53 protein-coding genes and 1 riboswitch (1 of these 54 cut by a window edge) are annotated in these 57,671 nt (G+C 53.8%); of the genes, 28 read left to right on the forward strand and 25 right to left on the reverse strand.

The features are described from left to right. Positions 1-121: 121 nt before the first annotated feature. A complete protein-coding gene (murI, locus tag SGBXF1_RS23175) occupies positions 122-985 on the reverse strand; it encodes a glutamate racemase (protein ID WP_037426814.1) in 864 nt (287 codons plus the stop codon). Further along, the gene (gene btuB / locus SGBXF1_RS23180; protein WP_186427607.1) at positions 930-2,801 is read right to left on the reverse strand and encodes a TonB-dependent vitamin B12 receptor BtuB; all 1,872 of its coding nucleotides are present in this window, start codon (positions 2,799-2,801) and stop codon (positions 930-932) included. The genes murI and btuB overlap by 56 nt, the downstream gene beginning before the upstream one ends. 68 nt (positions 2,802-2,869) lie before the next feature. Then, a riboswitch (cobalamin riboswitch) is annotated at positions 2,870-3,078 on the reverse strand. A 124-nt stretch (positions 3,079-3,202) separates the two neighbouring features. On the opposite strand from btuB, the gene trmA reads away from it, so the two are divergent. Further along, on the forward strand, positions 3,203-4,306 hold the full coding sequence (trmA, locus tag SGBXF1_RS23185) for a tRNA (uridine(54)-C5)-methyltransferase TrmA (protein ID WP_186427608.1): 1,104 nt from the start codon (positions 3,203-3,205) through the stop codon (positions 4,304-4,306). A 52-nt stretch (positions 4,307-4,358) separates the two neighbouring features. Here trmA and SGBXF1_RS23190 read toward each other — a convergent pair whose 3' ends face one another. After that, positions 4,359-4,727: a YijD family membrane protein gene (locus SGBXF1_RS23190; RefSeq protein WP_186427609.1), complete on the reverse strand. Its 369-nt coding sequence runs from the start codon at positions 4,725-4,727 to the stop codon at positions 4,359-4,361. Positions 4,728-4,738: 11 nt separating this feature from the next. Beyond that, positions 4,739-5,371, reverse strand: a complete 633-nt coding sequence (gene fabR / locus SGBXF1_RS23195; RefSeq protein WP_037426805.1) for an HTH-type transcriptional repressor FabR — start codon at positions 5,369-5,371, stop codon at positions 4,739-4,741. A gap of 216 nt (positions 5,372-5,587) precedes the next feature. On the opposite strand from fabR, the gene sthA reads away from it, so the two are divergent. After that, positions 5,588-6,985, forward strand: coding sequence for a Si-specific NAD(P)(+) transhydrogenase (gene sthA / locus SGBXF1_RS23200; RefSeq protein WP_012147448.1), 1,398 nt, complete (start codon positions 5,588-5,590; stop codon positions 6,983-6,985). Here the strand turns inward: sthA and oxyR are convergent. Continuing rightward, positions 6,968-7,885 (reverse strand): DNA-binding transcriptional regulator OxyR, encoded by a 918-nt coding sequence (oxyR, locus tag SGBXF1_RS23205; protein ID WP_012147449.1) that lies wholly within the window; start codon positions 7,883-7,885, stop codon positions 6,968-6,970. The two genes, sthA and oxyR, sit on opposite strands and share 18 nt — an antisense overlap. A gap of 151 nt (positions 7,886-8,036) precedes the next feature. Here oxyR and SGBXF1_RS23210 point away from each other — a divergent pair, with 151 nt between their 5' ends. Both SGBXF1_RS23210 and SGBXF1_RS23215 read left to right on the forward strand, forming a co-directional pair. After that, entirely contained in the window at positions 8,037-8,768 is a 732-nt protein-coding gene (locus tag SGBXF1_RS23210) for a glutathione peroxidase (RefSeq protein WP_186427610.1), read from the forward strand. Between the two features lie 77 nt (positions 8,769-8,845). Next, positions 8,846-10,294, forward strand: a complete 1,449-nt coding sequence (locus tag SGBXF1_RS23215; RefSeq protein WP_186427611.1) for a dihydrolipoyl dehydrogenase — start codon at positions 8,846-8,848, stop codon at positions 10,292-10,294. Between the two features lie 448 nt (positions 10,295-10,742). Here the strand turns inward: SGBXF1_RS23215 and argH are convergent, their stop codons facing one another. From argH to argC, 4 genes are all read right to left on the reverse strand, one after another. Then, positions 10,743-12,116, reverse strand: a complete 1,374-nt coding sequence (gene argH, locus SGBXF1_RS23220; RefSeq protein WP_186427612.1) for an argininosuccinate lyase — start codon at positions 12,114-12,116, stop codon at positions 10,743-10,745. 79 nt (positions 12,117-12,195) lie between these two features. Next, positions 12,196-13,416, reverse strand: a complete 1,221-nt coding sequence (locus SGBXF1_RS23225) for an argininosuccinate synthase (RefSeq protein WP_174355369.1) — start codon at positions 13,414-13,416, stop codon at positions 12,196-12,198. 25 nt (positions 13,417-13,441) lie between these two features. After that, the gene (gene argB / locus SGBXF1_RS23230) at positions 13,442-14,215 is read right to left on the reverse strand and encodes an acetylglutamate kinase (RefSeq protein ID WP_130382924.1); all 774 of its coding nucleotides are present in this window, start codon (positions 14,213-14,215) and stop codon (positions 13,442-13,444) included. A gap of 148 nt (positions 14,216-14,363) precedes the next feature. Beyond that, positions 14,364-15,368, reverse strand: coding sequence for an N-acetyl-gamma-glutamyl-phosphate reductase (gene argC / locus SGBXF1_RS23235; protein ID WP_186427613.1), 1,005 nt, complete (start codon positions 15,366-15,368; stop codon positions 14,364-14,366). Positions 15,369-15,584: 216 nt separating this feature from the next. On the opposite strand from argC, the gene argE reads away from it, so the two are divergent. Then, positions 15,585-16,730, forward strand: coding sequence for an acetylornithine deacetylase (gene argE, locus SGBXF1_RS23240; RefSeq protein ID WP_165392884.1), 1,146 nt, complete (start codon positions 15,585-15,587; stop codon positions 16,728-16,730). A 320-nt stretch (positions 16,731-17,050) separates the two neighbouring features. Next, the gene (ppc, locus tag SGBXF1_RS23245; RefSeq protein ID WP_037426698.1) at positions 17,051-19,687 is read left to right on the forward strand and encodes a phosphoenolpyruvate carboxylase; all 2,637 of its coding nucleotides are present in this window, start codon (positions 17,051-17,053) and stop codon (positions 19,685-19,687) included. 103 nt (positions 19,688-19,790) lie between these two features. Here the strand turns inward: ppc and metF are convergent, their stop codons facing one another. From metF to metB, 3 genes are all read right to left on the reverse strand, one after another. Beyond that, a complete protein-coding gene (metF, locus tag SGBXF1_RS23250) occupies positions 19,791-20,687 on the reverse strand; it encodes a methylenetetrahydrofolate reductase (RefSeq protein WP_037426700.1) in 897 nt (298 codons plus the stop codon). 227 nt (positions 20,688-20,914) lie between these two features. Beyond that, complete coding sequence (locus SGBXF1_RS23255) at positions 20,915-23,350, reverse strand: bifunctional aspartate kinase/homoserine dehydrogenase II (RefSeq protein ID WP_037426703.1); 2,436 nt, start codon at positions 23,348-23,350, stop codon at positions 20,915-20,917. 2 nt (positions 23,351-23,352) lie between these two features. Continuing rightward, positions 23,353-24,513 carry a cystathionine gamma-synthase gene (gene metB / locus SGBXF1_RS23260; protein WP_061808612.1) on the reverse strand — a complete coding sequence of 387 codons (1,161 nt, stop codon included), beginning with the start codon at positions 24,511-24,513 and terminating at the stop codon, positions 23,353-23,355. A gap of 317 nt (positions 24,514-24,830) precedes the next feature. Between metB and metJ the strand changes: the two genes are divergently transcribed. After that, positions 24,831-25,148, forward strand: coding sequence for a met regulon transcriptional regulator MetJ (gene metJ / locus SGBXF1_RS23265; protein WP_012147461.1), 318 nt, complete (start codon positions 24,831-24,833; stop codon positions 25,146-25,148). A 77-nt stretch (positions 25,149-25,225) separates the two neighbouring features. On the opposite strand, the gene rpmE is transcribed toward metJ, so the two are convergent. Next, entirely contained in the window at positions 25,226-25,441 is a 216-nt protein-coding gene (gene rpmE / locus SGBXF1_RS23270) for a 50S ribosomal protein L31 (protein ID WP_037425558.1), read from the reverse strand. 199 nt (positions 25,442-25,640) lie between these two features. On the opposite strand from rpmE, the gene priA reads away from it, so the two are divergent. The 7 genes from priA (at position 25,641) to rraA (ending at position 33,719) form a co-directional block, all read left to right on the forward strand. Beyond that, positions 25,641-27,836 (forward strand): primosomal protein N', encoded by a 2,196-nt coding sequence (priA, locus tag SGBXF1_RS23275; RefSeq protein WP_186427614.1) that lies wholly within the window; start codon positions 25,641-25,643, stop codon positions 27,834-27,836. A 289-nt stretch (positions 27,837-28,125) separates the two neighbouring features. Continuing rightward, positions 28,126-29,154: a DNA-binding transcriptional regulator CytR gene (gene cytR, locus SGBXF1_RS23280; RefSeq protein ID WP_037425563.1), complete on the forward strand. Its 1,029-nt coding sequence runs from the start codon at positions 28,126-28,128 to the stop codon at positions 29,152-29,154. 65 nt (positions 29,155-29,219) lie between these two features. Further along, a complete protein-coding gene (gene ftsN / locus SGBXF1_RS23285; protein WP_130382916.1) occupies positions 29,220-30,164 on the forward strand; it encodes a cell division protein FtsN in 945 nt (314 codons plus the stop codon). Positions 30,165-30,266: 102 nt separating this feature from the next. Beyond that, entirely contained in the window at positions 30,267-30,797 is a 531-nt protein-coding gene (gene hslV, locus SGBXF1_RS23290) for an ATP-dependent protease subunit HslV (protein WP_004953184.1), read from the forward strand. A 12-nt stretch (positions 30,798-30,809) separates the two neighbouring features. Continuing rightward, entirely contained in the window at positions 30,810-32,144 is a 1,335-nt protein-coding gene (gene hslU / locus SGBXF1_RS23295; RefSeq protein ID WP_037425568.1) for an HslU--HslV peptidase ATPase subunit, read from the forward strand. A gap of 91 nt (positions 32,145-32,235) precedes the next feature. Then, complete coding sequence (locus tag SGBXF1_RS23300; RefSeq protein ID WP_037425571.1) at positions 32,236-33,153, forward strand: 1,4-dihydroxy-2-naphthoate polyprenyltransferase; 918 nt, start codon at positions 32,236-32,238, stop codon at positions 33,151-33,153. 80 nt (positions 33,154-33,233) lie between these two features. Continuing rightward, entirely contained in the window at positions 33,234-33,719 is a 486-nt protein-coding gene (gene rraA / locus SGBXF1_RS23305) for a ribonuclease E activity regulator RraA (protein WP_020837546.1), read from the forward strand. Between the two features lie 56 nt (positions 33,720-33,775). On the opposite strand, the gene zapB is transcribed toward rraA, so the two are convergent. Continuing rightward, entirely contained in the window at positions 33,776-34,015 is a 240-nt protein-coding gene (gene zapB, locus SGBXF1_RS23310) for a septal ring assembly protein ZapB (RefSeq protein WP_012147470.1), read from the reverse strand. 540 nt (positions 34,016-34,555) lie between these two features. Here zapB and SGBXF1_RS23315 point away from each other — a divergent pair. From SGBXF1_RS23315 to glpX, 3 genes are all read left to right on the forward strand, one after another. Beyond that, positions 34,556-35,401: an MIP/aquaporin family protein gene (locus SGBXF1_RS23315; protein WP_186427615.1), complete on the forward strand. Its 846-nt coding sequence runs from the start codon at positions 34,556-34,558 to the stop codon at positions 35,399-35,401. 42 nt (positions 35,402-35,443) lie between these two features. After that, on the forward strand, positions 35,444-36,952 hold the full coding sequence (gene glpK / locus SGBXF1_RS23320) for a glycerol kinase GlpK (protein ID WP_130382914.1): 1,509 nt from the start codon (positions 35,444-35,446) through the stop codon (positions 36,950-36,952). Between the two features lie 131 nt (positions 36,953-37,083). Then, positions 37,084-38,094 (forward strand): class II fructose-bisphosphatase, encoded by a 1,011-nt coding sequence (glpX, locus tag SGBXF1_RS23325; RefSeq protein WP_037425579.1) that lies wholly within the window; start codon positions 37,084-37,086, stop codon positions 38,092-38,094. Positions 38,095-38,124: 30 nt separating this feature from the next. Here the strand turns inward: glpX and emrD are convergent, their stop codons facing one another. Further along, complete coding sequence (emrD, locus tag SGBXF1_RS23330) at positions 38,125-39,309, reverse strand: multidrug efflux MFS transporter EmrD (RefSeq protein ID WP_037425581.1); 1,185 nt, start codon at positions 39,307-39,309, stop codon at positions 38,125-38,127. Positions 39,310-39,605: 296 nt separating this feature from the next. Between emrD and SGBXF1_RS23335 the strand changes: the two genes are divergently transcribed. Continuing rightward, positions 39,606-40,229 (forward strand): helix-turn-helix transcriptional regulator, encoded by a 624-nt coding sequence (locus tag SGBXF1_RS23335; RefSeq protein WP_037425583.1) that lies wholly within the window; start codon positions 39,606-39,608, stop codon positions 40,227-40,229. Between the two features lie 3 nt (positions 40,230-40,232). Beyond that, positions 40,233-40,979, forward strand: a complete 747-nt coding sequence (gene fpr, locus SGBXF1_RS23340) for a ferredoxin--NADP(+) reductase (RefSeq protein ID WP_037425585.1) — start codon at positions 40,233-40,235, stop codon at positions 40,977-40,979. Between the two features lie 8 nt (positions 40,980-40,987). On the opposite strand, the gene SGBXF1_RS23345 is transcribed toward fpr, so the two are convergent. Beyond that, positions 40,988-41,413: a DUF805 domain-containing protein gene (locus SGBXF1_RS23345; protein WP_037425588.1), complete on the reverse strand. Its 426-nt coding sequence runs from the start codon at positions 41,411-41,413 to the stop codon at positions 40,988-40,990. Positions 41,414-41,613: 200 nt separating this feature from the next. Between SGBXF1_RS23345 and SGBXF1_RS23350 the strand changes: the two genes are divergently transcribed. Both SGBXF1_RS23350 and tpiA read left to right on the forward strand, forming a co-directional pair. Then, positions 41,614-42,204, forward strand: a complete 591-nt coding sequence (locus SGBXF1_RS23350; protein ID WP_037425592.1) for a DUF1454 family protein — start codon at positions 41,614-41,616, stop codon at positions 42,202-42,204. 127 nt (positions 42,205-42,331) lie between these two features. Next, positions 42,332-43,099 (forward strand): triose-phosphate isomerase, encoded by a 768-nt coding sequence (gene tpiA, locus SGBXF1_RS23355; protein ID WP_012147479.1) that lies wholly within the window; start codon positions 42,332-42,334, stop codon positions 43,097-43,099. Between the two features lie 66 nt (positions 43,100-43,165). Here the strand turns inward: tpiA and SGBXF1_RS23360 are convergent, their stop codons facing one another. The 4 genes from SGBXF1_RS23360 to cpxP form a co-directional block, all read right to left on the reverse strand. Further along, complete coding sequence (locus tag SGBXF1_RS23360; protein ID WP_061808607.1) at positions 43,166-44,155, reverse strand: sulfate ABC transporter substrate-binding protein; 990 nt, start codon at positions 44,153-44,155, stop codon at positions 43,166-43,168. Positions 44,156-44,340: 185 nt separating this feature from the next. Next, positions 44,341-45,303, reverse strand: coding sequence for a 6-phosphofructokinase (gene pfkA, locus SGBXF1_RS23365; RefSeq protein ID WP_037425599.1), 963 nt, complete (start codon positions 45,301-45,303; stop codon positions 44,341-44,343). A gap of 231 nt (positions 45,304-45,534) precedes the next feature. Then, positions 45,535-46,437, reverse strand: a complete 903-nt coding sequence (gene fieF, locus SGBXF1_RS23370; protein WP_186427616.1) for a CDF family cation-efflux transporter FieF — start codon at positions 46,435-46,437, stop codon at positions 45,535-45,537. A gap of 117 nt (positions 46,438-46,554) precedes the next feature. Then, the gene (gene cpxP, locus SGBXF1_RS23375) at positions 46,555-47,049 is read right to left on the reverse strand and encodes a cell-envelope stress modulator CpxP (RefSeq protein ID WP_037421671.1); all 495 of its coding nucleotides are present in this window, start codon (positions 47,047-47,049) and stop codon (positions 46,555-46,557) included. Between the two features lie 149 nt (positions 47,050-47,198). On the opposite strand from cpxP, the gene cpxR reads away from it, so the two are divergent. The 5 genes from cpxR to SGBXF1_RS23400 all read left to right on the forward strand — a co-directional run bounded on the left by cpxR (position 47,199) and on the right by SGBXF1_RS23400 (position 51,427). Then, positions 47,199-47,897, forward strand: coding sequence for an envelope stress response regulator transcription factor CpxR (gene cpxR / locus SGBXF1_RS23380; protein ID WP_004953234.1), 699 nt, complete (start codon positions 47,199-47,201; stop codon positions 47,895-47,897). Then, a complete protein-coding gene (gene cpxA, locus SGBXF1_RS23385; protein ID WP_037421674.1) occupies positions 47,894-49,267 on the forward strand; it encodes an envelope stress sensor histidine kinase CpxA in 1,374 nt (457 codons plus the stop codon). The genes cpxR and cpxA overlap by 4 nt, the downstream gene beginning before the upstream one ends. A 63-nt stretch (positions 49,268-49,330) precedes the next feature. Continuing rightward, positions 49,331-49,804 (forward strand): tRNA (uridine(34)/cytosine(34)/5-carboxymethylaminomethyluridine(34)-2'-O)-methyltransferase TrmL, encoded by a 474-nt coding sequence (trmL, locus tag SGBXF1_RS23390; RefSeq protein WP_186427617.1) that lies wholly within the window; start codon positions 49,331-49,333, stop codon positions 49,802-49,804. 62 nt (positions 49,805-49,866) lie between these two features. Beyond that, a complete protein-coding gene (locus SGBXF1_RS23395; protein ID WP_186427618.1) occupies positions 49,867-50,661 on the forward strand; it encodes a CHAD domain-containing protein in 795 nt (264 codons plus the stop codon). Between the two features lie 94 nt (positions 50,662-50,755). Continuing rightward, positions 50,756-51,427: a DUF3313 domain-containing protein gene (locus SGBXF1_RS23400; protein WP_037421679.1), complete on the forward strand. Its 672-nt coding sequence runs from the start codon at positions 50,756-50,758 to the stop codon at positions 51,425-51,427. A gap of 70 nt (positions 51,428-51,497) precedes the next feature. On the opposite strand, the gene cysE is transcribed toward SGBXF1_RS23400, so the two are convergent. The 5 genes from cysE to SGBXF1_RS23425 all read right to left on the reverse strand — a co-directional run bounded on the left by cysE (position 51,498) and on the right by SGBXF1_RS23425 (position 54,715). Then, complete coding sequence (cysE, locus tag SGBXF1_RS23405; RefSeq protein WP_037421681.1) at positions 51,498-52,319, reverse strand: serine O-acetyltransferase; 822 nt, start codon at positions 52,317-52,319, stop codon at positions 51,498-51,500. A gap of 135 nt (positions 52,320-52,454) precedes the next feature. Continuing rightward, positions 52,455-53,474 carry an NAD(P)H-dependent glycerol-3-phosphate dehydrogenase gene (gene gpsA, locus SGBXF1_RS23410; protein ID WP_037421684.1) on the reverse strand — a complete coding sequence of 340 codons (1,020 nt, stop codon included), beginning with the start codon at positions 53,472-53,474 and terminating at the stop codon, positions 52,455-52,457. After that, positions 53,474-53,944, reverse strand: a complete 471-nt coding sequence (gene secB, locus SGBXF1_RS23415) for a protein-export chaperone SecB (protein WP_004953255.1) — start codon at positions 53,942-53,944, stop codon at positions 53,474-53,476. The genes gpsA and secB overlap by 1 nt, the downstream gene beginning before the upstream one ends. 59 nt (positions 53,945-54,003) lie before the next feature. After that, positions 54,004-54,252 carry a glutaredoxin 3 gene (gene grxC / locus SGBXF1_RS23420; protein WP_037421687.1) on the reverse strand — a complete coding sequence of 83 codons (249 nt, stop codon included), beginning with the start codon at positions 54,250-54,252 and terminating at the stop codon, positions 54,004-54,006. Positions 54,253-54,280: 28 nt separating this feature from the next. Continuing rightward, the gene (locus SGBXF1_RS23425) at positions 54,281-54,715 is read right to left on the reverse strand and encodes a rhodanese-like domain-containing protein (protein ID WP_012147491.1); all 435 of its coding nucleotides are present in this window, start codon (positions 54,713-54,715) and stop codon (positions 54,281-54,283) included. Between the two features lie 300 nt (positions 54,716-55,015). On the opposite strand from SGBXF1_RS23425, the gene gpmM reads away from it, so the two are divergent. Further along, the gene (gene gpmM / locus SGBXF1_RS23430; protein ID WP_186427619.1) at positions 55,016-56,560 is read left to right on the forward strand and encodes a 2,3-bisphosphoglycerate-independent phosphoglycerate mutase; all 1,545 of its coding nucleotides are present in this window, start codon (positions 55,016-55,018) and stop codon (positions 56,558-56,560) included. A 9-nt stretch (positions 56,561-56,569) separates the two neighbouring features. Then, positions 56,570-57,671, forward strand: the 5' portion of a protein-coding gene (envC, locus tag SGBXF1_RS23435) for a murein hydrolase activator EnvC (RefSeq protein WP_061808602.1). It continues 233 nt past the right edge of the window; only the first 1,102 of its 1,335 coding nucleotides appear in the window; the start codon lies at positions 56,570-56,572; its stop codon lies beyond the right edge, outside the window.

Consider the following 57,671-nt stretch of genomic DNA (forward strand, 5'->3'; position numbering starts at 1 on the left):
TTTCTCGTTAGAGGAGTCGTTGTTCCCGGTCAGTGGAGGCGCATTATAGGGAGTTCTCAGAACGCCGCAACCCCTAATTTCAATATTTTTTCCGACCGTTGAATGTTTAACCAAAACAGCCTTAAAGTGGCAGTTTTTTCAACGATTTAAAGCCATAACCCTGCAGAACGGGCAATAAAGCATCAGTGTCTTCATTTAACGCCATGCAATACGCCAGATTCTCTTCCTGCGTCGACACCAAATTTTCCTGCGTCGAAATCAGCCAAGCGGTACGACGGGCAATAGCCGCACCGGAATCAATCAGCCGCGTTCCTTCTGGTAGCACCTGCATTAACTCTTCTGCTAATAGAGGGAAGTGGGTGCAACCGAGCACGACAGTATCTGGTGGCTCACGCATGCTCAGCCATGGATGAAGAATCTTCTTCAACGTCGGCAGTGGTACAGCTTCGCCGTGCAGTTTGGCTTCCGCCAGCTCCACCAGCTCTGAAGACCCTAATAACTCTATCTTGCAATCAGTCGCGAAGCGGGCGATCAACTCATGGGTATACGTACGCTGTACGGTACCGCGGGTAGCCAACAAACCAACCACGCCATTGGCAGTTAAGCGAGCAGCGGGTTTGATGGCGGGCACAACGCCGACGACCGGGAAGGTAAAGCGCTCACGCAAGGCTGGCAAAGATACGGTACTGGCAGTGTTGCAAGCGATGATGACAATCGCCAGAGGATGTCGTTGCTGCACAGCGCTGACAATCTCCAGCACACGCTCAACAATAAACTCTTCGGATTTCTCGCCGTAGGGGAACGCCACATTATCGAAAGCGTATATATAGTGGAGGTCCGGCAACAGTTGCCGAACCTCTTGATACACCGATAACCCGCCGACACCGGAATCAAATACCAGCACCGTCGGACGGGCCTTTGCGGTGGTGTTAGAAGGTATAGCTTCCAGTGAGGTAGTATTCTCTTCCTGGAGTAGCGTAGCCATAAGCCGTCTCATAATCTTTATCAAACAGGTTGGCGATTCTACCACGAACTGTCAGATGAGATGTGACCGGATACGAAACTGCGAGATCCCACAGGCTAACACCGCCAAGTTTGACGTTTTGCTCTGGGTAGGTGCTGTAGTCTTTATCATAGCGCTCACCCAAGTATTGATAGGTGACCGCCCAGTCAAAATCATAAACCTGCCAATCCAACTCATACTTCACCTGTTGTTTGGCTCGACGCAGTAGCACTTCGTTGGTCTTGGCATTACGTGGATCAACATAGTCGTAGCCAATGCGATGGGTTAGCGGACCAGTATCAAACGAGGCTGTCGCTTCTATACCTTTAATCGTCGCCTTACCAATATTGTAATAAACGTAATTGGTTTCCCCAGTGGAATCGATCAGGTTATCAATATCGTTACGGTAACCCGACACACGCCAAGTCACAGGCCCAGTCAAACCTTCAAAACCACCTTCCCATTGCTTACTTTCTTCCGGCTTCAGATCGGTGTTATTTCCGAAGTTGCCATATAGCTGGCTCATATTAGGGGCTTTAAATGCCGTCCCATAGGAGGCAATAAAACGATACCCTTCGACAAACTCCCAGGCAGCACTGGTTTGCCAAGTGCCGTGCCAACCGAATTCAGAATGGTCGTCACCGCGTACCGCACCTTCCAACGTTACCGGACCAACCAGTTGCTGCGCGGTCAGATAGACGCCTGCGTCACGCTGGCTTTTTTCACCATTGACACTGGTGGAGTCCGGCTTGATTGCCTGATGTTGCCAGTCAATCCCTGAACTCACCGTCCCCTGGCCCAACTGCAAGGTATTCCCCCATTGCAGGTTGTACTGCTCCGAGTCCACCAGACTTGCCGAACTGTCATACATACCCAGACGAGGATCATAATCATAATCCTTACTGTGGCTGTAGCTGCCAATCAGTTGAGTCGCGTAGCTACCTTCCTTATAACGCAGACCCGTGTCCCAGGTCTGGCTGTACAGCTTACGAGTATCAATCAGTGGGCTGGTCGGCGAGGAATAATAACCATCATAAGCAGTGCGATTGTCATAACCATAGCCACGGACAAAACCACTGATAGCCTCATTAAACTGATGATCAATAGCACCGTACAGCGATTTACTCATGAAGCCGTCGCGATCTTGCTGACTCTGCATGCCCGTGCTGCCATAAGCCACCACATCATAGCCTTTGGTATAAGTGTAGTTGCCGGCAACCGTCGCAACCGTGCTATCCCCTAGCTGTTGCTGTGTTGATCCGTCATAGGTCTGATAGCCGTTTGAACCCACGCCAGCGGAAAGCGTGCTGCCGTTCTTTTCACGGGTGGTAATAATGTTGACCACGCCGCCAATCGCATCAGAACCATACACGGCCGAACGTGGGCCGCGGATATATTCGATTTTCTGCACCAGTGAGATCGGAATTTGGCTGAGATCGGAAGAACCGCTGATACCGGCTTGGTTAAGGCGAATACCGTCAATCAACACCAGCACATGGCTAGAGTTGGTGCCGCGGATAAACAGTGAACTTTTTTGCCCTAAACCACCATTCTGTCCGACATCCACACCCGGCAGGCGACGCATTACGTCAGTCAGGCTTTTTGCCTGCCAACGATCGATATCATCACGCGTTACGACGGAAGTGGGTGCTAATACCGAAGAAACCGGCTGCGGGAAACGGTTGGCGGAAACAACCAGATTTTCGCTGTTATTCGCTGTGGTGTTGTCTTGCGCCCAGCCAGAAAAAGCCGTGACGGAGGAAACCACCATCAGCAGCGTGTTTTTTGTAATTGTCATGAAAAAGCATCCAAACTTAATTGGCGGATGCCGCAGGATCATGGCCGATATTTCGCGACGACCACGGACATTGCGACGTAACACCGGCAGGTCTTCGGGCTTGGGAGTTGCAGGCTGTTGATAAGCAACCTACACCGGGCGATGACTTCCCATCCTGCAATGGACAGTGTCTGCGTAGAACGCTATCGCCGTGACTTCCCCATACCGCTGCGCGTCAGCTCCGGATTCACACCGGATTCCCTTTTCACTCGCTGCTTGAGGCCGGACGACAATGCTACGATCAATGTAAATAGATGTCTAGACTGCTATCAATGTTACAAATAATAAACACGACAAAACTGGACTTCACGGGCTGATTCCCTACAATCCCCGCTGATCAAATTTGCCTGACGAGAAGAAACATGACGCCCGAGAATTTGCCTATTGAACGTTACGATGACCAACTGGCGGAGAAAACTGCCCGGCTGAAGACGCTGATGTCACCGTTCACGGCACCCGAGCCGGAAGTGTTCCGCTCGCCAGTGAGCCACTACCGTATGCGCGCTGAATTCCGTATCTGGCATGATGAAGACGAGATGTATCACATCATGTTTGATCAGCAGACGAAGCAGCGTATCCGCGTTGATCAGTTCCCTGCTGCCAGCGAATTAATTAACCGTCTGATGACTGCGTTGATTGCCGCCATCAAACCGGAACCTATTCTGCGCCGCAAGCTGTTCCAGATTGACTACCTGTCGACGCGCAGCGGCAAAATCATCGCCTCATTACTGTATCATCGCAAGTTAGACGATGCATGGCAGCAGCAGGCAGAAAAGCTGCGTGACGATCTACGTGCACAAGGTTTTGATCTGCAGCTGATTGGCCGCGCGTCAAAAATGAAAATCATGCTGGATCAGGATTACGTAGACGAAGTGCTGCCGGTTGCCGGTCGCGACATGATTTACCGCCAGGTGGAAAACAGCTTCACCCAGCCGAATGCGGCTCTGAATATACAGATGCTGGAATGGGCGCTGGACGTAACCACCGGTTCTAAAGGGGACTTACTGGAACTGTACTGTGGGAACGGTAACTTCTCTTTGGCACTGGCACGCAACTTTGAGCGGGTACTGGCCACTGAAATCGCCAAACCTTCGGTCGCATCGGCACAGTACAACATTGTCGCCAATCATATCGATAACGTGCAGATTATCCGCATGGCCGCAGAAGACTTTACCCAAGCGATGAACGGGGTACGTGAGTTTACTCGGTTGAAAGGTATCGATCTGAGCAGCTATAACTGCGAAACCATTTTTGTCGATCCCCCACGCAGTGGGCTAGATGATGAAACGGTGAAAATGGTGCAGGCTTATCCGCGTATTTTGTATATCTCATGCAACCCGGAAACACTGTGTGCCAATCTGGAGACCTTGCAAGAAACCCATAAGGTCAGCCGCCTGGCGCTGTTCGATCAGTTCCCGTACACCCATCATATGGAATGCGGCGTCCTGTTGGAAAAACGCGTTTAATCTGACAGGGGCGCCGTTATTACCGCGCCCCTGCTTTCTTTCTGCCTATTACTTACGCAGGTGTGTTCTCATCCAGCACCTTACGCGCCTTCAGCTTAATACCAATCCAGAACACCAGCGCCACGGAAACAATTGCCGGCAGGAAGTTAGAACCAATCTGCGGGTATTCGGCACGGACGATCGCACTGTACAGCAAGACCCCCAACAGGAAAGTCGCTGCGACCAGCTTGGGCATGCCGTCTGGCATCGCACGATGCAGATAACGCTGATGCAGACAGTAAACCGCTAACACTAAAGCAATTATCGGGAAAATCGAAAACGGCACCACCGAACTGAACAGCGCGGCGAACGAACCGTTGATCGAAAGGCCGGCAATCAACGCCAGCAGTAAGGTGCCATTCTCACGGCCTGGTTTTTCCATCGCTTTCTACCTTATACGTGGGATACAGAAGACTTTTCTTGCTCACGGCGATACCAATAATAAGCACCTTTGGAAATCATCCGTAGTTGCAACACTAAACGCTCTTCAAGCCGACGACGTTGATCAATGTCGATATCCAGCGCTTCAGCACCGGCGCTAAATACGATGGTCACCATAGCTTCTGCCTGCGCTTCGGTAAAACTCCGCGGCATATGGTTTTCCAGCTCGAGGTAATCCGCCAGTTCGGCGATAAAATGTTGGATCTCACGCGCCACTGCCGCACGGAAAGCCGCCGATGTACCGGAGCGCTCACGCAGCAGCAAACGGAATGCGTTGGGGTTATTGCCGATAAACTCCATAAAGGTGGAGACAGAGGTGCGGATCACACTGCCACCTTTGGCAATACGCTGACGGGCCTGCCGCATTAGTTGACGCAGCATCAACCCGCTCTCATCAACCATGGTTAGTCCAAGCTCATCTACGTCACGAAAGTGGCGGTAAAATGATGTCGGTGCGATACCGGCTTCACGCGAGACTTCACGCAGGCTCAGGCTGGCAAAGCTGCGTTCGGCGCTTAGCTGGCTGAAGGCCGCCTCGATGAGGGAACGACGAGTCCGTTCTTTTTGTTGTGCTCTGACGCCCATATGCATATCCAGATAAGATCCATTTTCTCAGTCTAACGCCGTAGACTCGGCAATATAGCAAATTTTATTGCAACAGCATTTATACAAACGCGCCCTGTCACAGTTTCAGCCTGCACCATTTGTGCTTTGCCTCAAAAAGCCTAATGGTGATTGGGCACTCAGCGCTATGATGTTAAGATACCGTTGTAATTTTGTATAAGAACAGGTCTCTCCCCTATGCAACAGCACTATCAATTTGATGCCATCGTAATTGGCTCGGGCCCTGGTGGTGAAGGTGCCGCTATGGGGCTGGTGAAACAGGGCGCCCGCGTGGCCGTTATCGAACGGTACAATAACGTAGGCGGCGGATGTACTCATTGGGGTACTATCCCGTCCAAAGCTCTCCGCCACGCCGTTAGCCGCATTATCGAATTCAACCAGAACCCGCTTTACAACAATTCACGCACACTCAGCGCGACATTCCCTGATATTTTACGCCACGCAGATAACGTCATTAACCAGCAAACCCGGATGCGCCAAGGTTTCTATGAGCGTAACCAATGTAAGTTGTTTGCCGGCGATGCACGCTTTATCGACGCCAATACCGTCAGCGTTAGCTATATGGATGGCACCCAGGATACTATCCGTGCCGATCATATTGTCATCGCCTGCGGTTCACGTCCTTACAACCCGTCAAGCGTAGATTTCAATCATCCACGCATCTATAACAGCGACTCTATCCTCGAACTGAATCACGAACCGCGCCACGTCATCATTTATGGTGCCGGGGTGATCGGCTGCGAGTATGCGTCGATCTTCCGTGGTCTGAACGTGAAGGTTGATCTGATCAACACCCGCGATCGCCTGCTGGCGTTCCTCGATCAGGAAATGTCGGACTCACTGTCTTACCACTTCTGGAACAATGGCGTGGTGATCCGTCACAACGAAGAGTTCGAGAAGATCGAAGGCACCGACGACGGCGTGATTGTTCACCTGAAATCCGGCAAAAAAGTGAAAGCGGACTGCCTGCTGTACGCCAACGGCCGTACCGGTAACACAGACTCGCTGGGGCTGGAGAACGTCGGTCTGGAATCAGACAGCCGTGGCCTGCTGAAAGTGAACAGCATGTACCAGACTGCGCTGTCGCACATTTATGCCGTGGGTGACGTAATTGGTTATCCAAGCCTGGCATCTGCCGCTTACGATCAGGGCCGTATTGCCGCACAGGCGATTGCCTCCGGTGAAGCCAGCGGGCATCTGATTGAAGACATCCCAACCGGTATCTACACCATTCCGGAAATCAGCTCTGTTGGTAAAACCGAGCAGGAACTGACGGCGATGAAAGTGCCATATGAAGTGGGCCGCGCCCAGTTCAAGCACCTGGCGCGTGCGCAGATTGCCGGGATGAATGTCGGCAGTCTGAAGATCTTGTTCCATCGCGATACCTTGCAGATCCTCGGGATCCACTGCTTCGGTGAGCGTGCGGCAGAGATCATTCACATCGGTCAGGCGATCATGGAGCAGAAAGGTGAAGGCAATACTATCGAGTATTTCGTTAATACGACCTTCAACTATCCGACCATGGCCGAAGCCTACCGGGTGGCAGCGCTGAACGGCTTAAACCGCCTGTTTTAGCGTGGTACCCAGGTAATTTTGCATGTGCTCGCGGATCGCCTCGGCCAATTGCTCATAACGACTGCGCAATGGGGAGCCGGGGCGGTACACCAGCGCAATAGTGCGCTTGGGTTCAGGTTTATAACAGTCGAGATAGCACACACCGTCACGCTCACGCTGTGGCGGTACCGCCAATGAAGGCAGCAACGTAATACCACTGCCCGCCGCCACCATATTGCGCAGCGTTTCCAGGCTGGTCGCCCGGAAATGGGTATCCTCGTCGGCACCGGCCTGGAAGCAAAAGCCCATTGCCTGATCGCGCAAGCAGTGACCATCTTCCAGCATCAGCAGTTTTTCTCCTGCCAAATCCGGCATCGCCACGCGGTCGCGCTGCGACCATGGGTGATCGGAGTACACCGCCAGCTTCATTGGCTCATCAAACAACGGCACTTCGATAAAGGCTTCGGTTTCCTTCACCAACGCCAGGATCGCACAGTCCAGTTTGCCGCTGTCGAGTTGCGCCAGCAGCTGTTGGGTTTGCGCTTCATGCAGGTACATTTCCAGCTTCGGAAAGGTTTTGTGCAGCGTAGGGATGATCTGCGGCAGCAAATAAGGCCCGACGGTCGGGATCAGGCCGATATGCAGCGGCCCGGACATGGCTTCGCCCTGCTGGCTGGCCATCTCTTTCAGAACTTTGACTTCGCGCAGCACGGTACGCGCCTGCTCCACCAGCAACAGGCCCGCCTGGGTGAATAACACCTTGCGGCTGGTGCGTTCGAGCAGCATCACACCCAGTTCGTCTTCCAGCTTGCGGATCTGCCCACTCAGCGTGGGTTGGCTAACATGGCATGAATCGGCGGCACGGCGGAAATGCCGGTGCTCGGCCAAGGCGACCAGGTACTCTAAATCACGAATATTCATTGTTTCCCTCCAGACCACGATAGCTCATGGCGATAGATAAGATAGCAATGAGCGATTAGATCTATCAAGCCCTGACGTTAATAATGTGTCCCAACAAAGCGACATAACGCTGATAGCTAAAAATTATATTTCCTAATTAAGGAGTTAATTCATGTTTACCAGTCAAGAAGGCAAAAAAGTTCCTCAGGTTACCTTCCACACACGTCAGGGCGACCAATGGATTGATGTCACCACTGATGACCTGTTCAAAGATAAAACTGTCATCGTCTTTTCGCTGCCGGGTGCATTCACCCCAACCTGCTCTTCCAGCCACTTGCCGCGCTACAACGAGCTGTCCAGCGTATTCAAACAACACGGCGTTGACAGCATCCTGTGCGTCTCGGTAAACGACACCTTTGTGATGAATGCCTGGAAAGCCGACCAACATGCTGAAAACATCACCTTCGTGCCAGACGGCAATGGTGAGTTCACCAAAGGCATGAATATGCTGGTCGAGAAAGCCGATTTGGGCTTTGGTCCGCGCTCATGGCGTTACTCGATGCTGGTGCGTAACGGCGTAGTAGAGAAAATGTTTGTCGAGCCCAACAAGCCGGGCGACCCGTTTGAAGTGTCTGACGCCGACACCATGCTGAAATACCTGGCGCCAGAATTCAAAGTGCAGGAATCGGTTTCGCTGTTTACCAAGCCGGGCTGCCCGTTCTGTGCCAAAGCCAAACAAATGCTGCAGGAACGTGGCATTCAGTATGAAGAGATCGTACTGGGTCAGGACGCGACTACCGTCAGCCTGCGCGCCGTCAGCGGCCGTGCCACGGTACCGCAGGTATTCATCGGCGGCCGTCATATTGGCGGTAGCGATGACCTGGAAACCTTCCTGTCAGCCTGATTTATAAGTAATAACAAAGCCAACGTGAACTTTTGGCGGGCTCCGGCCCGCCCTTTTTTTAGCTTTCAGGAGCGGATATGAAACAGTTGAATGTTGACGTCGCCGTCATCGGCGGCGGCACCGCCGGTCTGGGCGCCTATCGCGCCGCCAAGCTTTCGACCCCCAGTGTAGTGATGATTGAGGGCGGGGCCTACGGCACCACCTGTGCACGCGTTGGCTGCATGCCATCCAAATTGCTGATTGCTGCCGCTGAGGCAGTGCATCAAATCGAACGTGCGCCGGGCTTTGGCGTCTATCCCGCTGGCAAAACGACCATTAATGGCCGTGAAGTGATGGACCGCGTCAAACGCGAACGTGACCGCTTCGTCGGCTTTGTACTGGAAGGCGTCGACGAAATCCCGGCGGCCGACAAAATTAGCGGTTACGCCCGTTTTATAGACGACAACACCCTGCAAGTGGATGAACATACGCGCATCGTAGCTCAGCGCATTGTTATCGCCACCGGTTCCCGCCCAAGCTGGCCCGCCCCCTGGAATGCACTGGGTGACCGACTGATCGTCAATGACGACGTCTTCAACTGGGATGATTTACCGCAGTCTGTGGCGGTGTTCGGGCCAGGAGTGATTGGCCTGGAACTGGGCCAGGCGCTGCATCGTCTTGGGGTTGAGACCAAAGTGTTTGGCGTTGGCGGTGCCGTCGGCCCATTGACTGACAGCGCGGTACGCAACTATGCCGCTAAAACCCTGGGCGAAGAGTTCTATCTTGATGCCGATGTGAAAGTGGAAATGATGCAACGCGAAGGCGATAAAGTGTTTATCCGCTATCAGGACTTACACGGCAAGGCGCAGGAGATCATGGTGGATTACGTACTGGCCGCCACCGGTCGCCGACCGAACGTCGATAATCTGGGCCTGGAAAACACCAGCTTGGTACTCGATACCCGGGGAGTGCCACAGGCCGACCGTCTGACGATGCAAACCAACGTGCCGCACATCTTTATCGCGGGTGACGCCAGCAACCAACTACCGCTATTGCACGAAGCCAGCGATCAGGCACGCATTGCCGGGAGCAATGCCGGCAGCTTCCCGGAAGTCTGCCCGGGCCTGCGACGCAGCGCGATCTCGGTAGTATTCTCCGATCCACAGATTGCGATGGTTGGCTCCACTTTCCGTGAACTGAGCGAGAAATTCAGCGCCTGTGGCTGTTTTGAAATCGGTGAAGTGTCGTTCGAAAATCAGGGACGCTCACGCGTGATGCTACGTAACAAAGGCATCCTGCACGTCTACGGCGAACAGGGCACCGGGCGTTTCCTCGGTGCAGAGATGATGGGCCCGGAGGTTGAACATATCGCCCATCTGCTGGCCTGGGCGCATCAGCAGAAAATGACCATCAATCAGATGCTGGACATGCCGTTTTACCATCCGGTGATCGAAGAAGGCCTGCGCACCGCACTGCGAGATCTGCAGGCCAAACTTAAACTGGGCGAGGCCGAGGCCGAACGCTGCCAGCGCTGCCCAGGCGAATAATCCTTCAATAAACAAAGGGCGCAGTTCATATGCAGAACTGCGCCCTTTATACATGTCAGAATCAAACGGACTCAGCGTTTAACTCTTTCCATCCATCACCTTCACTATCATTCGCCTTTAATTCCTGCAAAGTAACACGGAGGAAGTATCGACGAGGATTCCCGCACATACAGCAACTGCAATCAGGTGCTGTAGTAACTAACTTACCTGCTCTACGGGCAATTCCCTGCGCCGTGGATAACTCCGGATAAATTATTCCGCCGTAGTAATCTTTTCGATTACTTTTTAGACGATAATAGTGATGACGACGTAATCCACGCTTTCTGTTTTTGTACATTGATTTCTCCATATCCGGCAGAGGCTTTGTTTGCCTCTGCCTTACGTATGTAGAAATCCGTAAAAACAGGCACTAACTGTAAATAATCCATAAACATCCCTGTTACTTGAGTTAAGCCAAACGTTGTTTCGCTGCGGCGATCGCACTGGCGACCTGCTGAGGAGAAACACCGCCTTTGGCTGAACGCTTATCCAAACAAGACTGCAGTGCCAGAATCGGATAGACGTCATCACCAATCACTGCGCTGAACTTCTGCAAATCAGTCAACGGTAGGGCTTCCAGCGCCTTACCCTGACGAATAGCTTCCACTACTGCCTCGCCGACGATATGGTGCGCCTCACGGAACGGTACGCCCTTCGCTACCAGGTAGTCCGCCAGTTCAGTTGAGTTGGCGTAGCCCTGCTCCGCTGCTTCTTTACAACGCGGGCGTTTCACCTGGATGCCATCCAGCACCAACGCAGCCATCTGCAGACAGTCCATCCAGGTATCAAGCGCGTCGAACAGACCTTCTTTGTCTTCCTGCATGTCTTTGTTGTATGCCAACGGCAGGCCTTTCAACGTCATCATCATGCCGGTCAATGCACCCTGTACTCGGCCACATTTGCCACGGATCAGTTCCAGCGCATCCGGGTTTTTCTTTTGCGGCATCAGCGAGGAGCCAGAAGTCACACGGTCAGACAGATCGACAAATGCGGCTTCGCCACTGTTGAAGAAAATCAGGTCTTCGGCAAAGCGCGACAGGTGCACCATGCTGATAGAAGCATTGGATAGCAGCTCCAGCACGTGATCGCGGTCGGAAACGCTGTCCAGGCTATTACGGGTGGCCGAAGCAAAACCCAGCCAACCGGCCAGTTGTTCACGGTCGATCGGATAGGCGGTACCGGCCAGCGCACCGCTGCCCAACGGGCTGACGTCCAGACGCTTCAATGTGTCCTGCAGGCGACTTTCATCACGCGCCAGCATTTCCACATAGGCTAAACACCAGTGGGCGAAGGTCACCGGCTGCGCGCGCTGCAGGTGGGTATAGCCCGGCATAACAGCGTCTTGATTGGCTTCAGCAGTTTCCACCAGCGCCTGTTGCAGTTGCACGATGGCCTGATGCAACTCGCCAATCTGCTGTTTACACCACAATTTCAAATCGGTCGCGACCTGATCGTTACGGCTACGGCCGGTGTGCAATTTTTTGCCCAGATCGCCGACTTTGTCGATCAGCTTCTGCTCGACCCAGCTATGAATATCTTCTGCATCGCTGCTGACAATTGCCTGCGGATCGGCCTGCACTTCTGCCAACAACCCATTCAATGCCTGCTCAAGTTGCTGCTGCTCGGTTGCCGTCAACACGTTGACAGTGACCAGTGCTTTCGACCAAGCCACTGAGCCAACAATGTCCTGTTCCGCCAGGCGATAATCGAAACGCAGAGAATCGTTTAATTGTTTGAACCGCTGATCTGCCGCCTGACTGAACCGTCCGCCCCAAAGTGCCATACCTTTACTCCCGAATTTTATGCGAATAAGGGCGCAGCATGCTGCGCCCTTAACAAGTCACGCCGAATAATCAATAAAGTTACTTGTTCTTTTTCTCGTTCAACGCACGAATACGTGAAGAGAGTGAGAACAGACGGATAAAGCCGCCCGCGTGGCTGTGATCGTAAACTTCGTCTTCACCGAAGGTGGCAAACTCTTCAGAATACAGGCTGTTAGCAGATTTCTTCTGAATTGCCGTCACCTGGCCTTTGTACAGCTGCAGCACGACTTCGCCGTTAACCTCTTCGGCCAGCGCCTCAGCAGAAGCCTGCAGTGAACGACGCAGTGGAGCAAACCAACGCCCATCGTAAACCACGTAAGACATTTCCAGGCCCAGTTGCTCACGCCATTTGAAGCTATCGCGATCCAGAACCAGTTGCTCAACGCCACGCAGTGCCGCCACCATAATGGTGCCGCCCGGGGTTTCGTAGCAGCCACGGGATTTGATACCCACCAGACGGTTTTCCACGATATCGATACGACCCACGCCATGTTTGGCACCCAGCACGTTCAGGGTTTCCAGACATTTGTACGGGCTCAGCGCTTTACCGTTAACCGCCACTACACAGCCTTTCTCTACGGTGATGGTCACTTGCTCAGGCTGATCCGGTGCTTCCTGCGGGTCTACCGTCCAGACCCAGCAGTCTTTGTTCGGTGCGTTCCATGGGCTTTCCAGCACGCCACCTTCGGTAGAGATGTGCCAGGCATTCTCGTCACGGCTATAGATTTTTTCCAACGACGCAGTGGTCGGGATATTACGTTCTTTCAGGTAGTCCAACAGCGCTTCACGGGAACGCAGGTTCCACTCACGCCAAGGGGCAACCACTTTCAGGTGTGGCGCCAGCGCAGTGTAGGTAGTTTCGAAACGTACCTGGTCGTTACCCTTGCCGGTTGCGCCGTGGCACAACGCGTCTGCACCGACTTTCAGCGCCAGTTCAACCTGTGCTTTAGCGATAATCGGGCGCGCCATGGAGGTGCCCAGCAGATAGCTGCCTTCATACAGGGCGCCGGTCTGCAGTACCGGGTAAACGTAGTCACGGATGAATTCTTCACGCAGATCAACCACGTGGCACTCAGAGGCACCGGATTGCAGGGCTTTTTGCTCCACACCTTCCAGATCGCCGCGCTCCTGGCCGATATCTGCCACGAAGGCTACCACTTCACAGCCGCCGTAGTTCTCTTTCAGCCAGGGAATGATGGCCGAAGTATCCAGACCGCCAGAGTACGCCAGAACGATTTTTTTGATGCCTTGGTTTTGCATGGTCTTTTCCTTTTTAATTCTAAATTTAAGCGAGGATCCGGGTGCCAATTGACACGCCGTTAAACAGTGCAGGAAGCTGATCGGCATGGCGCCAACTGGCGATATCTACCGGGCGACCGAGGGTGCGGGCCGCATCGAGCGCCGCATTCACCTTCACCACCATACCATCAGTGATGATGCCCTGGGCAATCAGTTGTTCCGCTTTTTGCGCCGTCATTTCTGCGATGCGTTGCCCTTTTCCGTCGAGGATGCCACTGACATCCGACAGCAGGATCAAATCCGCACCCAGGGTGGCGGCCAGAGCCGTCGCCGCCTGATCGGCGTTCACATTCATTAACTGGCCATCGGCGGTAATGCCGATGGAACTGATCACCGGCAGATAACCGGCACCCAGCAGGGTATTGAGCAACAACGGGGAACCCGGTTGCGCATTGCCCACGTGACCCAGCGCCGGATCGAGCGGGGTAACGGTGACGCTGCCACCGTCTGCCAGGCTCAGGCCGACCGCGTTAATCTGGTGCTTGATGGCCCACGCCAGCAAGGTTTTGTTGGCGGTGCCGGCCAGCGCGCCGGTAATAATGTCAATCTGATCGGCCGGCGTCACACGCAGGCCATTCTTCTTCACCACCGGCAGGGAGAGCTTTTTCATCAGCTCATCCACCACGCAACCGCCGCCGTGAACGATCACCAACGGGCGCTGATGCTGCTGGCGGTAGCTGTCCAGCGCGGTAAACAGACGCTCCAGCGCCTCTTCACTGTCTAATAACACGCCACCTAACTTGATAATTAACGGATTCATCGCTGTTTACATCCCACGCTGTCCCCTTCATCTTTCAAGTCGCCGCGTTGTTGGCTGCCGGCCCTCCCCCCAGTCACTTACTTGAGTAAGTTCCTGGAGATTCGAACCCTTGCCGCCTGGCCGCGACTCGAAATCTATTGGGGATTCATTAAAGTAACGCTTGGGTTTCAGGGAACCCAAAACGGATATTCAGGCATTGCACCGCCTGAGCGGCCGCGCCTTTCAACAGGTTGTCTTCCGCCGCCACGGCAATCAGATGTTCGCCCTGTACGGCGAAGCCGATATCGCAGAACGGTAGCCCGACGACTGACTTCAATGCGGGTACACCCTGGTCGTACAGCCGTACCAGCGGTTTGTCGTCATAGGCGGCGTGATAAACAGCGGCCACGTCCTGCGCGGTCACACCGGCTTTAAGGCGGCAAGTGATGGTTTCGAGAATACCACGCGGGAAGTTACCCAAATGTGGCGTGAAGATGACCGGCACACCCAGGTGCGCAACGATTTCCGGATGGTGACGGTGGTTGAAAATACCGTACGGCTGCAGGCTCACCTCACAGAAACTGGTGGTGACGCTGGCCTTGCGGCCCGCACCGCTGACGCCGCTAGTGGCGTTGATCACTGGCCACTGATCAAGGTTCAGCAAGTCTTGGTCGATCAGCGGTTTCAGCGCCAACTGCGCCGCTGTCGGATAACAGCCCGGTACGGCGATCAACTGAGCCTGTTTGATTTTGTCGCTCTGCCATTCCGCCAGGCCATACACCGCCTGCTCCAGCAAATCAGCATGCTGATGTTCAAAACCGTAATATTGGCTGTAGAACGCGGTATCTTTCACACGGAACGCGCCCGAAAGATCAAATACTACGCAACCTGCTGCCAGGAACGCTGGCGCGATATCGTGACTAACCTCGTGTGCAGTGGCCAGAAACACCACATCGATACCTTCGGCGGCTTTAGCAACGTCAACCAGCGGCTGTAATGGCAGATCAACGATACCTTTTAACTGAGGGTGCAAATCGGAAAGCAATTTTCCTGCATCTGCACTTTGCGCTGAAACCGCTAAAGCGGTTATGTTCATGTGTGGGTGACGATTAAGGTACGCCGTGAGCTCTGCTCCGGCATAACCGCTGGCACCGACAATCAGCGTATTCAACATGGGGCCTTTCACCTTCTTGACTTGCGTAGGGTCGTATTCGACTCAGGTTTCCAGGCTCACCAGCGTTGTTTCGCCGTTCACCCACGAGGTCGAGCGTTGATGTTTTTATAATCATCCGGGAATCGGGTTCCCTTACGCTCCAGCTTACTGTATTTTTATTCACAATAAATGCATGAATATTGATACCAACCTAACCAAAGGCTGTCAACAGTGAAGATGAAATTACCTCCATTTATTGAGCTGTACCGGGCGTTGATCGCCACTCCGTCGATCAGCGCCACCGATAGCGCCCTCGATCAGAGTAATGAAGCATTAATCAACTTGCTGGCCGGATGGTTTGCCGATTTAGGTTTCCGTGTCGACGTGCAGCCAGTGCCGGATAGCCGCAACAAATTCAATCTGCTGGCGAGCATTGGCGAAGGCAGCGGCGGCCTGCTGCTCGCGGGTCACACCGATACCGTGCCTTATGATGAAGGCCGCTGGACGCGCGACCCTTTCACTCTGACCGAACACGACAATAAGCTGTACGGTCTGGGCACCGCCGACATGAAGGGTTTCTTTGCCTTTATTTTGGATGCGGTACGTGACATCGACGCCAGCCAGTTGACCAAACCGTTATACATTCTAGCCACCGCAGATGAAGAAACGACGATGGCCGGAGCACGATATTTCGCTGCCTCAACCAGCATCCGTCCAGACTTCGCCATTATTGGTGAGCCGACCTCGCTGCAACCGGTGCGTGCGCATAAAGGCCATATGGCCAATGCCATCCGTATCGTCGGCCAGTCTGGCCACTCGAGTGATCCTGCACGTGGCGTGAATGCCATCGATCTGATGCATGAAACTATCGGCCGCCTGATGGAACTGCGTAAAACGCTGCAAGAACGCTACAACAATCCAGCTTTCGCCGTTCCCTATCCAACCATGAACTTTGGTCATATCAGTGGCGGCGACGCAGCCAACCGCATTTGTGCCTGCTGTGAACTGCATCTGGACATTCGCCCGTTGCCAGGTATGACACTCGACAACATCAATGAATTGATGCACCAGACTCTGGAGCCAGTGAGTCAGCGTTGGCCGGGACGTCTGAGTATTGAAGAGCTTCATGCATCTGTACCAGGTTACGAATGCCCAACCGATCATCATATGGTGGCGGTGATCGAGAAACTGCTGGGTACCCGCACGCAAGTGGTCAACTATTGCACCGAGGCACCCTTCGTCCAGCAGGTCTGCCCGACGTTGGTGCTGGGTCCCGGTTCTATCGATCAAGCGCATCAACCGGATGAATACATTGATACCGGTTTTATCGAACCAACACGCAAGCTGCTGGGTCAGTTGGTTGATCACTTCTGTCGCCAATAAACCAGACACAAGGTAGGGTTAATGATTTATCATATCCCTACCTCTTAAGACGTACCAAACCAATGAAATAAGCCAGACTGATAACCGGTGCGCCGTAATTAAATTTCAGAAAATGCGCCGATTTTGATGTTTTTTTGCTAAAAATAGTGTCAATTGACGATTGGACAGGAACGTGGCGAGATGAAACAGGCGCTCTTCGCCTGACACGTGAAATTTACTTACAAGATAAAAAACCATCTACCCAACAGGCTTCACATTGCAGCCAACGCCGCTGTGGTTTGAAAAATTAAGGGTAAATACAGAACTGGGTCAGGGGTTATATGAACGAACAATATTCGGCAATGCGAAGTAATGTCAGTATGCTCGGCAAATTGCTCGGCGATACCATCAAAGAAGCGCTGGGCGAGCATATTCTCGATCGCGTTGAAACTATCCGTAAGCTTTCCAAATCTTCACGTGCAGGTAACGAAGCGCACCGCCAAGAGCTGCTTTCTACCTTGCAAAACCTGTCCAACGACGAGTTACTGCCCGTTGCACGTGCATTCAGTCAGTTTCTCAATCTGACCAACGTCGCCGAGCAGTACCACAGTATTTCGCCCAACGGCGAAGCTGCCAGCAACCCAGAGGCGCTGGCCCAGTTATTTACTCGTCTGAAGGACAAAAAGCTCAGTACCAAAGAGCTGCAAAATGCGGTGTCCCAACTCTCCATCGAACTGGTGCTGACAGCACACCCGACAGAGATCACCCGCCGAACCCTGATCCACAAGCTGGTTGAGGTTAACACCTGCCTCAGCCAGCTCGACCATAACGACCTGGCCGACTACGAACGTAACAAGATCATGCGTCGTCTGCGTCAACTGGTTGCCCAGTCCTGGCATACCGACGAAATCCGTAAGCATCGTCCATCGCCGATCGATGAAGCCAAATGGGGCTTTGCGGTAGTGGAAAACAGCCTGTGGGAAGGGGTGCCAGCCTTCCTGCGCGAATTCAACGAACAGCTGGAAAACTCCATCGATTACAGCCTGCCGGCAGAAGCCGTACCGGTACGTTTCACCTCCTGGATGGGCGGTGACCGCGACGGCAACCCGAATGTGACGGCTGAAATTACCCGGCATGTGCTGCTGCTGAGCCGCTGGAAAGCCTGCGATCTGTTCACCCGCGATATTCAGGTGCTGGTCTCAGAACTGTCGATGACCGAATGTACCCCGGAACTGCGCGCACGGGCCGGTGGTGACGAGGTGCAAGAGCCGTACCGCGAGATCATGAAGCAATTGCGCAGCCAGTTGATGAGCTCTCAGGCGTATCTGGAAGGTCGCCTGAAGGGTGAGCGCGTACTGAAACCACACGACCTGCTGGTGAATAACGAACAGCTGTGGGAACCGCTGTTCGCCTGTTACCAGTCGCTGCAGGCCTGCGGCATGAGCATCATCGCCAATGGCCAGTTGCTCGATACCCTGCGTCGCGTGCGCTGCTTTGGCGTGCCGCTGGTACGTATCGACGTACGTCAGGAAAGTACCCGCCACACCGAAGCCATCGCCGAGTTGACCCGTTATCTGGGGCTGGGTGATTACGAAAGCTGGTCGGAAGCCGATAAACAGGCGTTCCTGATCCGCGAACTGAACTCCAAACGCCCGCTGGTACCACTGAAATGGGAGCCAAGCGCCGATACCCAAGAAGTGTTGGAAACTTGTCGGGTTATCGCCGAGGCACCGCAAGGGTCAATCGCCGCCTACGTGATTTCTATGGCACGCACCCCCTCTGACGTGCTGGCGGTGCATCTGCTGCTGAAAGAAGCCGGTTGCCCATTCGCGCTCCCTGTCGCTCCGCTGTTCGAAACCCTCGACGACCTGAACAACGCAGACGACGTGATGACCCAGTTACTGAATATTGACTGGTATCGCGGCTTTATCCAGGGCAAGCAGATGGTAATGATTGGCTATTCTGACTCAGCGAAAGACGCCGGGGTGATGGCTGCATCGTGGGCACAGTACCGCGCGCAAGATGCACTGATCAAAACCTGTGAGAAAGCTGGCGTGGCACTGACGTTGTTCCACGGTCGCGGTGGCTCAATTGGCCGTGGCGGTGCACCGGCGCATGCGGCATTGCTATCGCAACCGCCGGGTAGCCTGAAAGGCGGCCTGCGCGTCACCGAACAGGGCGAGATGATCCGCTTCAAGTTTGGTCTGCCAGAAGTCACCATCAGCAGCCTGGCGCTGTACACAGGCGCAATTCTTGAGGCGAACCTGTTACCGCCGCCAGAACCGAAGAAAGAGTGGCGCACACTGATGGATGAGCTGTCAGACACCTCGTGCAACATGTATCGCGGCTACGTACGTGAGAATCCGGAGTTTGTACCCTACTTCCGCGCTGCAACGCCGGAATTGGAACTGGGCAAGCTGCCGCTGGGTTCACGCCCGGCCAAACGCAAGCCAAACGGCGGCGTTGAAAGCCTGCGCGCTATCCCATGGATCTTCGCATGGACGCAGAACCGACTGATGCTACCCGCCTGGCTGGGTGCCGGTGCCGGTTTGCAAGAAGCGGTGAAAGCCGGTAAGCAGGACCAACTGGAAGCGATGTGTCGCGACTGGCCGTTCTTCTCTACCCGCATCGCGATGCTGGAAATGGTCTTTGCCAAAGCTGACCTGTGGTTGGCGGAATACTACGATCAGCGTCTGGTTGATAAGTCACTGTGGCCACTTGGCCAACAGTTACGCGACCAATTGGCGAGCGACATCAAAGTGGTGCTGACTATCGCCAATGATGCACACCTGATGGAGGATCTGCCGTGGATCGCCGAATCCATTGCGCTACGTAACGTGTATACCGATCCGCTGAATGTGTTACAGGCCGAACTGTTGCACCGTTCACGCCAGCAAGAGCAGCCCGATGCCCGCGTTGAGCAAGCGCTAATGGTCACCATTGCCGGCGTTGCCGCCGGGATGCGCAATACTGGCTAGGTTAAGCGACAAAAAATAGTCCCTGTTTGCAGGGACCGTTTTTTTATCCAATAAAAAGGGCGCTGTCATTACACAGCGCCCTTTTCATCATCCATCAATAAAATTAGGCAATAGCTACCGGGCGCACACCCAGCGTGTGGCAAATGGCATAGCTCATCTCGGCACGGTTCAGCGTATAGAAATGGAAGTCTTTCACCCCTTCGCGACTGAGGATCTTCACCATGTCCATCGCGATATTGGCACCGACCATTTTGCGGGTTTCGGCATCGTCATCCAGCCCTTCAAACATGCTGGTCATCCAGCTCGGTACACGCACGTTAGTCATGGTGGCAAAACGCTGCAACTGCTTGAAATTGGACACCGGCAGAATGCCCGGTACGATTTCCACGTCAATACCGGTCGCCACGCAGCGGTCACGAAAACGCAGATAGCTTTCCACATCAAAGAAGAACTGAGTAATCGCGCGGTTGGCACCGGCATCAATTTTACGCTTCAGGTTAATCAGATCCGCCTGCGGACTTTTGGCTTCCGGGTGCACTTCAGGGTAGGCCGCCACCGAGATATCAAAATCGCCGACGTCTTTCAGCAAGGCCACCAAATCGGTCGCGTACATGTCAGGCTTTCCACCACCCGGTGGTAAGTCACCACGCAGCGCCACAATATGGCGAATACCGCTGTTCCAATAGTCGGTCGCAATCTCACGCAGCTGATCTGGGCTGGCGTCGATACAAGTCAGGTGCGGGGCCGCATCCAGGCCAGTGCGATCCTTAATCCCTTTGATGATGCTATGGGTGCGATCACGCTCACCGGAGTTTGCACCATAAGTCACAGAGACAAATTTAGGTTTCAGGCTACTCAGACGATCAATGGACTGCCACAGGGTGTCTTCCATCTCGCTGGTGCGCGGCGGGAAGAACTCGAATGATACGTTAATCTGACCGTTTAACTCCGCCAGACTCTGATTCAGCGCTTCCCGCTGGTTTGCGTGAAAAAAACTCATACCCTGTCCGCCTCTTATCGATCACTGTTTTGCTTTATTTTAATAAGCGTCTATACGTTTAGACGTCTAGATAGAAAATGCCGTATGTTGGCTAAAGAGTCAACAGGAAAATGAGGGTAATAAGGTGATTAATCCTCACCCGTTAAGAGAAAGAATTTCATATTCAGAACAAGGATAATTATGGCAGGAAAAACGAGGGGCGCGGAGGATCCGCGCCCACAAGAAAATTAAAGCAGCTGTGCCAAACGGTTAAGGTCTGACTGGATCGCACCGGCGGTGACATCACGGCCCGCACCCGGACCGCGGATCACCAATGGGTTGTCTCGGTACCAACGGCTTTCGATGGCAAACACGTTATCACACGGCAACAGCGACGCCAGCGGGTGCTCAGGACGCACTGCCTCAACACCAACACGCGCCTTGCCATTGGCATCGAAGCGCGCTACGTGTCGCAGCACCAGCCCCATTTCATTGGCAGCCTCAAAGCGTTGCAGCATTTGCTGGTTCAATGCATCGCCGTTTTCGAAGAACTGATCGACAGAGCCCTGTTCGGCCCCTGCAGGAACCAGAGACTCGACTCGTACCTGATTCGGTTCAATATCGTAACCCGCCTCACGCGCCAGGATCACAAGCTTGCGCATCACGTCCTGACCGGAGAGATCAACCCGTGGATCCGGTTCTGTCAGCCCCTGCTGCCATGCCTGATCCACCAGCTCGGTGAAAGGTACAGTGCCGTCAAACTGCAGGAACAGCCAGGAAAGCGTACCCGAGAAGATACCGCTTATCGCCAAAATACTGTCACCGCTGTCACGTAGATCGCGCACGGTATGATTGACCGGCAGGCCCGCACCAACAGTCGCGTTATACAACCAATGACGCCCCGTTTTGGCGAAGGCATCACGGATTTGGCGATAGTTGTCGCTACAGGATGCACCCGCAAGCTTGTTGGCACTGATCACATGGAAACCATAGCTGGCAAAATCCAGATACTGTTCAGCCAGACTCTCACTGGCGGTGACATCAAGCACCACCAGATCGTCAAACGGGTGCGCACGCATCCACAGGAACAGTGATTCTTCGTCCAGTTCTTGCGCTTCTTCTTCAAAGAATGCCAATGCGCGGCTGGCGTCCAGGCCGTCGTAATTCAGCAAACTGCGGCGGCTATCCACCACGCCAGCCAGGCTGAACTCAAACCCGCTACGGGCGGAAATATTTTTCTGCTCGCGGGCAAACAGCTCCAACCAACGTGCACCGATATTGCCTTTGCCAAACAGCACTAAACCAATACGCTTCTCGGCGCGGAACAGGCTTTGGTGCAGGCCCTGAATCAGTAGCCCGGTAGGCCCCTTACGCAGCACCGCCACCATACTGATGCCATCTTCGGACTGCCAAATAAACTCAACCGGCTGGTCTTTCAGCTGTTGATAGAAGCGATGGCTGTGCAGCGGGTTCTTGCAAACGCCCGCGCCAACCAGCGCCACCAGCGCCAATCCTTCACGCAGCTGCAGCTCACCCGGCAGCGCCGTATCCTGCAACGTACGCAGCACACTGTTCACCACTTCCGAGGTGTAGCATAGCTGTATCAGGTTGCGGTCTGGATGAATACCCACTGCCAGCGGTTTGATCTGCGCACGCTTGAGCACCAGATCCAGTTCTTTCTGCGCCAGCTTAAAATCATGTTGGCTGGCGACATTCAGTTCAATCAGGCACACATCATCATGACTGGTGACAATCTTCGCACCGGTGCCCGAGGCCAGCACGCGTTCAATACGCGTTGAACCTTGTTCCGGCTGATAACTACAGCGCAGTTGAAGATCGATATCGCTGCCGGATACCGGCTGCAAAGTGCGGGTGTGCAGCACTGGTGCCGCCAGACGCGCCAGCTCACTGGCTTCGTCCAAACGCAGCAGTGGCAGCAGGCAAGCGTCTTTCACCTTGCGCGGGTCAGCACTGTACACCCCTGCCACGTCACTCCAAATGGTCACGCGTTCCGCCCCGGCCAACGCACCAACCTGGGTTGCAGAATAGTCACTGCCGTTACGCCCCAACAGCACGGTTTCACCGGCGTCGTTGCGTGAAATAAAGCCGGTTACCACCAAACGTTTACCCGGGTGTTGGGCCAAGAGCTGTTGTAACAACGGATAAGAACGGCCTTCATCAACTTGCGGCTGAGCGGCCCGTTCCGCACGCAGGAAATCGCGCGCATCCAGCCAGGCTGCCTGCATGTCCAGCTTGTTCAATACGGCTGCCATCAAGCGCGCCGACCAGATCTCGCCATGACCAACCACTTCGGCATAGATAACGTCGTCGAGCTTATCGTCCAGCAATACTGCCAGGCGCTCCAGATCTTGAATAAATTCGGCGATCAATGGCTCAGCGGTTTCCGGCGGTAACAGACCGCTAATTAATTCGCTGTGATAACGGCGTAATGTCTGCTGAACCTGATGTGCAGAAAGGCGATCACTCTGGCTGAGCTTCAGCCAGCTAATCAGTTGGTTGGTGGTACTGCCGGCGGCCGACACCACCATCATATCGCCTGGCTGGCTGTATTCAGCCATGATCCCAGCCACCCGCAGATAACACTTCACATCCGCCAGGCTACTGCCGCCAAACTTATGCAGTTGACGTCCACTCACCGGCCCTGCTACCGCAATTGCATTCATGCTTACCTCGTTGCCGCCGCCTGGAAGGCTCGTTCCAGATCGGCAATCAAATCTTCACTGTCTTCAATACCCACGGAGATACGCAGCAGGCTCTCGGAAATACCGGCCGCCGCACGGGCTTCTGCCGCCATACCTGCATGGGTCATGGTCGCTGCATGCGAGATCAGGCTTTCTACGCCGCCCAACGATTCTGCCAGAGTAAACAACTCAAGGGCAGACAGAAAACGACGCAGTAGCGCTTCATCACCGTCCAGTTCAAAGCTGAGCATCGCGCCAAAGCCGCGTTGCTGACGACGTGCAATCTCGTGCCCAGGGTTCTGTGGCAGAGAAGGATGATACAGCTTTTTCACTAAGGGTTGCTGCTGTAAATAACTGACAATTGCTTCGGCGTTTTGTTGCGCAGCTTTAATGCGTGGCGACAGGGTACGCATACCACGCAGCAACAAATAGCTGTCGAATGCCCCCCCCGTCACACCGATATTGTTGGCCCACCAGGCCAGCTCCACCGCCAGATCTTTATCTTTGGCGATGACCGCTCCGGCCACAACGTCAGAATGGCCATTGAGGTATTTAGTGCAGGAGTGCACCACCAGATCCGCACCCAGGCTGATAGGCTGTTGCAATGCCGGGCTAAGGAAAGTGTTGTCCACTACAGTTAATGCACCCGCTGCATGGGCTGCATCACAAATCGCCGCAATGTCCACGACACGCAGCAGCGGATTGCTTGGGCTTTCAATTAGCACCAGTTTGGGCTTTTGCGCCAACGCTTGCTGCAACGCTTCTTCATTCCCCTGATCGACAAATAGCACGCGGTAAGCACCACGCTTGCTCAGGCTGTCGAACAGACGATAACTACCACCATAACAATCATGTGGAGCCACCAGGAGATCGCCGGGTTGCAGGAACACGGTTGTCACCAGATGGATCGCCGACATCCCGCTGCTGGTCATGACTGCACCCGCACCACCTTCCAACTCTGCCAGTGCACGCTGCACCACATCACGCGTTGGGTTACCGCGGCGTGAATAGTCATGAGCACGAGGCTGGTTGAAGTCAGTAAAATTATAGGTACTGGACAGGTGGATCGGCGGGACAACGCAGCCATACTGTTCGTCATCGTTCAGGCCGCTACGTACGGCAATCGTGGCAGGTTTACGCGTCATAGGGTCTCTCGGCTCTCGGGATTCGGATGAATGAGGCCTAAAGATTAATCGCAGCAACGATAGACGTCAATACATCTGGACATCTAAACTTCTTTGCGTATAGATTGAGCAAAGCCCTAATACCCGCTAAAATTATGCCAGTTTGATATGACGAAACGATGTTAACCCGGAATGCATAGGCGACACCTATTGATCGTCAGCATTCAGTGACCTTGGTCGCGTAAAATTGACATTTATTTAGTGAGAACAGTGAAGATCGGGCATAATTGGCCGGTTTTTAGAGTTTTGTAATTTTTCTGACAAATTTAAGGTGTCCCATGGCTGAGTGGAACGGCGAGTATGTCAGCCCTTACGCTGAACACGGTAAAAAAAGCGAGCAAGTAAAAAAAATCACGGTATCCATTCCGCTGAAGGTTCTGAAAATCCTCACCGATGAACGGACGCGTCGCCAGGTCAATAACCTGCGCCATGCCACCAACAGCGAATTGCTGTGCGAAGCATTTCTGCACGCCTTTACCGGCCAGCCGCTGCCGAACGACGAAGACCTGCGCAAAGAACGCAGCGATGAAATCCCGGAAGCCGCGAAACTGCTGATGCGTGAATTGGGTGTGGATCCCGATACCTGGGAATATTAAGTGCCGGTCTGCGAATGCAGACGGTAGAAACGAAAAAAGGCGCCGAAGGCGCCTTTTTCATCTGACGATAAGAAATCTTATTTCTTAGCGCCTGGCACGCTGAAACGCTTGTTGAAGCGGTCAACGCGGCCACCGGTAGCAACATCACGCTGCTTGCCAGTGTAGAACGGGTGGCATGCGCCACAAACGTCCAGGTTCAGATCGTGACCCACGGTAGAGCGGATTTTGATCACGTTACCGCAAGAGCAGTTAGCAGTAACTTCTTCGTATTTTGGGTGGATACCTTGTTTCATGGGAAACCTCAGTTAAGGCCGTGTCGCTATCCAGCCCTGTTTCGCCAGACACCACACGTGGTTGATAATAAAATTTGGTATCGAATTATACCAAAGGCGGCAAATTATACAGAATTAAAAGTGCCGCGCAATCGGAACCGTACATTTGCCAGTGCGCCGTGTAAACTGATGAACTGTTTTTTTTACTCTGGATGACCCCATGCCTGTTGTTCACGTTGCTTTGCCGGTACCCCTCGCTCGTACCTTCGACTATCTGCTGCCGCAAGGTCTGCAGCCGGTGGTTGGCGCACGCGTGGGCGTTCCCTGGGGTAAGCAACGGGCGATAGGTATCGTCACTGGTTGTAGCGAGACCAGCGAATTACCGCTGGATAAACTCAAGCCAATCGACAGCGTGATCGACAATGTTTCCCTGTTCTCTCCCAGCCTGTGGCGCATCCTGTGCTGGGCCAGTGACTATTATCATTACCCAATCGGCGAGGTGCTGTTTCACGCACTGCCGATCCTGCTGCGCCAGGGAAAACCCGCCGAAACCGCGCCGTTATGGCAGTGGTTTGCCACCGAACAGGGCCGTGCCACTCTGCCGGAAAGCCTGAAACGTGCGCCTAAACAGCAACAGGCACTGGCCGCTTTGCTACAACGCCCGGTCTATCGTCATCAGGTCAGTGAACTGGAGTTAACCGAAAGCGCGTTGCAAGCGCTACGCACGAAAGGGTTAATCGACTTACGGGCCCAGACAGTAGCAACACAGGACTGGCGACCAGGCTTTGAAGTACTGGGCGAACGGCTGCGGTTGAATACCGAACAGGCAACTGCCGTGGGCGCCATCCGCAGTGAGGACGACCAATTCGCCGCTTGGCTATTGGCCGGTGTCACCGGCTCCGGCAAAACCGAGGTCTATCTCAGCGTGCTGGAGAATATTCTGGCGAAGGGCAAGCAGGCATTAGTATTGGTGCCGGAGATCGGCCTGACGCCACAGACCATCACTCGTTTTCGGGAACGTTTCAACGCGCCGGTGGACGTGCTGCATTCCGGCCTAAACGACAGTGAGCGTCTGTCAGTCTGGCTGCGCGCCCGCAGCGGGGAAACAGCAATTGTCATCGGCACCCGTTCTGCGCTGTTTACGCCATTTTCACGCCTGGGCGTGATCATTATCGACGAAGAACACGACAGCTCTTATAAACAGCAGGAAGGCTGGCGCTACCATGCCCGCGATCTGGCGGTCTTCCGCGCCCGCGAGGAAAACATCCCAATGGTGATGGGCTCTGCTACGCCCGCTCTGGAAACGCTGCACAATGTGCAATTGGGTAAATACCGTCAACTCAAACTCACCCAGCGTGCCGGTAACGCCAAACCGGCAACGCAGCACTTGATCGATCTAAAAGGTCTTCCGCTGAAGGTTGGCCTGTCACAACCGTTGCTGAAAAGCATGCAGCACCATTTAAAGGCCGGCAATCAGGTGATGCTGTTCCTCAATCGCCGCGGCTACGCACCAGCGCTGCTGTGCCACGAGTGCGGCTGGATCGCCGAGTGCCAACGCTGTGATCATTATTACACCTTCCACCAAAACCAGCGGCAACTGCGCTGCCACCACTGTGACAGCCAACGCCCAGTGCCTCATCAATGCCCGCAGTGTGGATCAACGCATCTGGTGTCAGTCGGTGTCGGCACCGAACAGTTGGAAAATGAACTGGCGCCACTGTTCCCGGAAACACCAATCACCCGTATCGATCGCGACACCACCAGCCGTAAAGGCTCGCTCGAACAACATCTGGCAGATATTCACCGTGGCGGTTCACGCATTTTGATCGGTACTCAAATGTTGGCAAAAGGCCACCATTTCCCAGATGTAACGTTAGTGGCACTGCTGGACGTTGACGGTGCACTGTTCTCGGCCGATTTCCGTTCCGCAGAACGCTTTGCACAGTTATATACCCAGGTATCCGGTCGTGCAGGTCGCGCGGGCAAACCGGGTGAGGTGTTGTTGCAAACACACCACCCGGAACACCCGTTACTGCAAATTCTGTTGCAACAGGGCTACGATGCCTTTGCCAAACAGACACTGGCAGAACGCAATAGCGTATTCCTTCCACCGTATACCAGCCATATCATCGTGCGTTCGGAAGATCACGATAACCAACAGGCACCGCAATTCCTGCAGCAACTGCGTAATCTGTTGGAAGCCAGCCCATTGAAAGATGATTCGCTCTGGGTGATGGGGCCTGTCCCGGCACTCCAGTCGAAACGCGGTGGTCGCTTCCGCTGGCAACTCTTGTTGCAGCACCCTTCCCGGCGGGTGTTACAACAGTTGATGAAGAGTTCCCTGCCACTGGTTGGTACCCTACCGCAGGCACGTAAGGTGAAGTGGACGTTAGACATCGATCCGATAGACAGCTGAACCCAGAAAAGTCTGATTCAGTTCATGCAATGCAAACGTTTACCCTTGAAATTGCGAGCGAACGCTAAAAAACCTTCACAGGTCACACTTTTTATGCAAATTAGGTAACAAAGGCAGGACATATTCTGTTTAGAATATCTCTGAAAGCAATTTTGTCACCTCTTGCAGCACAGTGGCGGAATGTTTAAGCGCGGATGGCGCTAAATGATAACAACACCACCGCACGCCCGAATTTGTGAGCAAACTGAAGTCGTCGCGTTGGCATGGGGCTAACGCAAGGAGAAAGGCGTTGGAACACAAGAAAGAATTATCCATGGCAACCATGAAAGACGTTGCCGAAATGGCGGGCGTTTCAACGGCAACCGTGTCGCGTGCGCTGATGAACCCGGAAAAGGTGTCAACGCCGACGCGCCAAAAAGTGGAACAGGCCGTGCTGGCCGTGGGTTACTCTCCTCATGCCCTCTCACGCAATATCAAACGCAACGAATCCCGCACCATCCTGGTGATCGTCCCCGACATTTGCGATCCGTTTTTTGCCGATGTGATCCAGGGGATCGAGCAAACAGCAGCACAACAGGGCTATCTGGTGCTCATTGGCGACTGCGCACAGCAAAATCAGCAGGAACGCACGTTCGTTAATTTGATTATTACCAAACAAATCGACGGCATGCTGCTGCTCGGCTCCAACTTGCCGTTTGATGCCAGCAAAGAAGAACAACGTAATCTGCCACCGATGGTGATGGCCAACGAGTTTGCCCCGGAACTCGAACTGCCGACGGTACACATCGATAATCTTACCGCCGCCTTCGAAGCCGTACATTATTTACACCAGCTCGGACACAAGCAAATCGCCTGTGTCGCTGGGCCAGAACAGATGCCGCTCAGCCATTATCGGTTGCAAGGTTATATTCAGGCGCTACGTCGTAATGGCATTAGCGTCGAAAGCAGCTATATTACCCGGGGTGATTTCACCTACGAAGCTGGTGCTCAGGCACTGGCGACGCTGATGGCACAGCCAAAACCACCGACGGCAATTTTCTGCCACAGTGACGTCATGGCGATCGGCGTGTTGTCGCAGGCGAAAAAGATGGGGCTGCGCGTACCGCAGGACCTTTCCATCGTCGGCTTTGACGACATCAAATTAGCGCAATATTGCGATCCACCGTTAACCACCGTGGCTCAACCGCGCTACCAGATTGGCCAGCAAGCAATGCTGTTGCTGTTGGAGCAGTTACACGGACAGACCGTGGCAAGCGGCTCCCGGCTATTAGACAGTGAATTGATTATCAGAGGCAGCACTGCTGCCCCTAAACGCTAGTCAAATATTTTAGGGTTCAGTAACATGACGGACTTATCCCCTCATCAGGACACAGCGGAATAATAGTGGCACAAAAAGACTATGTAAGCCGTGGGCGCGCAGCAGGAGCTAAGCGTAAACCCCCCAGCCGTAAAAAACGCAGTTCTCCGAAGGTCTCCAAAACCGTGTTGGCGTTGGCCGTCGCACTGCTGGTGATTTTTATCGGTGGCCTCTATTTCATTACGCACAACAAGCCGGATGATACGCCGCTGCTGCCTGTGCACAGCACTCGTCCAGGTAACGGCCTACCGCCGAAACCGGAAGAGCGTTGGCGCTACATCAAAGAGCTGGAAAATCGTCAGATTGGCGTACAAACCCCGACCGAACCTACGGCCGGCGGCGAAGCCAGTTCCAAAACACAACTGACGGCTGAACAGCGCCAACTGTTGGATCAGATGCAGGCGGATATGCAACAGCGTCCAACACAGCTCAATGAAGTGCCGTATAACGATCCTTCACAAGCCGCTGTACGCAATAGCCGTCTGCAACAGCAGCAAATGCAACAACAGCAGGTGCAGCAGCAGCCCATACAGCAACCACAGGTAACGCAACCGCGTAATCCATTTAACAACAGCGCGACAACGCAACCTGTGCAGCAACAGGCGCAGCCGAAACCTAAGCCGCAGCCGGTTACACCGCCGCCGGTACAGGTTAAGCATCCTGAGCCAAAACCGCAGCCGAAACCTGAGGCCAAGCCGGAAGTCAGTCAGGAAACGGTCAAGCAGGAAACCAAGCCAGAATCGAAGCAGAAGTGGATGGTGCAGTGCGGTTCATTCCGCGCGACCGATCAGGCAGAGTCTGTGCGTGCACGCCTGGCATTTGAAGGCATCGAAAGCCGCATCACCGCGGGTGGCGGCTGGAATCGCGTGGTACTCGGTCCTTACAGCAGCCGGGCTGTTGCGGACAAAACCCTATCGCGCCTGAAGGGCGTAGGCATGTCAAGTTGCATTCCCCTCTCCGTTGGGGGTTGAAAAGCGTCAATCCCCCCCCATCTATACTCTCAATATGCCTCGTAGTGTCTGCGCAAGCAGATGCTGCGAGGGCTTCTTTCCGTCTTCAACGAGGGTCTGCTCGTGACAACAATTGTAAGCGTACGCCGCAACGGCCAGGTAGTGATCGGTGGCGATGGCCAGGCCACCTTGGGCAATACGGTAATGAAGGGCAACGTCAAGAAAGTGCGTCGCCTGTATAACGACAAAGTGATTGCTGGTTTCGCCGGTGGTACTGCGGATGCCTTCACGCTGTTTGAGCTGTTCGAGCGCAAGCTGGAAATGCACCAGGGTCACCTGGTGAAAGCAGCCGTTGAACTGGCGAAAGACTGGCGTACCGACCGCATGCTGCGCAAACTCGAAGCGCTGCTAGCTGTCGCAGATGAACACTCATCGCTGATCATCACCGGTAACGGTGACGTGATCCAGCCTGAAAATGATTTGATTGCGATTGGCTCCGGCGGTCCATACGCCCAGGCAGCCGCCCGCGCGATGTTGGAAAATACCGAACTGAGCGCCCGCGAAATTGTTGATAAGTCCCTCAACATCGCCGGTGACATCTGTATTTACACCAACCATTTCCACACCATTGAAGAATTGCCTTCCAAAGCGTAAGGATCGAATACTATGTCTGAAATGACCCCGCGCGAGATCGTCAGCGAACTGGACAGCTACATCATTGGCCAGAACAAAGCCAAACGTGCCGTTGCCATTGCCCTGCGTAACCGCTGGCGCCGGATGCAGCTTAACGAGATGCTGCGCCATGAAGTCACGCCAAAGAACATTCTCATGATCGGCCCGACCGGTGTCGGTAAAACCGAAATTGCCCGTCGTCTGGCAAAACTGGCTAATGCCCCGTTCATCAAGGTTGAAGCCACCAAGTTCACTGAAGTGGGCTATGTCGGTAAAGAAGTAGATTCAATTATCCGCGACCTGACCGATGCCGCGATCAAAATGGTGCGCTTGCAGTCGATTGATAAGAACCGTACCCGCGCCGAAGAGCTGGCGGAAGAACGCATTCTCGACGTGCTGATCCCACCGGCCAAGAACAACTGGGGCCAGTCGGAAGAACATCAGGAGCCGTCTGCTGCTCGCCAGGCATTCCGCAAGAAACTGCGTGAAGGCCAGCTGGACGACAAAGAAATTGAGATCGATCTGGCTGCTGCACCGATGGGTGTGGAAATCATGGCACCTCCGGGCATGGAAGAGATGACCAACCAGCTGCAATCGATGTTCCAAAACCTCGGTGGTCAAAAGCAGAAACCGCGCAAGCTGAAGATCAAAGAAGCCTTCAAGCTGCTGGTGGAAGAAGAAGCTGCCAAACTGGTTAACCCAGAAGAGCTGAAAGAACAGGCGATCGAAGCGGTTGAGCAACACGGCATCGTGTTCATCGACGAAATCGACAAAATCTGTAAGCGTGGTGGCCAAAGCTCCGGCCCTGACGTGTCTCGTGAAGGCGTGCAGCGCGACCTGCTGCCATTGGTGGAAGGCTGTACGGTTTCTACCAAGCACGGCATGGTGAAAACCGATCACATTCTGTTTATCGCCTCCGGTGCCTTCCAGACTGCCAGCCCATCAGACTTGATCCCGGAACTGCAGGGCCGCCTGCCAATCCGTGTTGAGCTGCAAGCGCTGACCACTGAAGATTTCGAGCGTATTCTGACCGAGCCAAGCGCTTCGTTGACCGAGCAATACAAAGCGCTGATGGGTACTGAAGGCGTGAATATAGAATTCACCGCTGAAGGCATCCGCCGCATCGCTGAAGCCGCATGGCAGGTTAACGAAAGCACCGAAAACATCGGCGCACGTCGCTTACACACCGTGCTTGAGCGTCTGATGGAAGATATTTCCTATGATGCGAGTGAAATTAACGGTCAATCCATTACAATTGATGCGGATTACGTACGTAATCATCTGGATGAACTGGTAGCAGATGAAGATTTGAGTCGTTTTATCCTATAATCGCTCAATCATGTCCAGTCAGTCATCTGTGGGAGGCATTGCCTCCCACAATTATTTCTAGCGGACACAGCCACTTACTCTGAAGCGAAAAATGAGCTCATCAACTACCACCTCCCCGGCCAGAGCCTGGCTTGAAAGTTTACGACCACGCACTCTACCGCTGGCCTTTGCATCGATCGTCGTCGGTTCCGCCATTGCTGCCTGGCAAGGCAGTCTGAAACCCGGCGTCGCACTGCTGGCATTGCTGACCGCCGGTCTACTGCAAATACTCTCCAACCTGGCGAATGACTATGGCGATGCGGTAAAAGGCAGCGACAAAGAAGACCGCATTGGACCGCTACGTGGTATGCAAAAAGGCATGATCACCCAGGCGCAGATGAAACGCGCTCTGGTAGTAACGGTTGTGTTGATCGCCATCGCAGGCTGTTCATTGATCGCCGTCGCCTGTGAGCAACCCAGTGACGTCGTGGGCTTCCTGGTGCTGGGTGGGCTTTCTATCGTCGCAGCCATTACCTATACCGTCGGTACCAAACCCTATGGCTATCTGGGACTTGGCGACATCTCGGTGCTGGTGTTCTTCGGCTGGCTGAGTGTGGCGGGTACCTACTACCTGCAAACCCATGCGTTTGACAGCATCGTGATGCTACCGGCCACCGCGTGCGGCCTGTTGGCTGCAGCGGTACTCAATATTAATAATTTGCGCGATATCGAAAGCGATCGTGCTAACGGCAAAAATACGTTGGCAGTACGGCTCGGGCCACAGAAAGCTCGCTATTACCATGTACTACTGCTGATCGGGGCGGTGGTGTGCTTTGCACTGTTTACGCTGCTCAACCTGCATAGCCTGTGGGGCTGGCTGTTTGTGCTGGCGATTCCCCTCTTGGTACGACATGGCCTGCGGGTGTTGCGTGATCCGACGCCAGCTGGCATGCGACCAATGCTGGAACACATGGTCAAGGCAGCCCTTCTGGCCAATGTGTTGTTTGCTGTCGGTGTGGTGCTCAGTTAGCCATCGAACTGATGATTTTGCCAACAGGGCGGATAAAGGGATATACTGGTTATTCCAGCGGCAAACAGACGTAAAATCCTATGAAATACGATACTTCCGAACTTTGCGACATCTATCACGAAGAGGTGAACGTAGTTGAGCCTCTATTCTCCAATTTTGGCGGGCGTACTTCATTTGGCGGGCAAATCACTACGGTGAAATGCTTTGAGGATAACGGCCTGTTATTCGAGCTGCTTGAAGAAAACGGGCGCGGTCGCGTCCTGGTGATTGACGGCGGCGGCTCGGTACGCCGTGCCCTGATCAACGCAGAATTGGCACGCCTGGCTACCCAAAACGAATGGGAAGGCATCGTTGTGTACGGTGCGGTGCGTCAGGTGGACGATTTGGAAGAGTTGGACATCGGCATTCAGGCGATGGCAGCCATTCCTGTCGGTGCCGCCAGTGAAAGTATTGGCGAAAGCGATATCCGCGTTAACTTTGGCGGTGTGACCTTCTTCTCCGGCGATCATCTGTATGCCGACAATACCGGTATTATTCTGTCTGAGGATCCACTCGACATCGAGTAATCTTCAGATATGAAAAAGGGCGCCTAAGGCGCCCTTTTCGATCGTGCAATACGGAATCAGACTTCTTCCATTTTGCCCAACAGCGCGCGCAGGCGGTCTTGCCATACGTGCTGCTCTTCTTTCAGTTGCTGGTTTTCACGTACCAGCGATTCGTGGTTGCCAGAGGCAGCCTGAACTTCCTGAGACAGAGTATTGTTTTTGTCTTTCAGCTCTTCAATTTCCATCTGCAGCAGGGTGATGGTATCGATCGCCTGCTGAACTTTTGATTCCAATTTCTCAAATACTTCAAATGACATGCTTCAGTCCCCTCATGATAGCAAGGCGTACATCTATAGGTAACGGCCGCAACTCAGGTTGCAACTGCTGCGAATATGCATCGCGCCAAGTGACACACGCTTTTATTGAAAATAACGCGCCTGTCCCGATAAAACGCTTCTTTCGATAAAAACGATTGTAAGTAGCCTGTCCCCGACTGTCTAGCAACATCCGGCTCATCGCGCAGTCTGTTGCAATTTTCCTGCCTTCGCCATCAGCAAAAACTGAAAATACCCGCAGCCTGCAAAATGGTTTTGTTAACAGTCGGTGGCGAAAGCACTGGTCAGATCACACTTTTATGGAGCAGAAAGAACACAGAACGACGCGAATTCGCTCAATTTTATGACGAAGCACACACATTTTGATTTCGCTATTTCTCGTTTATGTTCGTTAACGATAAATTTACATCACGTCCTCAATTAATAATTGGACGAGATGAAAAAAACTGTACCCATAGGCCAAATCGATACACACACTGAGCCTATAAACCTATAACCGCCGTTTTGCAGGACAACAACATTATGAGCCAAACCACCAGTCCGACCCTAAAAGGCCAGTGCATCGCTGAGTTCCTCGGCACCGGCCTGTTGATATTCTTTGGCGTAGGCTGCGTTGCCGCGCTGAAACTGGCTGGCGCCAGCTTCGGCCAATGGGAAATCAGTATCATTTGGGGCCTCGGCGTTGCCATGGCTATCTATCTGACCGCTGCCATCTCCGGTGCGCATCTCAACCCGGCAGTCACCATCGCATTGTGGCTGTTCGCCTGCTTTGACGGACGCAAAGTACTTCCTTACATTGTCGCGCAGATCGCCGGAGCCTTCTGCGCAGCAGCCTTGGTCTACGGGTTGTATTACAACCTGTTCTACGACTTTGAAGCGGCCAACCATATGGTTCGCGGCAGTGATGCAAGCCTGGCCCTGGCTGGCATCTTCTCCACTTATCCTAATGCGCACATTTCTGTCGGCCAGGCTTTCCTGGTAGAGACCGTGATTACCGCAATTCTGATGTGCCTGATTTTGGCGCTGACCGACGACGGCAACGGCATTCCACGTGGCCCACTGGCCCCATTGTTAATTGGTATTCTGATTGCCGTGATCGGCGCCTCTATGGGACCATTGACCGGCTTTGCACTGAACCCGGCGCGTGACTTCGGTCCTAAAATTTTCGCTTATCTGGCTGGCTGGGGCAAAGTGGCCTTCACCGGTGCACGTGATATCCCGTACTTCCTGGTGCCAATCTTTGGCCCAATCATCGGTGCCTGCCTGGGTGCCTTCGGCTACCGCATGCTCATTGGCCGCAATCTGCCGTGTGACGTTTGCGTCGAAGAAGAAAAACCCGCCGCCAAGGCTCAGCAGCGTAAAGCGTGATTGGCACAGTTTTAAACGGTTAATAACAGCAGGACTAAAATCATGACTGTAGAAAAAAAATACATTGTCGCTCTCGACCAGGGAACCACGAGTTCACGTGCCGTAGTGCTAGACCACGATGCCAATATTGTTGCGGTATCCCAGCGTGAATTCACGCAAATTTACCCGAAAGCCGGCTGGGTCGAGCATGATCCGATGGAGATCTGGTCTTCTCAGAGCTCAACGCTGGTAGAAGTGTTAGCGAAGGCAGACATCAATTCCGATCAAATCGCCGGTATCGGCATCACCAACCAGCGTGAAACCACCATCGTCTGGGAAAAAGAGACTGGTAAGCCAATTTATAACGCCATCGTCTGGCAATGCCGTCGTACCGCTGACATTTGCGAGAAGCTCAAACGCGATGGTATGGAAGAGTACATCCGTCACAACACCGGCCTGGTGGTTGACCCGTACTTCTCCGGCACCAAAGTAAAATGGATCCTTGATAATGTAGAAGGCGCCCGTGAACGCGCCAAACGCGGCGAGCTGCTGTTCGGCACCGTTGATACCTGGCTGGTGTGGAAAATGACCCAAGGGCGGGTGCATGTGACCGATTACACCAACGCCTCGCGTACCATGATGTTCAACATCCATGAGCTGGACTGGGATGAACGCATGCTGGAAGCGCTGGACATCCCGCGTGCCATGTTGCCAAAAGTCCGCCCTTCTTCAGAAGTGTACGGTCAGACCAACATCGGCGGTAAAGGCGGTACACGTATTCCTATCGCCGGTATCGCTGGCGACCAGCAGGCGGCGCTATATGGCCAACTTTGCGTTCAACCGGGCATGGCAAAAAACACCTACGGCACTGGCTGCTTCTTGTTGATGAACACTGGCAAAGAAGCGGTGCGTTCTAGCCATGGCCTGCTGACCACTATCGCCTGCGGTCCACGCGGCGAAGTGAACTACGCGCTGGAAGGCGCAGTCTTCATCGGCGGCGCGTCTATTCAGTGGCTGCGCGATGAGCTGAAACTGATCAGCGATGCGGCCGACTCCGAATACTTTGCTACCAAGGTGAAAGACAGTAACGGCGTGTACGTGGTGCCGGCCTTCACTGGTTTGGGTGCCCCTTACTGGGACCCGTATGCCCGTGGTGCGATCTTCGGTCTTACACGCGGTGCTAACAGTAACCACATCATCCGCGCAACACTGGAGTCTATCGCTTACCAGACGCGCGACGTGCTAGATGCCATGCAGGCCGACTCAAACACTCGTCTGCAATCGCTGCGTGTGGACGGTGGTGCCGTTGCTAACAACTTCCTGATGCAGTTCCAGTCTGACATCCTCGGTACCCGTGTAGAGCGTCCTGAAGTGCGTGAGTCGACAGCACTCGGCGCGGCATTCCTGGCTGGCCTGGCTATCGGCTACTGGAATGACCTGGATGAAGTGAAGAGCAAGGCTGTTATCGAGCGTGAATTCCGCCCAAGCATTGAAACCACCGAACGTAACTTCCGTTACAGCGGCTGGAAAAAAGCGGTTGCCCGTGCACAAGCATGGGAAGAGCACGACTAACGCTGTTTGGTCAGGTTAATCCCATCACGCGCTGCCTCTAGGTGGCGCGTTTTTTTTGCCCCGCCCTCCCCATCGCCCGCTGTGATAAACTTTGTCGATATTTTCTCCCTTTATCACAGACAGGTTTTGCCATGAAACGTGAATTAGCCATCGAATTTTCCCGTGTTACCGAAGCCGCCGCACTGGCGGGCTACAAATGGTTGGGACGCGGCGATAAGAACGCCGCCGATGGTGCGGCGGTCAACGCAATGCGCATTATGCTCAATAAAGTGGATATCGATGGCCGCATCGTGATCGGCGAAGGCGAAATTGATGAAGCGCCAATGCTGTATATCGGCGAGCAGGTCGGCAGCGGCCAAGGTGATGCGGTGGATATCGCCGTCGATCCCATCGAAGGCACTCGCATGACCGCCATGGGCCAGCCCAATGCATTGGCCGTCCTGGCGGTAGGCGATCGCGGTACCTTTCTGCACGCTCCGGACATGTATATGGAAAAATTGGTGGTGGGTCCGGCAGCCCGCGGCGTTATCGATCTCAATTTGCCTCTGGCAGAGAACCTGAACAAGGTCGCAGCCTGTTTAGGCAAACCACTGAGCCAACTGACCGTCGTTATTCTGGCCAAGCCGCGGCATGATGGCGTGATCGCCCAGATGCAGCAGCTCGGAGTGCGTGTATTTGCCATCCCTGACGGCGACGTCGCGGCCTCTATCCTGACCTGTATGCCTGACAGCGAAGTCGACGTGATGTATGGCATCGGCGGCGCGCCTGAAGGGGTAATTTCCGCTGCGGTAATCCGTGCACTGGATGGCGATATGCAAGCGCGTCTGTTACCACGCCACCAGGTGAAGGGCGACAGCGCCGAGAATCGCCGCATCGGCGAAGAAGAACTCGCGCGCTGCAAAGAGATGGGCATTGAAGCTGGCAAGGTGTTGATGCTGGATGACATGGCACGCAACGACAACGTCATTTTCTCCGCAACCGGCATCACCAAAGGTGACCTACTGGAAGGTATCAGCCGTCAGGGTAATATGGCCACCACGGAAACGCTGTTAATCCGTGGTAAATCACGCACCATCCGCCGTATCCGTTCGACCCATTATCTGGATCGTAAAGACCCCGCTCTGCACGAATTTCTGTTGTAATGAAACAGGGCGCCAAAGGCGCCCTGTTTTTTAAACGGTATGACCCTGGTGCTGCATTCGGTTCGACAACGGCCACCAGCAAAGGAGTATCAACAGTGCCATGGCAAACATCAGCAAACCGAGGCTGAACTGCCCAGTCTGCGGCAACATGGCGGAAAGCCAGGTCGCCAGGCCAGAGCCCATATTTTGCATACCGCCTACCAACGCGCCTGCCGCCCCAGCCAGATAAGGGAAAGGCTCCATCGCGCCCGTCGTAGCCAGCGGGAACATCATCCCGGCACCGAAAAAGAACAATGCAGCCGGCACAATCAGCGTCCAGATATTCATCACGCCAAACCACCCAGGGATCCACATCATCAGACCCGCCAGCAGGCAACTAATGACAGAGTGCCACACCAAGCTGTGGAAGGTCTTGCCATCACGACCGGCGTACCAGGCACCAAAAAACGCCGCCGGAATCGGCAGAATAAACAAAATACTGACGGTCAGACCGCTCAAGCCCAGCACGCCGCCCATCAGCACACCACAACTGGCTTCAAACACAGCAATCCCCGCCAGTGCACCGATCAACATCACCAAATAACAACTGAACGTGCTATCGCCCAACAACTTGCGGAAACTCGCCAACATTCTCCGCTTTTCGGTCTGCTGCGGCCGGGTTTCCGGCAGCCAACGAAACATGGCGAAAGCAACACCGATACACAGCACCAACAGGAAGGCATAACAGGCACGCCAACCAAATACCATCGCCAACGCCCCACCGATGATCGGTGCCAGCAGCGGGCTCACCAGGATCCCCATGTTAAGCAAGCTGTTAGCGTATCGCAGTGAGGTACCGGCATACAGGTCACGCGGCATCGTACGTGCCATCACTCCAGCCACGCCCGTACCCATCCCCTGAATAGCACTGGCAGCAACCAGCATCGTCAGGCTGCTGGACAGCAACGCTCCTGAGGCTCCAATCATGAAAATCATCATCCCAGCCAGGATCACCGGGCGACGGCCAATACGGTCAGACAGCGGACCGTAAATCAGTTGCGAGAAGCCATAGGTCATCAGATACGCCGCCATCACTCGCTGCACTGCACCGGAGCGCACCGACAGATCTTTAGCAATATCAGCAACAACAGGGACATAAATGGTTTGTGCCATCTGACCGACGGCCACCAACAGGGTAAGCATCACCAACAGGTGAAAGTTTTCTATTTTTCTCATTATCTTCGTTAACGTATTAACTCGTCACAGCGTCCCGGTATGGCTAGGAATTCAGCCAGAACGGCGAGCAGCCCTCTATGGCGGCATAAGCTAACAAATTTTATTTTTTTAGCGAGTTTCAGGAAGATATTGATCTCGGTCACAGTGGCAGCAAAGGCAACCAGCCACGTAAATTAAACTGTACGTCTAACGCTTAGGAGTTAACAATGACAAACTTTCAGTAGTTTGCCTTTAGCATTTAATCGATAATTATTTTCATCATCTTGAAATAAAATAACACCATAGGGATTGGGTTAATGAAGACACCAGAGCTGATTTTATTGCAGTTAAAAACCTTGGGGCCGCATTCCGCCAAAATGCTGGCTGAGCGTCTGGATATCACCCCAATGGGCATCCGTCAGCATCTGCAATCCCTGGAAAAACGTGAGTTGGTTTGTTACGAAGAGGCACGCACCAAAGTAGGTCGCCCTACGCGCTATTGGTCGCTGACCCATCAGGGTCATGCTCAGTTCGCCGATTGCCACGATACATTGGCGACGGCTCTACTGGGCTCAGCGCAGCAGCTGTTTGGCACTGAAGGGGTAGAGCAGTTACTCAGTGTACGCGAAGATAAACTTTATCAACGCTATGCCGAAGAACTGTCAGAGGAGGCTGGCCATCAGGCCAAACTCAACCGGTTAGTACGCCTGCGGCAACACGATGGTTATATGGCCGAACTGTTTGAACATCCGCAAGGCATGCTACTGGTAGAAAACCACTGCCCTATTGGCGTAGCAGCCACCGCCTGCAGCAGCCTATGTGATTCGGAACTACAGCTGTTTCACCGCCTGTTTGGTCACAGCTATCGCATAGAGCGTACAGCACATGCCATTTCCGGCTCACGACATTGCGCTTATTTGATTCGACCATTGGAGCTTTAGAGTATGGCTGACTGGGTTAAAGGCAAGGTTACGCAAGTCACGCAGTGGACCGACGGGCTGTTCAGTATTACCGTCCACGCTCCCATTGCTCCATTCATCGCGGGGCAATTTGCCAAATTGGCACTAGAGATTGACGGCGAACGCGTCCAACGCGCCTATTCCTATGTCAACGCCCCCAGCGATCCGAACCTGGAGTTTTACCTGGTCACCGTGCCGGAAGGCAAACTGAGCCCCCGCCTCAATCAGCTACAGCCGGGGTCGGAAGTAATGGTAACCAAAGAAGCTGCCGGGTTTTTCGTGCTGGAAGAAGTCCCCGAATGTGACACCCTGTGGATGCTGGCAACCGGTACTGCCATCGGCCCATACCTATCCATTCTGCAGGAAGGTAAAGACCTAGAGCGCTTCAAAAATCTGGTGCTGGTCCATGCCACCCGCTTTGCGCGTGATCTCAGCTACCTGCCACTGATGCAACAGCTGCAACAACGCTACAACGGCAAACTGCGTATTCAGACTGTCGTAAGCCGCGAGGAAGTCGCCGGCTCACTGACTGGCCGCGTACCGGCGCTGATTGAAGACGGCCGGCTGGAAGCGGCGGTAGGGTTAACGATCAATGCTGAAACTGACCACGTCATGTTGTGCGGTAACCCGCAAATGGTGCGGGATACCCAGCAGACGCTGAAAGATCAGCGGCAGATGCGCAAGCATCTGCGCCGCAAGCCTGGCCATATCACCAGCGAACACTACTGGTAACCCGTTCCTCAGTCTGCGCTGAACTTCACTGGTTTGGCTGGCGGGCCAAAACGGTTATCCTCGGGCGTGCCGACAAACGCGCCCAAATCGATCATCATCATCACAATGATCAACGTCGGGATAAAACGTCCGACCCCCCACTGCCAAACCGGTGCCAGCATCTGCCAGTTTCCTGCTGCCAGCAACCATGCGACGATCAGTAACAATGCCCACCAACCGGCTTTATTACGGTCATGCAACCGCTTCACCAACACCGCCGCCGTTGGCCATAGCAGCCCGACAATAAAGAATGCAATGGTCTGGATATCCACCAGTTCGCGACTGGCAAGAGAAAAAGCCACCGCCATCAGTACCAGCCACAGCACCATCCAAATCCAGAAGTCACGCCGCCCAATTCGGCCTTTAAACGAAAAGCACCACTGTTGTATTGTCATTGAATCCTGCGTTGTTAGCCTGCCCATAATCTGCCGTGCAGTGTAACATAGGCGCGGCATGGCGAAGGTTTCCGCCCTGCATTACGCGGAGTAACGCACAGCTTTCCTGTCAGCAAGCGATAATGGCACGGGATCTTTGACAATCCCCCTCGGTTATCGCTTTAATCGGAGCCATCTTTGTTCTTGATGCCGTGTATACCATGTTGAGAAAAACCATCGCCATCGCCTGCCTGTTGCTGAGTATCAGCAGCGCTTGGGCCGATCCGCCGGATGCCGCCGTCAGTGCGTCGCCTACCGCGCCGTACCTGCTCGCCGGGGCGCCGACGTTTGATCTGACGGTGGTGGAATTCCGCGAAAAATATAATCGCGACAACCCGAAATTGCCGATCGGTGAATTTCGCGCTATCGCAGCTGCCGAAGACGACACACCGCTGCTGACGCGTGCCGCCAGCAAGTTGAACGAAAATCTCTATGCCTCTACCGCATTGGAAAAAGGCACCGGCAAAATCAAAACGCTACAAATCACCCACCTGCCGCTGCAACAAACCGGCGAAGAGAAAGCCGCCCGCACCATCGCTATTAGCTATATGGCCGCACTGATGCGCCAGTTTGAAACCGCACTCACGGTGGATCAAAGCCTGAGCAAAGTGGCCACCCTGCTGGAAAAAGGCAAAGGTTCACGCTTTTACCAACAGCAGGTCGGTGCGATCCGCTATGTTGTGTCAGACAATGGCGATAAAGGGGTAACTTTCGCTGTTGAACCGGTTAAGCTGACGTTATCCGAGCCATAACAGCTGGCTATTTAATGACGAAAAGCAAAGCCTTCGTGCTTAATCATCTCTATACTGTTGGGCAGGTAAACTGCCGGTCCGGCAGTGGTTATTTCGACTCTCGCGTTCCCTTGTTGGAGGAAAAAACATGCGTCATCCATTAGTTATGGGTAACTGGAAGCTTAACGGCAGCACTCACATGGTTAACGAACTGATCGCCGCTCTGCGCAATGAACTGAGCAGCGTTGACGGTTGTGGCGTCGCTATCGCACCGCCAGTCATGTACCTGGACCAAGCCAAGCACGCGCTGGCTGGTAGCCGCATTGCTCTGGGCGCCCAAAACGTAGACGTAAACCTGTCCGGCGCATTCACCGGTGAAGTTTCCGCTGACATGCTGAAAGATATTGGCGCGCAATACATCATCATCGGCCACTCCGAGCGTCGCACCTACCACAAAGAAACCGATGCAGCGATCGCCGAGAAATTTGCCGTGCTGAAAACTGCCGGTCTGATCCCTGTATTGTGCATCGGTGAAACTGACGCAGAAAACGAAGCGGGTAAAACCGAAGAAGTTTGCGCACGCCAGATCGACGCAGTGCTGAAAACTCAGGGCGCTGAAGCGTTCAAAGGCGCAGTTATCGCTTATGAACCTATTTGGGCTATCGGTACCGGCAAGTCTGCCACCCCAGCGCAGGCACAAGCCGTACACAAATTTATCCGTGATCACATCGCTAAACAGGACGCTGCCGTCGCTGCAGAAGTGATCATCCAGTACGGTGGTTCCGTGAACGATAAAAATGCTGCCGAGCTGTTCACCCAGCCAGACATCGACGGCGCTCTGGTTGGCGGCGCATCACTGAAAGCCGATGCTTTCGCTGTGATCGTCAAAGCCGCTGCTGCCGCTAAAAAAGCCTGATTTCGCTCGGCTGATAAATGAAAAAACCCCGGCATGCCGGGGTTTTTTATTGTGGCTCATCAACTATCAGCGTTTGCTGATCTCATCAAACACGCCACCCGTCGCGAAATGCACCTTCTGAGCTTGCGTCCAGCCACCAAAAGTATCATCCACGGTGAAAAGCTTCAGTTTAGGGAATTGCTCGGCAAACTTGGCAGCCACTGCCGCATCACGTGGGCGATAGTAGTTTTTCGCCGCAATAGTCTGCCCTTCCGGTGTATACAGATACTTCAGATAAGCAGTAGCCACATCGCGGGTACCACGCTTATCAACCACCTTATCTACCACCGACACGGTTGGCTCAGCCAGAATCGATTCACTCGGAGTGATAATTTCAAACTTGTCTTTACCCAGTTCTTTTTCCGCCAGCAGCGCTTCGTTTTCCCAAGCGATCAACACATCACCGATACCGCGTTCCACGAAGGTATTGGTTGAGCCACGCGCACCAGAATCCAGCACTTCAACATTTTTATACAGGTCCTTAACGAACGCCTGCGCCTTAGCCTGATCGTTATTGTTCTGATGCAACGCATAACCCCAGGCTGCCAAGTAATTCCAGCGTGCCCCCCCGGATGTTTTCGGGTTCGGCGTAATCACCGACACGCCCGGTTTAATCAAATCCGGCCAGTCATGGATCTGTTTTGGGTTTCCTTTTCGCACCAGGAACACAATGGTCGAAGTATAGGGTGCTGAGTTGTCTGGCAGCCGTTTTATCCACGCTTTATCAATGCGGCCTCGCTCAGCGATAGCATCCACATCGTAGGCCAACGCCAGTGTCACTACGTCGGCTTCAATACCGTTGATCACCGACGTCGCTTGCTTACCAGAGCCACCATGCGATTGACGTACCGTCACCTTATCCCCAGTCTGCTGCTGCCAGTATTTGCCGAATGCGGTGTTATATTCCTGATAAAACTCACGTGTCGGGTCATATGAAACGTTCAGCAATTGGATATCTTTCGCCATGGCACCGGACGCCAGTAACATGATTGTCAGACCTACACCCCATTTACGCATCGACTCGCTCTCCCAGGAAAATAATCGCAACCTCAATCGGTTGATTTAACATCAGAGCCTGCCAGAAACTTTCCCACCAATTAAAGAATAAAAAATGTTGGGCTATACGATTCTGGAATATAACCGCACAGACATAAAAAAAGCCTCCGCATGCGGAGGCTTCTATTGCCCGGGTTAAGACGGGATCAGTACAGTTTTTTCGCTGTATCCAGCCAGTCGCCCTTGAACGGACGCTTCATGTTTTCGATCGCATCGATGATGTCATGGTGCACCATCTTCTCGTTCTGGATACCGACACAGCGCCCACCGTAGCCCTGCAACAGCAGTTCGATAGCGTAGGCACCCATGCGGGAAGCCAGAATACGGTCGTAAGCAACTGGAGAACCACCGCGCTGAATATGGCCCAGCACCGTAGCACGGGTTTCACGTTTGGTTTCCTGTTCGATATGACGAGCCAGCTCATCGATATCGCAGATGTGCTCGGTGATCGCCACGATCGCGTGTTTCTTACCTTTGGCGATCCCAGCCTTGATTTCGCAAACCAGGTCTTCGCGGTTGAATTCGGTTTCAGGCAACACGATAAATTCACAACCACCAGCGATGGCTGCCGCCAGGGTCAGATCGCCGCAGTAGCGCCCCATCACTTCAACAATGGAAATACGTTGATGAGAAGATGAGGTATCGCGCAGACGGTCAATGGCTTCCACTACGGTTTCAAGCGCGGTGAAGAAACCGATAGTGTAGTCAGTACCGGCTACGTCATTATCGATGGTGCCCGGTAAACCAATACAAGGGAAGCCTTCTTCCGTCAGGCGTTTGGCACCCATATAGGAACCGTCACCGCCAATGACCACCAGCGCATCAATGCCGCGGTTTTGCAGGTTTTCAATCGCCTTGGCGCGTACGCTGTCGTCTCTGAATTCTGGGAAGCGGGCTGAACCGAGGAAAGTGCCGCCGCGATTGATCATATCGGACACGCTGTAACGGTCCAATTGTTCCATGCGATCTTCGTACAAGCCAAGGTAGCCATCGTAAATACCAAAAACTTCCAGACCTTCCGAAAGTGCAGCACGCACAACGCCACGGATCGCAGCGTTCATACCCGGCGAATCACCGCCACTCGTCAGTACACCGATTTTCTTGATCATGACTACCTCTGAACTGTAGATGCAATTTCTTAAGAATTCTGTATTCGCCGATTGTCTTGGAACCTCTCAGGCTACAGAAAACCAGCTTTACGGCTTTATTGCTGGATATTATAGCAAAAACACCCAGCTGAATTGATTCAAGTCACGCAATATTGCGGTAAAAAACTGCTATGGCACGCTGAGCTAACGCCACCATTTGCTCGCTATGCAATCTCACCGTCCCTGTACTGATTATAGCTCCCAACGCCCTTGCTGGCCCGCCGGCACCACAGAACAAGGATCCTGGTGGATGAGAATATCCGCCCCCGGGAAACGATGCAGCAACGCCTGTTCTACCTGCTCGGCCAGAATATGCGCCTGCATCAGCGGCAGCCCATCGTCCATCTCCAGGTGCAACTGAATAAAACGTGTCGGACCGGACTGGCGAGTTCGTAGATCGTGTGCGCCTTTCACCCCAGGCCAAGAGGAAACCACCCCAATAATTGCCTGGCGTTCCTCGTCCGGCAATGCCCTGTCCAGCAGCGATTGTACAGCCTCATTCCCCATCCGCAGCGCGCTGTAAAGAATGTAGACGCCAATTCCCAATGCAAACAATGCATCCGCCCGTTGGAAACCGTACCAGCTTAGCGCAAGCGCTATAAGAATAGCACCATTCATCATGACATCTGACTGATAATGAAGCATATCTGCGCGCACAGCCTGACTGCGCGTTTTTCTGACCACCCAACGCTGATAGGTGACCAAGAGCAAGGTGCTGAACAACGCAACAACCGTAACAACAATACCAATGCCAGGATCGCGCAGCGTTTCAGGAGAATAAAGATGCTGGAAACCGGTCAGAAACAGGAACAACGCGGAGCCAGAAATAAACATGCTTTGCGCCAACGCGGCCAATGATTCTGCTTTACCGTGCCCGAAGGTATGTTCTTCATCGGCTGGCTGTAGTGAGTAACGGACCACCAACAAGTTGGTCAATGATGCGGCAATATCCACCAGCGAGTCCACCAATGCCGCCAACAGGCTCACCGAACCGGTGTGGTACCAGGCAATAATTTTGATCAGTAGCAGTATTGAGGCCAACGCGGTGGCAGCTAGCGCGGCAGACTTCACCAAACGCGCATATTGCGGTTCCATAACCCATCCAGGCTGAACGTTCAGAAGGTCAATATAGCGAAATGATGGACAAAAAAAACCCCGCCATCATGGCGGGGGAAGACAGGGATGGTGTCTATGGCAAGGAAAAACAGGGGACTACTCAGTCATACTTAACTTCTGGGCAGAAGTTTGCTGCAAACCAGAAATCTGTTGCTCCATCTGCTGCATACGCTGCTGATGCTTCTGGTCTAAAACACTTTTTTGCTGTGGCGTCAGAAGGTTATACATTTGGTTGCGCACTCTGGCCATTTCGACCTGGCGCTTAACCTGTTGCTGAGCCATCTCTTCCGCCTGGGCATACACGGCGGCTTCATCAAATTTGTCTGCGGTTACCAGCTTATGCATGGCTTCCATTTCAGCTACATTGACACCAGGCAGATCGTGGCGCGCTTGGCGCATTAAATCGCGCATTTGCTGTCGCTGCTGTTCAGTCAGGCTAACACCGTCAAACATGTGGTGTTGGCCAGGTGCTCTGGTCATCGCGTCGTTTCCGGGAGTCGGTACAGTTTCCGATGTAGTGTCAGCAGCGAACGCAGCGGTAGAACCTATTGCCAGCATTGATGCCATAACTAATGCGGTCACCTTACGCATTTTCACTCCTCGTGCTTTCTCACTTTGCGAATCAACGAGGAGCAGTGTACTGCTGCACCTGCAAACATGCGTCAGTGCATGTAAAACTACGTAAAGTCATGGAATGCCAACAGTTGATGACGTATTTTGCGTCAGGAGGAAAAAATACAATGAACAAAATTCTGTTAGTTGACGACGACCGCGAGCTGACCTCGCTGTTAAAAGAACTTCTTGAAATGGAAGGCTTTACTATCGTCGTGGCATACGATGGTGAACAGGCATTGTCGCTTCTGGACAGCTCCATTGATCTGCTGTTGCTCGATATCATGATGCCAAAGAAAAACGGTATCGATACGTTAAAAGAGCTGCGCCAGCACCACCAGACGCCGGTCATTATGCTGACTGCTCGCGGCAGCGAATTGGACCGCGTGCTGGGTCTGGAACTGGGTGCCGACGACTACTTGCCAAAACCGTTTAACGATCGTGAGCTGGTCGCGCGTATTCGTGCGATCCTGCGCCGCTCCAACTGGAGCGAACAGCAGCAAAATGTCGATACCGGTGCACCAACGCTGGATGTTGACGGTTTGCAGCTCAACCCGGGCCGTCAGGAAGCCAGCTTTGACGGCCAAACGCTGGATCTTACCGGCACCGAATTTACCCTGTTGTATCTGCTGGCACAGCATCTCGGCCAGGTAGTATCTCGTGAATTGCTGAGCCAAGAAGTATTGGGCAAACGACTGACGCCTTTCGACCGCGCCATCGACATGCACATCTCCAACTTGCGACGTAAACTCCCTAACCGCAAAGACGGCCATCCGTGGTTCAAGACCTTGCGCGGACGGGGTTATTTAATGGTATCAGCAACATGATCAACAGTTTGACGGCACGCATCTTCGCCATTTTTTGGTTCACATTAGCCCTGGTGCTGATGTTGGTGTTGATGGTGCCCAAGCTCGACTCCCGCCAAATGACCTCGCTGCTGGACAGCGAGCAGCGGCAGGGGCTTATGCTGGAACAGCATGTCGAGGCCGAGTTGCAAAACGATCCGGCCAACGATCTGATGTGGTGGCGTCGCTTATTCCGCGCCATTGAAAAATGGGCACCGCCAGGGCAGCGCCTCATTCTGGTGACCAGCGAAGGCCGGGTGATTGGCAACATGCAGCGCAACGAAATGCAGTTGGTGCGTAATTTTATTGGTCAATCTGATAATTCCGATCACCCGAAGAAGAAAAAATACGGCCGCGTCGAACTGGTCGGCCCCTTCTCCGTTCGCGACGGTGAAGATAACTACCAGTTGTACCTGATCCGCCCTGCCAACAGTCCACAATCCGATTTCATCAACCTGATGTTCGACCGACCGCTGCTGCTGCTGATCGTCACCATGTTAATCAGCGCCCCACTGCTGCTGTGGCTAGCATGGAGCCTGGCAAAACCAGCGCGTAAACTGAAGAATGCGGCCGATGACGTTGCACGTGGCAACCTGAAACAACACCCGGAGCTGGAAGCGGGGCCGCAAGAGTTTCTGGCGACCGGCGCCAGTTTCAACCAAATGGTCAGTTCGCTGGAACGCATGATGACCGCTCAGCAACGGCTGATCTCCGACATCTCGCATGAGCTGCGCACCCCGCTAACCCGTCTGCAACTGGCTACCGCGTTAATGCGTCGTCGCCACGGCGAAGGCCGTGAGCTGGAGCGCATCGAAACCGAGGCGCAACGTCTGGACTCGATGATCAACGATCTGTTGGTGTTGTCACGAGGACAGCAGAAAAGCGAGTTGGTCCGTGAGCGGCTACTGGCCAATGAACTCTGGGCCAATGTACTGGATGACGCCGGCTTTGAAGCCGAGCAAATGGGCAAGCAGTTGGAAGTCACCGCCCCTCCCGGTCCGTGGACACTATTCGGCAACGCCGGCGCGTTGGACAGCGCACTGGAAAACATTGTGCGCAACGCGCTGCGCTACTCAAACACCAGGATAGCCGTGGCGTTCAGCGCGGACAACCAGGGCATCACTATTGTGGTCGACGATGATGGCCCAGGCGTCAGTACGGAAGATCGTGAACAAATTTTCCGACCGTTTTATCGCACCGACGAAGCGCGTGATCGCGCCTCTGGTGGCACCGGCTTGGGCCTGGCGATCGTAGAGGCGGCGGTTAACCAGCATCGCGGCTGGGTAAAAGCGGAAGACAGCCCGCTCGGCGGTTTGCGGTTGGTGCTGTGGTTACCGCTGCACCAGCGCTGATCGCCTAAGACAGGCCGGTAAGATTTTGTTATTCTGCGCCCCTCGTCATGAGGGGCTTTTTACATGTTGAACATTGTTTTATTCGAACCTGAAATTCCACCTAACACGGGCAATATTATCCGCCTGTGTGCCAATACCGGCTTTCAACTGCATCTGATAGAGCCGATGGGTTTCCCGTGGGATGATAAACGTCTGCGTCGTGCCGGGCTGGACTACCATGAATTTGCCAGCATCCGACGTCACGCCGACTACGCCGCTTTTATTGCCAGCGAAAATCCTCAGCGGCTGTTTGCCCTGACCACCAAAGGCACACCGGCGCACAGCGCGGTCAGCTATCAAGCAGGCGATTACCTGCTATTCGGCCCGGAAACCCGCGGACTGCCCGCCGATATCCTTGACGCCCTACCCGCACAACAAAAAGTTCGCATTCCCATGCAGGCACAAAGTCGTAGCATGAATCTGTCTAATGCCGTTGCGGTAGTGGTGTATGAAGCCTGGCGGCAACTAGACTACGCAGGTGCGCTGATTAAATCTTAACCGATGACAGTCTGTGCTACAGAGAGGATAATCTTTAAAGATGACGTCTCTGGAGACGCAACATGGCGTTGGTCGAGAGTATTATCACGCAAGGGCGTAAGCTCGAGAGCGCGCTGAATCAAGCGTTGCTGCGTTTACGGGACACAACAGATAACGAGGCTCTGCATGACGTACGTATCAACCTGCGACGTCTCAGGAGCCTGCTGAGACCATTGCGCGGTACCCATGGTGCTGCACAACTCGACAACGCCGCTGCCAAGCTGGGGAGAATCACCACGCCAATACGCGATCTGGAAGTACTGATTATCGAGCTGGATCAGCATCAGCTAACGTGGCAGGCCAATACCCGCAAGACTGAACTGCAAAGCCGCAAACCCGCTTTAACATCGTTACCGTTACTCATCCGCCTCCCCACACTGCTGCATGCCTGGCTAAGCATTTTCCTCAGGACCCAACATCGGCATACGAAACACCGTATTGCCCACCATATGAACCGTCAGGTGAAACAATTGCGCCTGGCGCTAGCTGACGCGGATTACGATCGACACAGGTTACGTCTGTTGGTTAAACATCTACGTTATGTCGTGGATACCTACCCCCAATTTGCCCTCATCACACCTGCAGCTATCGCCCACCTGAAAACGGCGCAAAACACCCTCGGTCATTGGCACGATCATGTTGTCTGGTACCAGATGGCAGAACATCAGCAAGATCTCTGGCCGCTGCTGCCGCAATGGCGATCGGTCATTGCGATCGCACAGGAAAATGCAGAGACGGCATTGCTTTTACTGTCTCAAGCACTCAGTGGCGCAGGTAAAAAACACGCCAGATATCACAATCCCGACAAGCTGGCCTGAAACATGGCACACACGGCGCTGAAAACATCCACTGCGCCAGAAGATAATGAACTATGTTTTGTAAGGGTTATCGACACTCACTATAGGAAATCGTATGAAAAAACAACGCTTGTGCGTTGCCACAGCGGTTCTGGCAGCAGGCCTGTTGCTGGCAGGCTGTGCATCCAAAGTAACAACAACAGAACAATACTCAGGCTTCCTGTCTGACTATAGTAAATTGAAGGAAACCAGCTCACCAAGTGGCCATAAAACGCTACGTTGGATCGATCCTAACTTTAAAGAATCCAACTACCGAGGAGTGTATTTTTCTCCTGTAGTCTATTACCCACCGGCAAAACCCAACGACCGCGTCAGCCAGCAAACACTGGATAAAATCAGGAACTATACCGACCAAAGCATGAGAAAAGCGGTCGCTGAACGCACAACTATTCTGAAGAGTCCGGCGGGTTCTCGCGTCTTGTTGGCAAAAGTAGCGATTACCGCCGTCTCGGCCGAAGATGAAGACATGAAATTCTATGAAGTGGTGCCGGTTGCCGCAGTGGTAGCCAGCACCATGGCCGCGACTGGCCACCGGACGCAAAACACAACTCTGTTCCTCGAGGCTGAGTTGATCGATCAGGATACCGGCAAGACCGTGCTGGAAGTCGTACGCAAGAGTTACGGCAGAACTGTCAGCAATGACAGTGCGCCGGTGACAGAAGAAGAAGTCAAAGCAGCAATCGATGAAATGGTCGCCGACACTGTTGCGTTCCCGAAACAGGGCTAAACATTCTCCGAAGAAGAAAAAGCACAGGGGGAGCTAAAGCTCCCCCTGTTTTGTCGGTTATGCGAACAGATTAAATACCGTCGCCGTACTCAAATCCGTGGTTGTTACCATTGAAGTACTGATCCATATCCATTGATGGCGTATCGCTTTCCGGTCGACCGACAAGACGTGCTGGTACACCAGCTGCAGTCGTATGCGGCGGCACCGATTGCAGCACTACCGAGCCAGCGCCAATTTTTGCGCCTTTACCTACTTCGATATTACCGAGAATTTTAGCCCCGGCGCCTATCATTACACCTTCACGGATCTTTGGATGGCGATCGCCACTGGTTTTCCCGGTACCGCCAAGGGTGACAGATTGCAGAATAGACACGTTATTTTCTACCACGGCCGTTTCACCGATCACAATGCCGGTCGCGTGATCGAGCATGATGCCGCAGCCAATAGTGGCTGCCGGATGGATATCAACGCCAAAGGCGACCGAAATCTGATTTTGCAGATAAATCGCCAGCGCCTGTCGCCCTTGCAGCCATAGCCAGTGGCCAATACGGTAGGCTTGCAGTGCATGGAAGCCTTTCAGATACAGCAGAGGGGTAGAATATTTGTCGACGGCCGGGTCGCGTAGGCGTACCGCCAGAATATCGCGAGCTGCCGAAGCGATCATTTGCTGATCGGCTAAGTAGGCGTCTTCCACCACTTCGCGCACCGCAATGGCTGGCATAATTGGATTAGCCAGTTTGTTTGCCAAAATATAGCTGAGTGCCCCCCCCAGATTGTCGTGCTTGAGCAGCGTCGCATGATAAAAGCTAGCCAGCATCGGCTCACACTCAGCCAGCCCTCTCGCTTCTGATTTGATGCTATTCCAGACCTGCTCTAACTCTTCTGACGACATCTGGTTCCTCTCCGCCTTGCAAAACAGGCCACCTCATCGCATCGCGATCAGGTGGCCCAAAACAATTACTGGGTCGGCATGCCGCCCAGCATATCGGTTTTATACCCGTCGAATTTTAAGCCATAGGGTTATAGATTACCCGCTGTGCTTTTCATCTTTTCTGGTGCGCCCTAACAGGCTCAGTGCGGCTTCGCGGGCATTTTTATGGCAATACAACACCTGGTAAATCTGTTCGGTAATGGGCATTTCCACACCGTAGCGTTGTGCCAACGCCAATACCTCTTTGGTATTGCGATAGCCTTCGACAACCTGACCGATGCTGTCCTGCGCTTCTTGCACGCCTTTCCCCTGCCCCAACATAATACCGAAGCGGCGGTTGCGCGATTGATTATCGGTGCAGGTTAACACCAAATCGCCCAGACCAGCCATGCCCATAAAGGTCGATGGGTCAGCCCCCAGAGCCGAGCCAAGGCGGCTCATTTCCGTCAGGCCACGGGTAATCAATGCAGTACGTGCATTAGCACCAAAACCAATACCGTCTGACATCCCTGCACCGATGGCAATCACGTTCTTCACGGCACCGCCCAGCTGTACGCCGATAAAATCGGGATTGCTGTAAACGCGGAAGCTTTTGCCACAGTGCAGCAGCAGTTGCAGATCTTCGGCAAACTGCGCATCTGTAGAGGCCAATGCAATCGCGGTCGGCAGCCCAGCTGCCAGTTCCTTGGCGAACGTCGGCCCTGAGACCACCGCCAACGGAATAGCATCGCCTAGCGCTTCGCGAGCCACGTCCTGCAACAACCGACCCGTCTCTGCTTCCAGCCCTTTAGTCGCCCACACGATGCGGGCATCCGGGCGCAGATGCGGTTTCAACTGACGCAGCACATCGCCGAACACATGGCTTGGTACCACTACAAGCACATCGCGGCTGGCCGCCAGTGCGCGAGCCAGATCGGCTTCGAGCAACAACGTGTCGGGGAAAGCGACGTCGGGAAGAAATGCCTGGTTGCAGCGATCATGCTGCATTTTTTGAATCTGCTCGGGGTTATGACCCCACAGCACCACAGAGTGGCCATTACGCGCCAGCGTAATGGCTAATGCGGTGCCGTACGAGCCGGCACCGATAACAGTCATTGAAGCATTGACGGTGTTCATCAGGCATCCTGATGTGGTGCGGCACCTTCGCCTTCCGCCTGCTGTTGCAGATAGTTCATGAACAGCGCGTCAAAGTTAACCGGTGCCAGATTCAGCTGCGGGAATGTACCGCGAGAAACCAAGCTGGTGATGCACTCACGCGCATACGGGAACAGAATGTTCGGGCAGTATGCACCCAGGCAATGCGCCAGCTGCGTACCATCGATGCCCGCTACGGAGAAGATACCCGCCTGCTGCACTTCACACAGGAACGCAGTTTCTTCACCCAGAGATGCTGTCACGGTTACGCGCAGTACAACTTCATACACTTCGTCAGCCAACTGGCTGGAAGCCGTATCTAGATCCAGTTTAACTTCCGGCTGCCATTCCTGCTGGAAAACCTGCGGTGCGTTTGGCGCTTCGAAGGAGATATCTTTGGTGTAAATACGCTGAATCTGAAAAGCCATCTCTGTGCTGTTTTGTTCTGACATGTGTGTAATACCCTTGGTTAAACGTCCTTATTGACACTCAGTAACCGGCAGTCACCCGCTTAAAGCAGCGGATCCAGACCACCACGAGTATCGAGTTCATATAAATCATCGCAGCCGCCGATATGTTGGCCATCGATGAAAATCTGAGGCACGGTGGTGCGCCCACTGCGCGCAATCATCGCTTCGCGTTTTTCATTATCGCCATCAATGGCGATTTCGTTAAACGCGGCGCCCTTACTGTTCAGCAGCGCTTTAGCGCGATGGCAGAACGGGCAGGTCGCTTTGGTGTAGATATCAATGTTAGCCATGAATTACCACCTCAAATACGTTAAACAATTACTTACCGCGCACAAGTGGCAGGTTTTCCCCGCTCCAGCCGGCAATACCGTCTTTCAACGTAACTACGTTTTCAAAACCGGCCTTGCTCAGGTTCTCTGCCGGCTCGCGGGAGGTGGTGCCATTGGCACAAACCACGATGATCGGCTGAGCTTTGTGTTTTTCCAGCTCGCCCAGACTACCGCTTTTGATTTCGCTGGCGGTCAAGTTGATGGCGTTAGCCAGGTGGCCTCGGCGGAAATCATCACGGCTGCGGGTATCAACCACAACGGCATCTTCTTTATTAATCAGGCGGGTGGCTTCACCACGGGTGATCTCTTTCACCTTGGAGAAACTGCTCTTGAACGTCATGACGATCACCGCAACCAGCAGGGCGATCCAGGCCAGGCTCAGTATGGGATGCTTGCTAACGAATTGCATAATTTCTTGCAGCATGGGGTATAACAACTCCCGTCAGTTAAGGGAAAAAATAACTCAAGGTTCCAGAGTATACCTGCCGAGTGCAGCAAATACAGCCAATAAGCAAGCGCTATTGCAGAAACTGCGGGCCACGCTGACAAATTCACGGTCTCAGAGCATAAAAGCCAGCCTTGTTCACTGCAACTTTGATCTCTCTGGGCTCTTTTTAACCGGCCACGTTGTAAAATCAGGCAGTTTTTTAGGGTGAATAGCCATCAATCTGATCACGGGTTGATGGCTATTCACAACTTAAAAGTTCATAACGAGGTTAATGCAATGTCGAGTAACAAAAAGCCGATGGTACTGGTGATTCTGGACGGTTACGGCCACCGTGAGGAGCAACAGGACAACGCCATTCTGAATGCTAAAACGCCGGTGATGGACCGTCTGTGGCAACAGCAGCCGCACACCCTGATCGCCGCGTCTGGACTGGATGTCGGCCTGCCTGACGGCCAAATGGGCAACTCTGAAGTTGGCCATGTTAACTTGGGCGCCGGGCGTATTGTTTATCAGGATCTGACTCGACTGGATAAAGAAATCAAAGACGGTGATTTCTTCACCAACCCAACGCTGACAGCAGCGGTCGATAAAGCCGTTCAAGCAGGCAAAGCGGTGCATATCATGGGTCTGTTGTCGCCTGGCGGTGTGCACAGCCACGAAGACCATATTATGGCGATGATTGAACTGGCCTCACAGCGCGGCGCCAAAGCCGTTTATCTGCACGCTTTCCTGGATGGTCGTGATACCCCGCCACGCAGTGCAGAAACCTCTTTGCAACGCTTTAGCGACGCGTTTGCCAAACTGGGTACCGGACGCATTGCGTCGCTGATTGGCCGTTATTACGCTATGGACCGCGATAACCGCTGGGACCGCGTGCAACTGGCTTATGATCTGCTGACTCAGGCCAAGGGCGATTACATTGCCGATAACGCGGTTGCTGCCCTGCAGGCTGCCTATCAGCGCGGTGAAAATGACGAATTCGTGAAACCGACTGTACTCCAGGCCGCGGGTGAAGCGACCGCCGAGCTGAATGACGGCGACGCACTGATTTTCATGAACTTCCGTGCCGATCGCGCACGCCAGATCGTCCGCGCTTTCGTCAATGCAGATTTCGACGGTTTCCCTCGCGCCAAGATCATCAATTTTGGTGATTTTGTGATGTTGACCGAGTATGCCGCCGACATCAAAGTTCCTTGCGCCTATCCGCCTGCATCGTTGCGTAACACCTTCGGTGAGTGGCTGATGAAACACGACAAGACACAGCTACGCATCTCGGAAACCGAAAAATACGCCCACGTCACCTTCTTCTATAACGGCGGCGTTGAAGAGCCGTTCGCCGGAGAAGATCGCGTACTGATCAACTCACCGAAGGTCGCTACCTATGATTTGCAGCCTGAAATGAGTGCCGCAGAGCTGACCGATAAACTGCTGACAGCCATTGGCAGCGGCAAGTACGACGCCATTATCTGCAACTATCCGAATGGCGACATGGTAGGCCACACCGGCGTCTATGACGCGGCAGTGAAAGCGGTAGAAACGCTGGATAACTGCATCGCTCAGGTTGTCGAGGCGGTTAAAGCCGTCGATGGTCAGTTGCTGATCACCGCCGATCACGGCAACGCCGAACAAATGCGTGACCCGGCGACCGGTCAGGCTCATACCGCCCACACCAGCTTACCCGTGCCGTTGATTTACGTCGGCAAGCCTGCCAACGCAGTCAATGGGGGCAAGCTTTCCGACATCGCGCCAACCATGCTGACACTGATGGGAATGGAAATCCCGCAAGAGATGACTGGTAAGCCGCTGTTCATCGTGGAATAATCCTTCCCTATGAGGGAAAAGGCGTTTTTTGCACTATCAAGGGTAACCCGAAGCGCAAACACAGGCGGCCAATCGCTGCCTGAACGCACTGCGCCAAGGAAGTTAACCACCATGTGCGCCAGCGTATTTTACGCTGGCGTCTTGTTGTTGCCGCTCGCCAGCCAGGCGGCGGAGGACAACAAATCCCAACTCAAAGACATCCAGCAAAGTATTGCCGAGAAAGAAAAGGCGGTTAAGCAGCAGCAGCAACAGCGCAGCTCTTTGCAAGATCAACTGAAGCAGCAAGAAAAAACTATCGCACAGGCGAGCCGCCTGTTACGAGACACACAAGGCACATTGAGCCAGTTGGGGAAAGACATCTCCGGTTTGAACGCTTCAATTGCCAAGCTGCAAAAACAGCAATCCACCCAGCAGGATATCCTCGCGAAACAACTTGATGCAGCCTTCCGACAAGGCCAGCACAGCGCAGTACAATTAGTTCTTAGCGGTGAAGAGAGTCAGCGCAGCGAGCGTATTTTGGCTTACTTCGGCTATCTGAACGAAGCACGGCAAAAAACGATTGAAGAGCTAAAACAAACCCGGGCCGAACTGGCGAAGCAAAAAACGACGCTAGTTGCCAAGCAAGGCCAACAGAAATCGCTGTTAGGCGAGCAACAAACCCAGCAGCAAAAGCTGGAGCAGGCACGCGGCGCGCGTAAGAAAACGCTGACCGCACTCGAAGCCTCGCTGGAAAAAGATCAGCAGCGTCTGGTGGAACTGCGTCAGAACGAAACCCGCATGCGAGACCAGATTGCCCGTGCCGAACGTGAAGCCCGCGCCCGCGCGGAACGTGAAGCGCGTGAAGCCGCCAAGGTGCGCGAACAGGTCCGCGTCAAAGAACAACAGGCGAAGAAAACCGGCACCAGTTATAAACCAAGCGAAGCCGATCGCTCGCTGATGGCCCGTACCGGCGGTCTCGGTCGACCAAACGGGCAGGCCATATGGCCAGTACGCGGCCGCACACTGCACGGCTTTGGCGAACAGTTGCAAGGCGAGCTACGCTGGAAAGGTATGGTCATTGAGGCCAGAGAAGGTAGCGAAGTGAAAGCCATCGCCGATGGCCGCGTATTGT

The organism is Serratia grimesii, assembly GCF_900186025.1.
Classification (GTDB): Bacteria; Pseudomonadota; Gammaproteobacteria; order Enterobacterales; family Enterobacteriaceae; genus Serratia; species Serratia grimesii.

Bases quoted from the DNA above. Each gene is read 5' to 3' on its own strand.
- murI (WP_037426814.1), bottom strand. From the start codon at position 985: ATGGCTACGCTACTCCAGGAAGAGAATACTACCTCACTGGAAGCTATA.
- btuB (WP_186427607.1), bottom strand. From the start codon at position 2,801: ATGACAATTACAAAAAACACGCTGCTGATGGTGGTTTCCTCCGTCACG.
- trmA (WP_186427608.1), top strand. From the start codon at position 3,203: ATGACGCCCGAGAATTTGCCTATTGAACGTTACGATGACCAACTGGCG.
- SGBXF1_RS23190 (WP_186427609.1), bottom strand. From the start codon at position 4,727: ATGGAAAAACCAGGCCGTGAGAATGGCACCTTACTGCTGGCGTTGATT.
- fabR (WP_037426805.1), bottom strand. From the start codon at position 5,371: ATGGGCGTCAGAGCACAACAAAAAGAACGGACTCGTCGTTCCCTCATC.
- sthA (WP_012147448.1), top strand. From the start codon at position 5,588: ATGCAACAGCACTATCAATTTGATGCCATCGTAATTGGCTCGGGCCCT.
- oxyR (WP_012147449.1), bottom strand. From the start codon at position 7,885: ATGAATATTCGTGATTTAGAGTACCTGGTCGCCTTGGCCGAGCACCGG.
- SGBXF1_RS23210 (WP_186427610.1), top strand. From the start codon at position 8,037: ATGTTTACCAGTCAAGAAGGCAAAAAAGTTCCTCAGGTTACCTTCCAC.
- SGBXF1_RS23215 (WP_186427611.1), top strand. From the start codon at position 8,846: ATGAAACAGTTGAATGTTGACGTCGCCGTCATCGGCGGCGGCACCGCC.
- argH (WP_186427612.1), bottom strand. From the start codon at position 12,116: ATGGCACTTTGGGGCGGACGGTTCAGTCAGGCGGCAGATCAGCGGTTC.
- SGBXF1_RS23225 (WP_174355369.1), bottom strand. From the start codon at position 13,416: ATGCAAAACCAAGGCATCAAAAAAATCGTTCTGGCGTACTCTGGCGGT.
- argB (WP_130382924.1), bottom strand. From the start codon at position 14,215: ATGAATCCGTTAATTATCAAGTTAGGTGGCGTGTTATTAGACAGTGAA.
- argC (WP_186427613.1), bottom strand. From the start codon at position 15,368: ATGTTGAATACGCTGATTGTCGGTGCCAGCGGTTATGCCGGAGCAGAG.
- argE (WP_165392884.1), top strand. From the start codon at position 15,585: ATGAAATTACCTCCATTTATTGAGCTGTACCGGGCGTTGATCGCCACT.
- ppc (WP_037426698.1), top strand. From the start codon at position 17,051: ATGAACGAACAATATTCGGCAATGCGAAGTAATGTCAGTATGCTCGGC.
- metF (WP_037426700.1), bottom strand. From the start codon at position 20,687: ATGAGTTTTTTTCACGCAAACCAGCGGGAAGCGCTGAATCAGAGTCTG.
- SGBXF1_RS23255 (WP_037426703.1), bottom strand. From the start codon at position 23,350: ATGAATGCAATTGCGGTAGCAGGGCCGGTGAGTGGACGTCAACTGCAT.
- metB (WP_061808612.1), bottom strand. From the start codon at position 24,513: ATGACGCGTAAACCTGCCACGATTGCCGTACGTAGCGGCCTGAACGAT.
- metJ (WP_012147461.1), top strand. From the start codon at position 24,831: ATGGCTGAGTGGAACGGCGAGTATGTCAGCCCTTACGCTGAACACGGT.
- rpmE (WP_037425558.1), bottom strand. From the start codon at position 25,441: ATGAAACAAGGTATCCACCCAAAATACGAAGAAGTTACTGCTAACTGC.
- priA (WP_186427614.1), top strand. From the start codon at position 25,641: ATGCCTGTTGTTCACGTTGCTTTGCCGGTACCCCTCGCTCGTACCTTC.
- hslU (WP_037425568.1), top strand. From the start codon at position 30,810: ATGTCTGAAATGACCCCGCGCGAGATCGTCAGCGAACTGGACAGCTAC.
- SGBXF1_RS23300 (WP_037425571.1), top strand. From the start codon at position 32,236: ATGAGCTCATCAACTACCACCTCCCCGGCCAGAGCCTGGCTTGAAAGT.
- rraA (WP_020837546.1), top strand. From the start codon at position 33,234: ATGAAATACGATACTTCCGAACTTTGCGACATCTATCACGAAGAGGTG.
- zapB (WP_012147470.1), bottom strand. From the start codon at position 34,015: ATGTCATTTGAAGTATTTGAGAAATTGGAATCAAAAGTTCAGCAGGCG.
- SGBXF1_RS23315 (WP_186427615.1), top strand. From the start codon at position 34,556: ATGAGCCAAACCACCAGTCCGACCCTAAAAGGCCAGTGCATCGCTGAG.
- glpK (WP_130382914.1), top strand. From the start codon at position 35,444: ATGACTGTAGAAAAAAAATACATTGTCGCTCTCGACCAGGGAACCACG.
- glpX (WP_037425579.1), top strand. From the start codon at position 37,084: ATGAAACGTGAATTAGCCATCGAATTTTCCCGTGTTACCGAAGCCGCC.
- emrD (WP_037425581.1), bottom strand. From the start codon at position 39,309: ATGAGAAAAATAGAAAACTTTCACCTGTTGGTGATGCTTACCCTGTTG.
- SGBXF1_RS23335 (WP_037425583.1), top strand. From the start codon at position 39,606: ATGAAGACACCAGAGCTGATTTTATTGCAGTTAAAAACCTTGGGGCCG.
- fpr (WP_037425585.1), top strand. From the start codon at position 40,233: ATGGCTGACTGGGTTAAAGGCAAGGTTACGCAAGTCACGCAGTGGACC.
- SGBXF1_RS23345 (WP_037425588.1), bottom strand. From the start codon at position 41,413: ATGACAATACAACAGTGGTGCTTTTCGTTTAAAGGCCGAATTGGGCGG.
- SGBXF1_RS23350 (WP_037425592.1), top strand. From the start codon at position 41,614: ATGTTGAGAAAAACCATCGCCATCGCCTGCCTGTTGCTGAGTATCAGC.
- tpiA (WP_012147479.1), top strand. From the start codon at position 42,332: ATGCGTCATCCATTAGTTATGGGTAACTGGAAGCTTAACGGCAGCACT.
- SGBXF1_RS23360 (WP_061808607.1), bottom strand. From the start codon at position 44,155: ATGCGTAAATGGGGTGTAGGTCTGACAATCATGTTACTGGCGTCCGGT.
- pfkA (WP_037425599.1), bottom strand. From the start codon at position 45,303: ATGATCAAGAAAATCGGTGTACTGACGAGTGGCGGTGATTCGCCGGGT.
- fieF (WP_186427616.1), bottom strand. From the start codon at position 46,437: ATGGAACCGCAATATGCGCGTTTGGTGAAGTCTGCCGCGCTAGCTGCC.
- cpxP (WP_037421671.1), bottom strand. From the start codon at position 47,049: ATGCGTAAGGTGACCGCATTAGTTATGGCATCAATGCTGGCAATAGGT.
- cpxR (WP_004953234.1), top strand. From the start codon at position 47,199: ATGAACAAAATTCTGTTAGTTGACGACGACCGCGAGCTGACCTCGCTG.
- cpxA (WP_037421674.1), top strand. From the start codon at position 47,894: ATGATCAACAGTTTGACGGCACGCATCTTCGCCATTTTTTGGTTCACA.
- trmL (WP_186427617.1), top strand. From the start codon at position 49,331: ATGTTGAACATTGTTTTATTCGAACCTGAAATTCCACCTAACACGGGC.
- SGBXF1_RS23395 (WP_186427618.1), top strand. From the start codon at position 49,867: ATGGCGTTGGTCGAGAGTATTATCACGCAAGGGCGTAAGCTCGAGAGC.
- SGBXF1_RS23400 (WP_037421679.1), top strand. From the start codon at position 50,756: ATGAAAAAACAACGCTTGTGCGTTGCCACAGCGGTTCTGGCAGCAGGC.
- cysE (WP_037421681.1), bottom strand. From the start codon at position 52,319: ATGTCGTCAGAAGAGTTAGAGCAGGTCTGGAATAGCATCAAATCAGAA.
- gpsA (WP_037421684.1), bottom strand. From the start codon at position 53,474: ATGAACACCGTCAATGCTTCAATGACTGTTATCGGTGCCGGCTCGTAC.
- secB (WP_004953255.1), bottom strand. From the start codon at position 53,944: ATGTCAGAACAAAACAGCACAGAGATGGCTTTTCAGATTCAGCGTATT.
- grxC (WP_037421687.1), bottom strand. From the start codon at position 54,252: ATGGCTAACATTGATATCTACACCAAAGCGACCTGCCCGTTCTGCCAT.
- SGBXF1_RS23425 (WP_012147491.1), bottom strand. From the start codon at position 54,715: ATGCTGCAAGAAATTATGCAATTCGTTAGCAAGCATCCCATACTGAGC.
- gpmM (WP_186427619.1), top strand. From the start codon at position 55,016: ATGTCGAGTAACAAAAAGCCGATGGTACTGGTGATTCTGGACGGTTAC.